The 40,923-nt window shown below is 72.1% G+C and carries 45 protein-coding genes and 4 tRNA genes; 13 read left to right on the top strand and 36 right to left on the bottom strand.

The annotated features are described in order from the left end of the window. The 7 genes from UK12_RS19595 to UK12_RS19625 form a co-directional block, all read right to left on the bottom strand. A partial coding sequence (locus UK12_RS19595) for a hypothetical protein (RefSeq protein WP_045304347.1) occupies window positions 1–600 on the bottom strand: 600 nt, incomplete at its 3' end. A 47-nt stretch (window positions 601–647) separates the two neighbouring features. Beyond that, complete coding sequence (locus UK12_RS19600; protein ID WP_045304348.1) at window positions 648–1,571, bottom strand: hypothetical protein; 924 nt, start codon at window positions 1,569–1,571, stop codon at window positions 648–650. A gap of 228 nt (window positions 1,572–1,799) precedes the next feature. After that, entirely contained in the window at window positions 1,800–2,522 is a 723-nt protein-coding gene (gene rplA, locus UK12_RS19605; protein WP_045304349.1) for a 50S ribosomal protein L1, read from the bottom strand. A gap of 77 nt (window positions 2,523–2,599) precedes the next feature. Next, the gene (gene rplK, locus UK12_RS19610; RefSeq protein WP_045304350.1) at window positions 2,600–3,034 is read right to left on the bottom strand and encodes a 50S ribosomal protein L11; all 435 of its coding nucleotides are present in this window, start codon (window positions 3,032–3,034) and stop codon (window positions 2,600–2,602) included. A gap of 165 nt (window positions 3,035–3,199) precedes the next feature. After that, a complete protein-coding gene (nusG, locus tag UK12_RS19615) occupies window positions 3,200–4,096 on the bottom strand; it encodes a transcription termination/antitermination protein NusG (protein WP_045304351.1) in 897 nt (298 codons plus the stop codon). Between the two features lie 208 nt (window positions 4,097–4,304). After that, window positions 4,305–4,664, bottom strand: a complete 360-nt coding sequence (gene secE, locus UK12_RS19620) for a preprotein translocase subunit SecE (protein WP_052682005.1) — start codon at window positions 4,662–4,664, stop codon at window positions 4,305–4,307. Window positions 4,665–4,812: 148 nt separating this feature from the next. Next, window positions 4,813–4,885 (bottom strand) — tRNA-Trp (locus UK12_RS19625). A 249-nt stretch (window positions 4,886–5,134) separates the two neighbouring features. Here UK12_RS19625 and UK12_RS19630 point away from each other — a divergent pair. Then, complete coding sequence (locus UK12_RS19630) at window positions 5,135–6,373, top strand: pyridoxal phosphate-dependent aminotransferase (RefSeq protein WP_045304352.1); 1,239 nt, start codon at window positions 5,135–5,137, stop codon at window positions 6,371–6,373. Window positions 6,374–6,464: 91 nt separating this feature from the next. Continuing rightward, window positions 6,465–7,484 carry an adenosine deaminase gene (locus UK12_RS19635; protein WP_045304353.1) on the top strand — a complete coding sequence of 340 codons (1,020 nt, stop codon included), beginning with the start codon at window positions 6,465–6,467 and terminating at the stop codon, window positions 7,482–7,484. 71 nt (window positions 7,485–7,555) lie between these two features. On the opposite strand, the gene UK12_RS19640 is transcribed toward UK12_RS19635, so the two are convergent. The 7 genes from UK12_RS19640 to UK12_RS19670 form a co-directional block, all read right to left on the bottom strand. Next, window positions 7,556–7,954: an alpha/beta hydrolase gene (locus UK12_RS19640; protein ID WP_052682006.1), complete on the bottom strand. Its 399-nt coding sequence runs from the start codon at window positions 7,952–7,954 to the stop codon at window positions 7,556–7,558. 31 nt (window positions 7,955–7,985) lie between these two features. Next, window positions 7,986–9,035: a UDP-N-acetylmuramate dehydrogenase gene (locus UK12_RS19645; RefSeq protein ID WP_442973826.1), complete on the bottom strand. Its 1,050-nt coding sequence runs from the start codon at window positions 9,033–9,035 to the stop codon at window positions 7,986–7,988. A 239-nt stretch (window positions 9,036–9,274) separates the two neighbouring features. After that, window positions 9,275–9,697, bottom strand: coding sequence for a MaoC family dehydratase (locus tag UK12_RS19650; protein WP_045304355.1), 423 nt, complete (start codon window positions 9,695–9,697; stop codon window positions 9,275–9,277). 5 nt (window positions 9,698–9,702) lie between these two features. Next, the gene (locus UK12_RS19655) at window positions 9,703–10,161 is read right to left on the bottom strand and encodes a MaoC family dehydratase N-terminal domain-containing protein (protein WP_045304356.1); all 459 of its coding nucleotides are present in this window, start codon (window positions 10,159–10,161) and stop codon (window positions 9,703–9,705) included. 141 nt (window positions 10,162–10,302) lie between these two features. Beyond that, a complete protein-coding gene (gene rpmG, locus UK12_RS19660; RefSeq protein WP_006604855.1) occupies window positions 10,303–10,467 on the bottom strand; it encodes a 50S ribosomal protein L33 in 165 nt (54 codons plus the stop codon). Window positions 10,468–10,549: 82 nt separating this feature from the next. Then, a tRNA-Met gene (locus UK12_RS19665) sits at window positions 10,550–10,622 on the bottom strand. Window positions 10,623–10,665: 43 nt separating this feature from the next. Then, window positions 10,666–10,738 (bottom strand) — tRNA-Thr (locus UK12_RS19670). Between the two features lie 256 nt (window positions 10,739–10,994). Here UK12_RS19670 and UK12_RS19675 point away from each other — a divergent pair. Beyond that, window positions 10,995–12,290: a hydrolase gene (locus UK12_RS19675; protein WP_045304357.1), complete on the top strand. Its 1,296-nt coding sequence runs from the start codon at window positions 10,995–10,997 to the stop codon at window positions 12,288–12,290. Window positions 12,291–12,596: 306 nt separating this feature from the next. Here the strand turns inward: UK12_RS19675 and UK12_RS19680 are convergent, their stop codons facing one another. The 4 genes from UK12_RS19680 to UK12_RS19695 form a co-directional block, all read right to left on the bottom strand. After that, the gene (locus UK12_RS19680) at window positions 12,597–14,639 is read right to left on the bottom strand and encodes an APC family permease (protein WP_045304358.1); all 2,043 of its coding nucleotides are present in this window, start codon (window positions 14,637–14,639) and stop codon (window positions 12,597–12,599) included. A 283-nt stretch (window positions 14,640–14,922) separates the two neighbouring features. Next, entirely contained in the window at window positions 14,923–16,794 is a 1,872-nt protein-coding gene (locus UK12_RS19685; RefSeq protein ID WP_045304359.1) for an APC family permease, read from the bottom strand. Window positions 16,795–17,008: 214 nt separating this feature from the next. Next, a complete protein-coding gene (locus UK12_RS19690) occupies window positions 17,009–17,410 on the bottom strand; it encodes a hypothetical protein (protein WP_045304360.1) in 402 nt (133 codons plus the stop codon). 11 nt (window positions 17,411–17,421) lie between these two features. Next, on the bottom strand, window positions 17,422–17,994 hold the full coding sequence (locus tag UK12_RS19695) for a universal stress protein (RefSeq protein WP_063838291.1): 573 nt from the start codon (window positions 17,992–17,994) through the stop codon (window positions 17,422–17,424). A gap of 469 nt (window positions 17,995–18,463) precedes the next feature. Here UK12_RS19695 and UK12_RS19700 point away from each other — a divergent pair, with 469 nt between their 5' ends. Further along, window positions 18,464–19,063, top strand: coding sequence for a superoxide dismutase (locus tag UK12_RS19700; protein ID WP_045304361.1), 600 nt, complete (start codon window positions 18,464–18,466; stop codon window positions 19,061–19,063). A 148-nt stretch (window positions 19,064–19,211) separates the two neighbouring features. On the opposite strand, the gene UK12_RS19705 is transcribed toward UK12_RS19700, so the two are convergent. Next, window positions 19,212–19,292, bottom strand: a tRNA-Tyr gene (locus UK12_RS19705). Between the two features lie 274 nt (window positions 19,293–19,566). Here UK12_RS19705 and UK12_RS19710 point away from each other — a divergent pair. Beyond that, window positions 19,567–20,055 (top strand): YajQ family cyclic di-GMP-binding protein, encoded by a 489-nt coding sequence (locus tag UK12_RS19710; RefSeq protein ID WP_045304362.1) that lies wholly within the window; start codon window positions 19,567–19,569, stop codon window positions 20,053–20,055. A 68-nt stretch (window positions 20,056–20,123) separates the two neighbouring features. Here the strand turns inward: UK12_RS19710 and UK12_RS19715 are convergent, their stop codons facing one another. Further along, a complete protein-coding gene (locus tag UK12_RS19715) occupies window positions 20,124–20,618 on the bottom strand; it encodes a hypothetical protein (protein WP_045304363.1) in 495 nt (164 codons plus the stop codon). A gap of 117 nt (window positions 20,619–20,735) precedes the next feature. Next, window positions 20,736–21,209, bottom strand: coding sequence for a hypothetical protein (locus UK12_RS19720; RefSeq protein ID WP_045304364.1), 474 nt, complete (start codon window positions 21,207–21,209; stop codon window positions 20,736–20,738). Between the two features lie 122 nt (window positions 21,210–21,331). On the opposite strand from UK12_RS19720, the gene mug reads away from it, so the two are divergent. Continuing rightward, window positions 21,332–21,892 (top strand): G/U mismatch-specific DNA glycosylase, encoded by a 561-nt coding sequence (mug, locus tag UK12_RS19725; protein ID WP_045304365.1) that lies wholly within the window; start codon window positions 21,332–21,334, stop codon window positions 21,890–21,892. A gap of 63 nt (window positions 21,893–21,955) precedes the next feature. After that, window positions 21,956–22,447, top strand: a complete 492-nt coding sequence (locus UK12_RS19730) for a DUF2254 family protein (protein ID WP_197085002.1) — start codon at window positions 21,956–21,958, stop codon at window positions 22,445–22,447. On the opposite strand, the gene UK12_RS19735 is transcribed toward UK12_RS19730, so the two are convergent. Beyond that, a complete protein-coding gene (locus UK12_RS19735; protein WP_045304367.1) occupies window positions 22,383–22,745 on the bottom strand; it encodes a nuclear transport factor 2 family protein in 363 nt (120 codons plus the stop codon). The genes UK12_RS19730 and UK12_RS19735 overlap by 65 nt on opposite strands. Before the next feature lie 173 nt (window positions 22,746–22,918). Continuing rightward, the gene (locus UK12_RS19740; RefSeq protein WP_052682007.1) at window positions 22,919–23,821 is read right to left on the bottom strand and encodes a phytoene/squalene synthase family protein; all 903 of its coding nucleotides are present in this window, start codon (window positions 23,819–23,821) and stop codon (window positions 22,919–22,921) included. 338 nt (window positions 23,822–24,159) lie between these two features. On the opposite strand from UK12_RS19740, the gene UK12_RS19745 reads away from it, so the two are divergent. Then, the gene (locus UK12_RS19745; protein WP_269432033.1) at window positions 24,160–24,639 is read left to right on the top strand and encodes a DUF5994 family protein; all 480 of its coding nucleotides are present in this window, start codon (window positions 24,160–24,162) and stop codon (window positions 24,637–24,639) included. Window positions 24,640–24,753: 114 nt separating this feature from the next. On the opposite strand, the gene UK12_RS19750 is transcribed toward UK12_RS19745, so the two are convergent. The 3 genes from UK12_RS19750 to UK12_RS19760 all read right to left on the bottom strand — a co-directional run bounded on the left by UK12_RS19750 (window position 24,754) and on the right by UK12_RS19760 (window position 26,296). Continuing rightward, complete coding sequence (locus UK12_RS19750) at window positions 24,754–24,957, bottom strand: cold-shock protein (protein WP_045304369.1); 204 nt, start codon at window positions 24,955–24,957, stop codon at window positions 24,754–24,756. A gap of 279 nt (window positions 24,958–25,236) precedes the next feature. Next, entirely contained in the window at window positions 25,237–25,629 is a 393-nt protein-coding gene (locus tag UK12_RS19755; protein ID WP_197085005.1) for a YccF domain-containing protein, read from the bottom strand. A 259-nt stretch (window positions 25,630–25,888) separates the two neighbouring features. Continuing rightward, window positions 25,889–26,296 carry a BlaI/MecI/CopY family transcriptional regulator gene (locus UK12_RS19760; RefSeq protein WP_045304371.1) on the bottom strand — a complete coding sequence of 136 codons (408 nt, stop codon included), beginning with the start codon at window positions 26,294–26,296 and terminating at the stop codon, window positions 25,889–25,891. Window positions 26,297–26,613: 317 nt separating this feature from the next. On the opposite strand from UK12_RS19760, the gene UK12_RS19765 reads away from it, so the two are divergent. The 5 genes from UK12_RS19765 (at window position 26,614) to UK12_RS19785 (ending at window position 30,678) form a co-directional block, all read left to right on the top strand. Next, a complete protein-coding gene (locus UK12_RS19765; RefSeq protein ID WP_045304372.1) occupies window positions 26,614–28,197 on the top strand; it encodes an LCP family protein in 1,584 nt (527 codons plus the stop codon). A 212-nt stretch (window positions 28,198–28,409) separates the two neighbouring features. Further along, window positions 28,410–28,985, top strand: a complete 576-nt coding sequence (locus tag UK12_RS19770; protein ID WP_045304373.1) for a TerD family protein — start codon at window positions 28,410–28,412, stop codon at window positions 28,983–28,985. A gap of 65 nt (window positions 28,986–29,050) precedes the next feature. Further along, on the top strand, window positions 29,051–29,698 hold the full coding sequence (locus tag UK12_RS19775; protein WP_052682008.1) for a hypothetical protein: 648 nt from the start codon (window positions 29,051–29,053) through the stop codon (window positions 29,696–29,698). Between the two features lie 65 nt (window positions 29,699–29,763). Beyond that, a complete protein-coding gene (locus UK12_RS19780; RefSeq protein ID WP_156178814.1) occupies window positions 29,764–30,111 on the top strand; it encodes a hypothetical protein in 348 nt (115 codons plus the stop codon). A 111-nt stretch (window positions 30,112–30,222) separates the two neighbouring features. Beyond that, entirely contained in the window at window positions 30,223–30,678 is a 456-nt protein-coding gene (locus UK12_RS19785; RefSeq protein WP_045304375.1) for a DUF7144 family membrane protein, read from the top strand. Window positions 30,679–30,685: 7 nt separating this feature from the next. On the opposite strand, the gene htpX is transcribed toward UK12_RS19785, so the two are convergent. The 10 genes from htpX to UK12_RS43400 all read right to left on the bottom strand — a co-directional run. After that, on the bottom strand, window positions 30,686–31,549 hold the full coding sequence (gene htpX / locus UK12_RS19790) for a zinc metalloprotease HtpX (RefSeq protein ID WP_045304376.1): 864 nt from the start codon (window positions 31,547–31,549) through the stop codon (window positions 30,686–30,688). Window positions 31,550–31,676: 127 nt separating this feature from the next. Then, window positions 31,677–33,305, bottom strand: coding sequence for an NADH-quinone oxidoreductase subunit N (locus UK12_RS19795; protein ID WP_231591295.1), 1,629 nt, complete (start codon window positions 33,303–33,305; stop codon window positions 31,677–31,679). Between the two features lie 3 nt (window positions 33,306–33,308). Then, window positions 33,309–34,895 carry a complex I subunit 4 family protein gene (locus UK12_RS19800; protein ID WP_045304377.1) on the bottom strand — a complete coding sequence of 529 codons (1,587 nt, stop codon included), beginning with the start codon at window positions 34,893–34,895 and terminating at the stop codon, window positions 33,309–33,311. 55 nt (window positions 34,896–34,950) lie between these two features. Then, entirely contained in the window at window positions 34,951–36,981 is a 2,031-nt protein-coding gene (locus UK12_RS19805) for an NADH-quinone oxidoreductase subunit 5 family protein (RefSeq protein WP_045304378.1), read from the bottom strand. Continuing rightward, window positions 36,978–37,346: an NADH-quinone oxidoreductase subunit NuoK gene (nuoK, locus tag UK12_RS19810; RefSeq protein WP_045304379.1), complete on the bottom strand. Its 369-nt coding sequence runs from the start codon at window positions 37,344–37,346 to the stop codon at window positions 36,978–36,980. The genes UK12_RS19805 and nuoK overlap by 4 nt, the downstream gene beginning before the upstream one ends. Window positions 37,347–37,352: 6 nt before the next feature. Continuing rightward, the gene (locus tag UK12_RS19815; RefSeq protein WP_082119769.1) at window positions 37,353–38,030 is read right to left on the bottom strand and encodes an NADH-quinone oxidoreductase subunit J family protein; all 678 of its coding nucleotides are present in this window, start codon (window positions 38,028–38,030) and stop codon (window positions 37,353–37,355) included. After that, window positions 38,027–38,605, bottom strand: coding sequence for a NuoI/complex I 23 kDa subunit family protein (locus tag UK12_RS19820; RefSeq protein WP_045304380.1), 579 nt, complete (start codon window positions 38,603–38,605; stop codon window positions 38,027–38,029). The genes UK12_RS19815 and UK12_RS19820 overlap by 4 nt, the downstream gene beginning before the upstream one ends. Next, on the bottom strand, window positions 38,605–39,564 hold the full coding sequence (locus UK12_RS19825; RefSeq protein WP_045304381.1) for a complex I subunit 1/NuoH family protein: 960 nt from the start codon (window positions 39,562–39,564) through the stop codon (window positions 38,605–38,607). Before UK12_RS19825 ends, UK12_RS19820 begins: the two co-directional genes overlap by 1 nt. Continuing rightward, window positions 39,561–40,694: an NADH-quinone oxidoreductase subunit C gene (locus UK12_RS19830; RefSeq protein WP_045304382.1), complete on the bottom strand. Its 1,134-nt coding sequence runs from the start codon at window positions 40,692–40,694 to the stop codon at window positions 39,561–39,563. The genes UK12_RS19825 and UK12_RS19830 overlap by 4 nt, the downstream gene beginning before the upstream one ends. Beyond that, window positions 40,691–40,923 (bottom strand): NADH-quinone oxidoreductase subunit B (locus UK12_RS43400; protein ID WP_045304383.1); only part of this gene is annotated, 233 nt, incomplete at its 5' end. The genes UK12_RS19830 and UK12_RS43400, both read right to left, overlap by 4 nt.

A 40,923-nucleotide genomic window follows, 5' to 3' on the forward strand; every position in this document is an offset into this window, starting at 1 on the left:
CCGGGCCGTGCTCAGCTGCGTCTGCGCGGCGGCGTACGCCTCGGCAGAGAGGGTCACCCGGTAGCGCTGAAACGTTCCGTCGGTGCCCTTCTGCTCCCCCGCCAGTACCGGGTCGGGGGCGGACACCGCCGCGGTCAGCGCCACCATCGGGCTGAGCCGGTCCACCAGAGCGGAGTACGGGATCTCCCGCCGGCCGTCCGCGCCCGCGGCGGTGGTGAACTTCTCCCAGTGCCGGCCGCCCAGCCGGGCCGCGGCGGCCTGGCCACCGCCCAGGTACGCGGTGGTGTCCAGCACTATCAGCTGTTCGGGGACCCCGAGCCGGTCGAGCACCAGGACGGTCTTCGGTGCCCAGAACAGCATCCCGGTCGCACTCTGGGACCCCAGGCGGTAGCTGAATTTGGCCCGGCGCGCGGTGTCCATCTGCAGCTTGGCGGAGAGCAGCACGCCGTGCGGCGAGCGGTCGGTCGGCGTGGCCAGGGCGGACGGGCTGTCGGCCGGGGCGGGCGGCGAGGAGCTCCCTGTGCCGCCCGTACCGCTGCTGCACCCGGCCAGCAGGGCGGCGGCCAGCCCTGCGATCACCGCCCGCCGTACCCGTGCCATCCCCGTACTCCTCCGCTCGCTCGGCCGCACCCTGTGGTCGGACCGGGTCAGTTGCCCGGACTCTTCAGCATGTCGGCGAAGTCCATGACCTCGCTGTCGGCGGGCGCCTTGACCGCCGGGGTGCTGCCGATCTCGGTGTACTTGAAGGTCTGCGGGCCCCCCAGCCCGGCACCCGTGTTGGTGTTGGTCTGCTGGACCAGCTCGCCCTTGCCGTTGATCCAGAAGTCGACGGTGGAGGTGTCACCGTCCTTCTTCAGCAGGCCGGACACCAGGTCGAACTGGTCCTTGCCGATCGGCAGCAGCTTGGCCACCTCATCGATCGGGGCCTCGCTGCGGTAGTGGACGGTGTCCACCCCGTCGATCTTCTCCTCGCCGACCCTGCTCAGCCTGCCCGCCCCGGCGTTGGCCGCCAGCTGGGCGCCCGGGTTGAGGGCCACGAGCATGCCGGCGATCGAACCGTAGTCCTCGGCGCCCCCGGCCCTGCCGTCGCCGCCGGCCGACTTCGGGTCCAGCTTCAGCCACTTCTTGCCGTTCATCAGCGCGGCGGTCTCGGCGTCCAGGCCGGTGTAGAGCGCGCTGTCGACGGCCAGCATCCTGCTCTCCGTGCCCTTGTCCTTCAGCGCCAGGTCGAGGGCCGCCGAACCCGGCTGCCAGACGTAGGAGCCCGAGCCGCCGTCCCCGGTGGTCCGGGTCAGCTTGGCGCCCTTGGCCTTCTCCATCACGGCAGCCGAGGCCAGCAGGGCGGCCTTCGGGTCCTGGTTCGGATCGGGCTTCACCGCCCCCGCGGCGGCACTGGAGCCCGCGCTCGCTGAGGACCCGCCGCTGCCCGCGGCCGCGGTGGCCGGGGACGTGCCGCCGGCGGGTGCGGCGGCGTCCTTGCCGGCGCCGCTCCCGGAGCTGCTGCAGGCGGTCAGTCCGCCCACCAGGAGCGCGGTGGCGGCAACGGCTGAGGCAAGGCGCAGGGTGCGCACAGTGGTCCCCCCTCATATCTCGTGCTCATCGGATTGGGTCGGACTCTAACCGATACCCCCGAGAGCGGGACAAGGGGTTACGCCGACGGGCCCGCACCCCCGAAGGGGTACGGGCCCGTCGGACGGACTCCAGTGGTGCCCGGAACGCGGCTGCCCGGGGCCCGTGGGCTCGGGCGGCGGCTGCGCTGTCGGGCGGTCCTGTCGCCTCGCTCGCAAGCTACCTCAGCGTCAGACCGACGCCGGGTCCTCCTCGACCAGGAGGTTGCGGGTGCGGTTCGGGTCCACCTGGATGCCGGGGCCCATGGTGGTGGAGACCGCGGTCTTCTTGATGTAGCGGCCCTTGGCGGCGGCGGGCTTGGCCCGGAGGACCTCGTCCAGCGCGGCGGCGTAGTTCTCGACCAGCTGCTCGTCGGTGAAGGAGGCCTTACCGATGATGAAGTGCAGGTTCGAGTGCTTGTCGACGCGGAACTCGATCTTGCCACCCTTGATGTCGTTGACAGCCTTGGCGACATCGGGGGTGACGGTGCCGGTCTTCGGGTTCGGCATCAGGCCACGGGGACCGAGCACGCGGCCGAGGCGGCCGACCTTGCCCATGAGGTCCGGGGTGGCGACGACGGCGTCGAAGTCCAGCTTGCCCTTGGCGACCTCGTCGATGAGCTCGTCGGCACCGACGATGTCGGCGCCGGCAGCACGCGCGGCCTCGGCACGCTCGCCGGTCGCGAAGACCAGGACCCGAGCGGTCTTACCGGTGCCGTGCGGGAGGATCACGGTGCTGCGGACCATCTGGTCGGCCTTGCGCGGGTCGACACCCAGGCGCATGGCAACCTCGACGGTGCCGTCGAACTTGGTGGTGGAGGTCGCCTTGGCGAGGCGGATGGCCTCGAGCGGGGCGTAGATGCGGCTGCGGTCGACCTGGGCGTCCGCGGCCTTGAGAGCCTTGCTGCGCTTCACTGCTTCTCCTGAAGGTGAATGGAGGAGTCGTGGTGTATACGGGCCGCGCTGGCCCTACCACGTGAGGACTTGGGCTTTCAGCCCTCGACGGTGATGCCCATCGACCGGGCGGTGCCGGCGATGATCTTCTCCGCCGCGTCCATGTCGTTGGCGTTGAGGTCGGGGAGCTTGGTGGTGGCGATCTCGCGGACCTGGGCGCTGGTGAGCTTCGCGACCTTGGTCTTGTGCGGCTCGCTGGAGCCCTTCTCGATGCCCGCGGCCTTCAGGATGAGGCGAGCGGCCGGCGGCGTCTTCGTGATGAAGGTGAAGGAGCGGTCGTCGTAGACCGTGATCTCCACCGGCACGATCATGCCGCGCTGCGACTCGGTCGCAGCGTTGTAGGCCTTGCAGAACTCCATGATGTTGACGCCGTGCTGACCCAGCGCGGGGCCGACCGGCGGGGCCGGGTTGGCCGCGCCGGCCTTGATCTGGAGCTTGATAAGCCCCGTGACCTTCTTCTTCTTGGGAGGCATGTCTCTCCGGGTCCTTCCGAGAGGTGATTGCTGATGTGTGTGCGGCCAGGGCGACACCCGGCCGGGAGTACACACATCGGACCAGGCTAACGCGGATGCGCCGCTGGGCCAAAACGGATTCGGGGCGGAGCCGAAGCCCCGCCCCGAACCCGAAGATCTGACGCTTTAGTTCTTCTGGATCTGGTCGAACGACAGCTCGACCGGGGTCTCGCGGCCGAAGATCTCGACCAGGCCCTTGACCTTCTTCGAGTCAGGGTTGATCTCGTTGATGGTCGCCTGCAGGGTCGCGAACGGACCGTCGGTGACGGTGACCGAGTCGCCGACCTCGAAGTCGAGCACCTGGATCTCGCTCGGCTTGACCGGCGAGGGCTTGCCCGCCTCCTTGGCCGCCTGGCGCTCCACGTCGGGGGCGAGCATCTTGACGACCTCGTCCAGGGTCAGCGGGTACGGGTCGTACGCGTTGCCGACGAAGCCGGTGACACCCGGGGTGTTGCGGACGACGCCCCAGGATTCCGGGGTGAGGTCCATGCGCACCAGGACGTAGCCGGGGAGCTTGTTCTGGCGGATGGTCTTGCGGTCGCCGTTCTTGATCTGGACGACCTCTTCCTGCGGCACCTCGGCCTGGAAGATGTACTCCTCGACGTTCAGGGAGACCGCGCGCTGCTCCAGGTTCTGCTTGACCCGGTTCTCGTAGCCCGCGTAGGTGTGGATGACGTACCACTCACCCGGCGCGTAGCGCAGCTTCTCGCGGAACTCGGCGACCGGGTCGACCTCGACGGTCTCGACCTCGACGGCCTCGGCGGCCTCGACCTCAGCGGTCTCGCCCTCGGCGGCGTCGGCCTCAGCCACGGCTGCGGCGAACGCCTCGTCCGCCACGGTCTCGTCCTCGGTCACCTCGTGCATCGCGGCGCTCTCGGCCGCCACGCCCGCCTCGGTCTCGTCCGCAGCCTCGACCTCGTCCGCATCGGCGTCCGCCGCGTCGAGGATCTGCTCGGCAGCCTCGGCGTCGGCGGCGTCGGCCGCGTCCAGCTCGGCGGCGTCGTACAGGGGGGACTCAGACACGGTGGCTGCTTCTTTCCTGGGATGTGGAGATGGAACGGCTCCGGGGCCACCCGGCGCCCTCGCGGGCCCGCGCGGATGAAGTCTCGGATACCTCAACAGTACCGAGTCAACGGTAGCGGGCTCGTCCGGTCGGCGCCGACAGCTCGACCCGGGCACCCTGCACAGTGTGCGGGCGACCCGGGTCGGGGGTGGTATCGGGGGCGACGGATCAGCCGAAGACCCAGAACGAGAGCTTGCCGAAGCCGGTGTCCAGGCCGTACACCAGGCCCATGATCACGACCACGAAGGTCACCACGACGCTGGTGTACTGGATCAGGTCGTTGCGGCTCGGCCAGACGACCTTGCGCAGCTCGGCGATGATCTGGCGGTAGAACAGCCCGATCCGGGCGAACAGGCCCTTCTTGGCCCGCTTGCCGGACTTCGACTCGCCACCGGCCTCCCGGTTGGCCCGCTTGCGCTCGCGTCGCGACAGCGCCTTGCCGTCGACGGGCGTGGTCTCGTCCGCGCCGTCGGCACCCTCGGGGTTGCCGCTCTCAGGCGTTGCGGTGGAGCCCGTGGTCTCCGTCACTCGTCCTCACCTGAATCCGGGTCCTGCCGAGCGTCGCTTGCGTGCCTGTGCAACACGGGCGATCCGGCGAAAGCAGTGCTGTTTGGGCCCTCTCCGCGTCAAGCCCGCTCGCTCTGCGGAGCGAACGGGCTTACGTCGGATCAAGCAGCAGGGCAAGAGGGACTCGAACCCCCAACCGCCGGTTTTGGAGACCGGTGCTCTACCAATTGAGCTATTGCCCTACGGTGCCTCGCGGCTCCGGAGATGACCACCAACCTACCGCATCCGGACCGTTGCGTGCTGTACGCCCCGGAGGATCCGCAGTTCGGGAGCCATCGAGCAGTGAGTGTACGGGTTCTTCGGCGATTGGTCGAACCCCTTCGACCGGAGCCCGGTCGGAGAACCCCCCTGACCGCACACATCGTGGACGGACCGGTACACATGCTGAAACCGTCGTACCCGGCCGTCGCCGACTCTGCAACGATGCAGGTATGAGCGCTTCCACCCCCGCCCCCATCAGCCCCGTAGACCGCCGCGTCTCCGCCCGGATCGGCGCCATCGCCGAGTCCGCGACCCTCGCGGTGGACGCCAAGGCCAAGGCCCTCAAGGCCGCCGGCCGACCCGTGATCGGCTTCGGCGCGGGCGAGCCCGACTTCCCGACCCCCGACTACATCGTCGAGGCCGCGGTCGCCGCCTGCCAGGACCCGAAGAACCACCGCTACACCCCGGCGGGCGGCCTGCCCGAGCTGAAGGCCGCGATCGCCGCCAAGACGCTGCGCGACTCGGGCTACGAGGTGGACGCCTCCCAGGTCCTGGTCACCAACGGCGGCAAGCAGGCGATCTACAACGCCTTCGCCGCGATCCTCGACCCGGGCGACGAGGTCATCGTCCCCGCGCCGTACTGGACCACCTACCCGGAGTCGATCCAGCTGGCCGGCGGCGTGCCGGTCGAGGTCGTCGCGGACGAGTCCACCGGCTACAAGGTCTCGGTGGAGCAGCTGGAGGCGGCCCGCACCGGGAACACCAAGGTCGTGCTGTTCGTCTCGCCCTCCAACCCGACCGGCGCGGTGTACACCGAGGCCGAGGCCCGGGCGATCGGCGAGTGGGCGCTGGAGCACGGGCTGTGGGTGCTCACCGACGAGATCTACGAGCACCTGGTGTACGGCGACGCCACGTTCACCTCGCTGCCCGCGCTGCTGCCCGCGCTGCGCGACAAGTGCATCGTGGTCAACGGGGTGGCCAAGACCTACGCCATGACCGGCTGGCGGGTGGGCTGGCTGATCGGCCCCAAGGACGTCGTGTCCGCCGCCGCCAACCTGCAGTCGCACGCCACCTCCAACGTCTCCAACGTGGCCCAGCGCGCCGCCCTGGCCGCCGTCTCCGGCAACCTGGACGCCGTCGCCGAGATGCGCACCGCCTTCGACCGCCGCCGCCAGACCATGGTGCGGATGCTCAACGAGATCGAGGGCGTCTACTGCCCCGAGCCGCAGGGCGCGTTCTACGCCTACCCGTCGGTCAAGGGCCTGCTGGGCAAGGAGATCCGGGGCAAGCGCCCGCAGAGCTCCGCGGAGCTGGCCGCGCTGATCCTGGACGAGGCCGAGGTCGCGGTCGTCCCCGGCGAGGCCTTCGGCACCCCGGGCTACCTGCGCCTGTCCTACGCGCTCGGCGACGCCGACCTGGCCGAGGGCGTCAGCCGGATGCAGAAGCTGCTGGGCGAGGCCCGCGACTGACGCTCCGCACCCCGCACCGCCCCCGTCACCCCTTCGAGCGATGTGACGGGGGCGGTTCCCGGATCACCCCGGGATGCGGCAGGATTCGTGAATGGATCCCCTGCGCGACGTACGGGCCCTTCCCAAGGCCCATCTGCACCTGCACTTCACCGGCTCGATGCGGCCCGAAACCCTGCTGGAACTGGCCGCCAAGCACCGCATCAGGCTGCCCGAGGCACTCAGCTCGGCCGAGCCGCCGAAGCTGCGGGCCACCGACGAGCGCGGCTGGTTCCGCTTCCAGCGGCTGTACGACACCGCCCGCTCGGTGCTCCGCGACGAGGAGGACATCCGGCGCCTGGTCCTGGAGACCGCCGAGGACGAACGGCGCGACGGCTCCCGCTGGCTGGAGATCCAGGTCGACCCGACCTCGTACGCGCCCCGGTTCGGCGGCCTGATCCCGGCGCTCGAACTGATCCTGGACGCCGTGCGGGACGCCTCCGAGCGGACCGGGGTGGGGATCCGGGTGCTGGTCGCCGCGAACCGGATGAAGTCGCCGATGGACGCCCGCACGCTGGCCCGGCTCGCGGTCCGCTATACCGACCAGGGCGTGGTCGGCTTCGGGCTCTCCAACGACGAACGGCGCGGCCTGGCACGGGACTTCGACCGCGCCTTCGCCATCGCCCGGAAGGCCGGGCTGCTGGCCGCCCCGCACGGCGGCGAGCTGGCCGGACCGGAGTCCGTCCGGGACTGCCTGGACGACCTGGGCGCGGGCCGGATCGGCCACGGCGTCCGGGCGGCGGAGGACGCCCGGCTGATGCAGCGGCTGGCCGACCGCCAGATCACCTGCGAGGTCTGCCCCGCCTCCAACGTCGCCCTCGGCGTCTACGAGCACGCCACCGAGGTCCCGCTGCGACGGCTCTTCGAGGCGGGCGTGCCGCTCGCCCTCGGCGCCGACGACCCGCTCCTCTTCGGCTCCCGGCTGGCCGCGCAGTACGAGCTGGCCCGCACGGTCCACGGCTTCTCCGACCCCGAACTCGCCGAACTGGCCCGCCAGTCCGTCCGCGGCTCGCGGGCCCCGGAGGACGTCCAGAAGCTGCTGCTCGCCGACATCGACGCCTGGCTCGCCGGCTGAGCCCGCCGGGGGCGCACGGCCCTCCGCCCGGTCGACCGCGCGCCCCGATGGGTCAGCCTGCGCCCCGGGTGTCAACTCCGTTGCGGGAGTGGGGTTCTCAGGTCTCCGCCGGCGCCCGCCGGGAAGGATCCGGTGCCGGGCATTGAGAGCACGGAGGCGGTGGTGAGGGCCCAGACGTCGTCGGCCCGCCGCACCGGGTAGTGACTCCCGCGGGGCACCTCGTACCGGGCGAGTCGGGGCACCACCGTGCGGGCCCGCCGCGCGCAGTCGAGCGACTTGGCCGCGCCCGCCGCCGTACGGTCCCGGTCCCCGTGGACGATCAGCACCCGGCGCCCGCGCAACTGCTCGACCGGGTCGCCGTCCGGCAGCCGGGGAGCGACACCGACCACGCCCGCGACGGTCGGACGGCGCTGCCACGCGGTCAGCTCCGCGCTGCGCTCCCGCCCGCCGCGCTTCCGCCGTACGAGCATCCGGCGCCCCCACGATCTGCGGACACCACGGCTAGAGGCTGATGCCCACCATCACCGGCTCGTTCACCAGCTCCACGCCGAAGGCGTCCAGCACGCCCGCCCGGATCGCTCGGGCCAGCGCCAGCAGGTCCTCGGTGGTCGCGCCGCCCCGGTTGGTCAGGGCGAGCGTGTGCTTGGTGGAGAGGGTGGCCCTGCCGGTGCCCCAGCCCTTGCCGAAGCCGGCCTGGTCGATCAGCCAGGCGGCGGAGGTCTTGGTGCAGCCGTCCGGCGCCGGGTACGCGGGCGCGGTGCGCCCGTCGAGCCGGGCCAGGAACGCGGCGAACTGGTCGGCCGTCAGGATCGGGTTGGTGAAGAAGGAGCCCGCCGACCAGGTGTCGTGGTCGGCCGGGTCCAGCACCATGCCCTTGCCCGCGCGCAGCCGCAGCACCGTCTCGTACGCCGTCCGGAGGTCGACGCGCTGCTCGGCCTCGACCCCGAGCGTCCGCGCCACCTCGGCGTACTTCACCGGCGAGGACTGTCCGGCGGCGTCCTCCAGGGCGAAGCGCACCCGCAGCACCACGTACCGGTCCGGCTGCGCCTTGAACCGGCTGTGCCGGTAGGAGAACCGGCACTCGTCGCGGTCCAGCGTGACGGTCTCGCCGGCCTCGCGGTCGTACGCGACGACCTCGGTGATGCTGCCGGCCACCTCCTGGCCGTACGCGCCGACGTTCTGCACCGGGGTGGCGCCGGCCGAGCCGGGGATGCCGGCCAGGAACTCGATGCCCGCCAGCCCCTTGTCGACCGTACGGGCCACGGCGTCCGCCCAGACCTCGCCGGCGGCGAGCTCCAGGGTGGTGCCGTCCAGCTCGAAGCCGGCGGTGGCGATCCGCAGGACGGTGCCCTCGAACCCGGCGTCCCCGATCACCAGGTTGGAGCCGCCGCCGATGACCAGCAGCGGCTGGCCGGCCTCGTCGGCCTCCCGGACGGTGGCGATGACCTCGGCGTCGGTGGTGGCGGTGACCAGACGGCGGGCCGGTCCACCGAGCCGGAGCGTGGTCAGCGGGGCGAGCGGGGCGTCGTGTTCTACAAGCACGCGCTCCAGAGTACGGGGTGCCCCCGGACTGCTCGGCGAGACGTCGCTCCGCCCCGGCCCAGCCCGGCTTCGGACCGGGGCGGACGTCCGGGTGGTGAAGACCGCGCCCGTCACGACCCGCCGCAGCTCGCGCATCGCGGTGCGGCTCCGCCCCGACACGGGCGTCGATCGCCTCGCGGCTCTCCGAGACGGAGAAAGCCGGGGTCCGGGGGCGTTCTGCCGCCCCCGGACCCCGGCCTTCCCGGTCGTCAGGAGAGCTGGACCACGGCCCGGGACATCCCGAGGACCTTCTGGCCGCCGCTGGTCGCCACCAGGTCGACCCGGACCCGCCGGTCGTCCAGCAGCGCCGCGACCTTGCCGGTGACCTCGATCACCGCGCCGACGCCGTCGTTGGGCACCGGCACCGGCTTGGTGAACCGCACGCCGTACTCGACCACCGCGCCCGGGTCGCCGACCCAGTCGGTGACCACGCGGACGGCCTCGGCCATGGTGAACATGCCGTGCGCGATGACGTCGGGCAGGCCGACCTCCAGCGCGAACTTCTCGTTCCAGTGGATCGGGTTGAAGTCGCCCGAGGCACCCGCGTAGCGGACCAGGGTGGCCCGGGTGACCGGGAAGGACTGGGCCGGCAGCTCGGTACCGACCGCCACCTCGTCGAAGCTGATCGCCATGGCTGCTACTCCCCTGCCTCGTCCGCGCCGCGCGCCACCAGCATCATGAGTGCCGTGACCACGTGCTCGCCGCTCTGGTCGTGCACCTCGCCACGGACCGAGAGGACGTCGTTGCCCGCCATCGACTTGATGGAGTCGATCGTCACAGTGACCGCCAGCCGGTCGCCGGCCCGTACCGGGCGGGTGTAGGCGAACTTCTGGTCGCCGTGCACCACCCGGGAGAAGTCCAGGCCGAGCTCCGGGTCCTCGACCACCTGGGCCGAGGCCTGGTAGGTGATCAGGAACGGGAAGGTCGGCGGAGCGATCACGTCCGGGTACCCGAGCGCCTTGGCGGCCTCCGGGTCGGTGTACGCGGGGTTGGCGTCGCCGATCGCGACGGCGAACTCGCGGATCTTCTCCCGGCCGACCTCGTACGGCGGGGTGGGCGGGTACGTCCGCCCGATGAACGAGGGGTCGAGCGGCATGGGCAACTCCTCCGACTACTGGTCAGGCCTGTTCACAGCCATACGAAAAGCCATACGAAAAAGCTCCAGGCCGCGCCCCTTGCGGGATGCGGCCTGGAGCCGAGAGCCTATGTCACACAGGCCCGGCGACACCTTGCGGGGTCAGCGGGTCTCGCGGTGCGCGGTGTGCGAGTTGCAGCGGGGGCAGTGCTTCTTCATCTCAAGACGGTCCGGGTCGTTGCGCCGGTTCTTCTTGGTGATGTAGTTCCGCTCCTTGCACTCCACGCAGGCCAGCGTGATCTTCGGGCGGACGTCGGTGGCAGCCACGGGAGTGCCTTCCTGGGACAACGAATAAGAACACAACAAGAGTAGCCGATCGGGAGTTCGATCTCCCGATCGACTACGCGGGTAGCGGTGACCGGACTTGAACCGGTGACACAGCGATTATGAGCCGCTTGCTCTACCAACTGAGCTACACCGCTTAGATGATCCGAACCAACACCGAGGTGCGAGCCTTCTCACCAGAGCCCCCATGCGGAATCGAACCGCAGACCTTCTCCTTACCATGGAGACGCTCTACCGACTGAGCTATAGGGGCGAACGAGGAAGACATTACACGTTTCCCGGCCAGAGGTGAAATCCGTATCCGACGCGGAAGATCCCAGGTCGGCAGGGCGTACGGGCGCTCCGATCCGAGACCCGCGTTCGGGCCCGCCTGAGAACCCACGGCCCGAGCCGATACGACTTTTGCCAGCCTCCGAGCGCCCCGGCGCCACTCCCCATAGGCTCGACCCTCAGTGATCTTGCGGCTCGCGGGGCGCCCCCTGGGCCGCCGGACAGCGAGGAGCCGGCCGATGAGCGCTGACAGCACACCCGCGGACGGCCCCGGGCCGGGCCGGGCCGGCCAGCCGCCTTCGTTCCCCGGCGCCGGGCACGAGGGGCCGCTCAGCCACGGGCCGGTCCTGCTGCTCACCGGCGCCAGGCTGGCCGACGGCCGGGTGGTGGACGTCCGGATCAGCGGCGACCGGATCCAGGCCGTCGGCACCAGCGGCAGCCTCGGCCCGCTGCCCGCCCTCCCCGGCACTCCGACCGCCACCACCGGCGCCCGGATCGACCTGGGCGGCTACCTGCTGCTCCCCGCCCCCGTCGAGCCGCACGCCCACTACGACGCCGCCTTCTCCGCCGCCCTGGCCACGCCGCCCTCCGAGACCCCCGCCGACCTGGTCCGCCGGGTCACCGAGGCGGCCCTCACCTCGCTCGGCTACGGCGCCACCGCCCAGCGCACCCACGTCCGGATCGGCGACGTCCACGGCCTGCGCCGCCTGGAGGCCGTCCTCACCGCCCGGCAGGCGCTGCGCGGGCTCGCCGAGCTCCAGTCGGTCGCCATGCCCCGGCTGCTCACCGGCCTCGCCGGGGCGGACGGCCGGGCCCAGCTGCGCGAGGCCCTCAAGCTCGGCGCGACAGCCGCCGGAGGCTGCCCCGACCTCGACCCCGACCCGGTCGGGTACGTCCAGGTGCTGCTGGAGGCCGCCCGCGAGGCCGACTGCCCGGTGGACCTGCACACCGCCGCCGCCGACCCCGCGCAACTGGCGCGGCTCGCAGGCGCGCTCGCCCCGCTGCGGCCCCGGGTGGTGCTCGGCCCGTGCAGCGCCCTGGCGCCCGGCGGTTCCACCGTGCTGGCCAGCAGTGGCATCCGGCTGGTCTGCCTGCCGCAGAACGGCTGCTGCACCGGGCTCGAAGGCCCGGCCCCCGGCCTGCGGCCGGCGCTGCTGAGGGAGCTGGCCACGGCCCGGATCCCGTTCGCGGCCGGCAGCGGCGCCCTGCGCGACCTCAGCAACCCGGTCGGCCGAGCCGACCCGCTGGAGTCCGCGTACCTGCTCGCGGCGGGCGGCGCGCTCGGCCCGGACGCCGCGTACGAGACGGTCAGCAACCAGGCCAGGATCACCCTCGGGCTGCCGCCGGTCCGGGTGGACGCGGGCTTCCCCGCCGAGCTGCTCGCGGTGCGCGGCGACAGCCTCGCCGGGGCGCTGGCCGGCGGACACAGCCGGCTGGTGGTGCACAGCGGACGGATCGTCAGCCGGACCAGCGCCGTGCGCGAGTTCGCGGACACCGTCGCCCTCGCCCTGCCGCGCCAATGCGGGCCCGGCTGAGCCCTGGACCGGCTCAGGAGCCGGCCGGGCCGCCGCCGTACGTGCTCTCGTCCCCCGCGTACGGCGGCGCCCGATCCTGCCGCTCGGGCAACGCGGCCGGCGGGCCCCCACGCCCGCCGTGCGGCCGGCTGCCGCATCCCCCACGGAGCGGCACCGGCCTTCGACCACGAACGCTATCCGCGGCCGGCCCCGCCGGCCGCCGCCCTGACACGCTCTTGGCGGGCCACCGGCCGCTCTTGACGTCCCGTTGACGGACGAGGCCCCGGACAGCGGTGCTGTCCGGGGCCTCGACGGCGGTGCCGCAGGTCAGGCGTTCTCGGGAGCCGGGATCTTCTCGTGCTCCGACCTGACCGCCGGCTCGCCGCGACGGACCGAGCCGGGGGCGCGGCGGGACGGGTGGTCCGCCCGTCCGGCCGAGCTGAGCTGCCAGGGGACGCTGATCACCATCACGCCGGGGGTGAAGAGCAGACGGCTCTTCAGCCACAGCGCCGACTGGTTGTGCAGCAGGTGCTCCCACCAGTGGCCGACCACGTACTCGGGGATGAAGACGGCGATGGCGTCACGCGGGCTGGTGCGGCGGATGGTGCGGACGTACCCGACGACCGGCTTGGTGATCTCGCGGTAGGGGGAGTCCAGGACCTTCAGCGGGACCTGGAGGTCGTACTCGTCCCACTGCGACTCCAGTTCCCTGGTCGCGTCCTTCTCGACCGAGACCGTGACGGCCTCCAGCGAGTCGGGGCGGAACGCCTGGGCGTATCCGAGGGCGCGCAGCGTGGGCTTGTGCAGCTTGGAGACCAGCACGATGCCGTGCACCCGGGAGGGCCGGACCGACTCGGCGTGCGGGTCGTCCACGGCGAGTTCCTCGGCGACCGTGTCGTAGTGCCGGCGGATGCCGCGCATCATCACCCACAGCACGACGGCCGCGACCACGGCCAGCCAGGCGCCCTGGGTGAACTTGGTGATCAGCACGATCACCAGCACCAGCGCGGTGACGACCGCGCCGAAGCCGTTGATCACCCGGGAGCGCTGGGCGGCGGCCCGGACCGCGCTGTCGGCCTCGGTGGCCAGCGTCCGGTTCCAGTGCTTGACCATGCCGATCTGGGAGAGCGTGAAGGAGGTGAACACGCCCAGGATGTACAGGTGGATCAGGCTGGTGACGTCCGCCTTGTAGAGCACCAGCAGTCCGCCGGCCACCACCGCGAGGGCGATGATGCCGTTGGAGAAGGCCAGCCGGTCGCCGCGGGTGTGCATCTGCCGGGGCAGGTAGCGGTGCTGGGCGAGGATCGAGGCCAGCAGCGGGAAGCCGTTGAAGGCGGTGTTGGCGGCCAGGATCAGGACCAGCGCGGTGACCGCCTGGATCAGGTAGAAGAGGATGCTCTGGTCCCCGCCGAAGATCGAGGCGGCCAGCTGGGCGATCACGGTCGGCTGGGCGAAGGTCTTGCAGTCGCCGGGGACGCCGGTGAGCTGGCAGGCGTCGTCGACGTAGTGGACCTTGGTGATCAGCGACAGCGCCGTGATGCCGACGAACATCACCACGGCGGTGATGCCCATGACGGACATCGTGCTCGCGGCGTTCTTCGACTTGGGGGCGCGGAACGCCGGGACGCCGTTGGAGATCGCCTCGACGCCGGTGAGCGCGGTGCAGCCGGAGGCGAAGGCCCGCAGGCCCAGCATCAGCAGGCCGAGCCCGGCCAGGGTGTCCTTGCCGTCCACCGGGATGATGCCCATCCCGGCGCTGGAGGCGACCGGGGTGTGTCCGGAGAGCACCTTGACGAAGCCGGTGACCACCATCAGCAGGATGCCGCCGATGAACAGGTACGTCGGCGCCGCGAAGGCCTTGCCGGACTCGCGTACGCCGCGCAGGTTCATCGCGGCCAGCAGCACCACGAAGGCGACCGCCAGCTCGACCCGGTAGTCGGCCAGGCTCGGCATCGCCGAGATGATGTTGTCGACGCCGGACGCCACCGAGACCGCGACCGTCATCACGTAGTCGACCAGCAGCGAGGCCGCGACCACCAGACCGGCGTTGTCGCCGAGGTTCTTGGAGACCACCTCGTACGAGCCGCCGCCGCTCGGGTAGGCGTGCACGACCTGCCGGTACGACATCACCACGACCGCCATCAGCAGGACGACGCCTGCTGCGACCCACGGAGTCAGGTACAGGAAGGCCGTGCCACCGACGGTGAGCACCAGCAGGATCTCCTGGGTGGCGTAGGCCACCGAGGAGAGCGGGTCGGAAGCGAAGATCGGCAGGGCCAGCCGCTTGGGGAGCAGCGTCTCGCCCAGCTCCTCGCTGCGCATGGCCTTACCGATCACAAGGCGCTTGAGCGCCTGGGGCACGTTGAACACATCAGCGAGCGTAGGGCCCTCGTCCGACGGGGCAATGGGCCTCGGCGGCGTGTGGCGCGCCCTTCGCTCGCCCATTCGGAGCAGCGTTTCCCCAGGTCGGAGCAGTGTGGGCAGTCGTTTTCGCCGGGCCCGCGGCAGCGTGCGGGCCCGGCGTTAAGGCTGCGTCAAGATGTCGAGCTGTAATCGGGCATATGGGCTAACAGTTATCTTTCAGGCCGTTTCCAGCCTGTTCCCGGTCCGCTCCCAGTCCGTTCCCAGTCCGTTCCCAGCCTTCGGCCCGCCGCTACATGCGCAGCCGCAGCCGGCAGACCGCCGCGTCGGTCCGGCGGCGCAGCGCCCGGTCGATCACCGCGCCGCGCTGGTTCTGCAGCGCGCGCTGCCAGAACTTGGCGGGCTCGACCTCGGGGATCAGTACGGTGATCCGCTCGTAGGACCGTTCGACACCGAGCTCGTTGACGTAGGCGGCCAGCGGGGCGCCGAGCCTGCGGTGCGCGTCCGGCACCTCGACCAGCGGGACACCGGGCTGCCACAGTTCCCAGTCGCGGCGCAGCGCCTCGGCGGCCTGCCGGTCCTCGGCGTCCGGACTGGTGTGGACCACGGTCACGGCCATGACCTCGTCGCCGAGCGAGACGGCGGCCGACAGGGCGTCCCTGGTCAGCCGGGAGATCGCGGTGACGGGGACGAGGACCAGCGAGCGCTGCCTGGTCACCGCGCCGGGCACCCGGCCCAGCTCCAGCCGCTCGCCGATCCGCTCGTAGGTGCGGTGGACCAGCTCGAAGAGCGCGACCAGCAGCGGCAGCGCGAGGCAGATGCCCCAGGCGCCCTCGGTGAACTTGGTACCGGTGACCACCACGGTGGCGGTGCCGGTGAGCAGCGCGCCGAAACCGTTCAGCAGTGCCTTGCCGCGCCAGCCGGGCCCGCGCTCGCCGCTCCAGTGCCTGACCATGCCCACCTGGCAGATGGTGAAGCCGACGAAGACGCCGATGGAGAAGAGCGGCACCAGGCTGTTGACGTCCCCGCCGGAGCCGACCAGCAGCACGGCCGAGACCAGCGAGAGGAAGAGCACGCCGTGCCGGTGCACCTGGTGGTCGGCGCGCAGGGCGAAGACGTGCGGCAGGTTGTTGTCCCGGGCCAGCAGGCGCATCAGCACGGGCAGGCCGCCGAAGGAGGTGTTGGCGGCCAGGCCCAGCAGGATCACGGTGGAGAACTGCACCAGGTAGAAGCCGAAGCCGTGGCCGAGCGAGGCGTCCGCCAGCTGGGCGAGCACGGTGACGCCCTCGACCGGCTGGAGGTGGAAGCGGCCGATCAGCACGGCCAGGCCGATCAGCATCACGCCGAGCAGCGCGCCGAGCGCCACCTCGGTGTGCTGGGCGCGCCTGACCCGGGGGGTGCGGAACGACGGGACCGCGTTGGCCACCGCCTCGACGCCGGTCAGCGCCGAGCAGCCGGCCGCGAAGGCCTTGAGCAGCAGCAGCGCGCCGACCGTGGTGGCGTTGTCGGCCAGGGTGGAGGCGTGTCCGGCGGCGGCCGCGGTGCTGGCGGGGGTGGACCGGAACAGCCCGGCCACGATGATCGCCAGGATGGAGAGCACGAAGACGGCCGTCGGGGCCATGAACCAGCGGGCGGACTCGGCCACACCTCTCAGGTTCACCGCGGTGACCAGGACCAGCACGCCCAGGCAGAGCCAGATCCGGTCGTCGTACAGCTCGGGGACGGCGGAGGTCAGCGCGGCGACGCCGGCGGTGACGGAGACCGCGACGTTCAGGATGTAGTCGATGACCAGCGAGGCGGCGGCGGTCAGCGCGGCCCGGCGGCCGAGGTGCGCCTTGGCGACCGCGTACGAGCCGCCGCCGTCCGGGAAGGCGGCGATCACCTGGCGGTAGGAGGCCACCAGCACGCCAAGCAGCACGGCGATGGCGACGGTGACCGGGAGCGTGAACCCGAGGCCGTACGCCCCTGCGGCCGCGAGCACCAGCACGATCGACTCCGGCCCGTAGGCGACGGAGGCCATCGCGTCCAGCGACAGGGCGGCCAGGCCGCCGAGGGCGGTCAGCTTGTCGCGGGAGTGCTCCTCCTCGTGCGGGGCGCCGGTATCAGGCGGCTCCTCGTCCGCGGCGAGGGGATTCGCCGGACGCTGCATGTCGGTGCCGGGCATCGGCCTGACCTCCACTGTTCGATGTGCTCTGATCGTCACCGGGCCGGGCGCGTCAACTGCCGCTCCTGACGGGTTCTTGACGCGGCGGCCGGGCGAACTGACGCCGTGTTGACGGCGGTTCCGCACGGCAGGTGCCGCCGTGCGGGCCTTGGGGTGGCCTCTCGCGGTTCCAGGGTCGGGCGCCCCTTGCCTCGGGCGAGGTGTCGGACCTGCTTCAGGCGAGGTGTTCGACGCGTATCCTGCGGCGCGGCAGGGCGGCCGGGAGCGAGCCGAACAGGGCTGCGGCGGCGAGGAACGCGAAGCGGGCCAGTTCGGTCCCGAGGCCGGCCCAGCCCAGCTGGGCGTAGCGGTGCACGACGAAGCCGTCGAAGAAGAGCCAGCCCGCACCGGCGATCAGCGGTGCCGCCGCAGGGCGGGAGACCGCACCGAGTACGCCACAGAGAGCCGCGTACGCGCCCAGCGCGAACCAGCTCGGCCGCAGCTCGCCGACCCCGGCGAGCGCCCCGGCCAGCGCGGCCCCGCCGACCAGTCCGAGGGCGGCCGACATGTCCGGTGCGAGGCGGGAGGCGACCGGGCGGTACCAGTGGCTGCCGGGCCTGGCCCGGTACAGCTGCACGGCCCGCCCTCTCAGTGCCTGAAGGCGAGTTCGAGGTCCTCCTCGACCGTCTCCGGCGTTCGCGGGTGCCAGAGCGTCCGGAGGTTGCGGACGGACCAGGGCCGGCGGTGCTCCAGTTCGCGCTGGAGTACGGGCCTCGGCACGGCGAGCACCGGGCAGGCGGCGTGCCGCAGGCAGTACCGCGCGACCGAGGGGCGCAGCCGGCTGCCGCGGCCGGCGCCGACCACCAGGACGTCGCCCGGCCGGTCGGCCAACTGCACCAGGGCGTAACCGGGTTCACTGCGGACCGCCTGGGACTGGAAGCGCACCCCGAGGTCGGCCGGCGCGCCGCCGAAGGCCTCGTCCAGTGCGGTGCGCAGCCGCTCGACGGCGGTGTCCCGGAAGGCGGCGAGCATCGGCGGGCAGGGCGAGCGCCGGTAGCCGTGCTCCCCGCCCGGGGGCTCCCAGACGAGCACGGCGAGCACCTCGGCACCGGTGCGGCGGGCTTCGGCGACGGCCCGGTGCAGCGCGGCCAGGCTGCCCAGCGATCCGCTGACGCCGACCACCAGACGGCGCTGCGCCCCGTCCTCCCGGCTGTGCTCCATCTCCGTGCCTCCGCTCGGCCCGACCCGGCTCGTCCGGCTCGACCTCTCTCAGCGAAGCAGCGGCGGCGGGCCGCGCGGCTCTCCTTGACGAAGCCCTGACGAGGTGGCCGGAGATCCGTACGCGCCCCTGACGGCGCGTGGCCCGGGCGGCCGTCGCCGACGGGCCGTCACGGCTCGGCGAGGCCGCGGCGGGGTGAACGGACGGGGCGGCCGGGTACCGCGAGATGGGCGAGGGGGGCGGCCAGGTGTCCCGGCGGGCGCCGGTTGGGAAGACGACCAGCTCTGGCGGTGGACTCCCGGCGGTGCGCCGGGGCGGTCTTCAGCGGGGAGGCTGACTGGCCACCCACCCCCGCGCAACACTCTGCTGCCATTCAGATGTAATTGCAAGTGATACGCAATAGTGTGGGCCGGGCACGGCGAACACCTGTGCAGCACGGCTGAACCACAGTGACTAGGAGCTTTCGCAACCATGGGTCAGTACACGCTCCCCGACCTTCCGTACGACTACTCCGCGCTGGAGCGCGCGATGTCGGCGGAGATCCTCGAACTGCACCACTCCAAGCACCACGCCGCGTACGTCAAGGGCGCCAACGACACCATCGAGCAGCTCGCCGAGGCACGCGACAAGGAGCAGCTCGGCGGACTGGTCGGCCTGCAGAAGACGCTGGCCTTCCACCTCTCCGGCCACGTCCTGCACTCGCTCTTCTGGGAGAACCTCTCCCCCGAGGGCGGCGACCGGCCCGAGGGCGCCCTCGCCGACGCCATCACCGAGCACTTCGGCAGCTTCGACGCCTTCGAGAAGCAGCTCACCACCGCCACCGTCGGTGTCCAGGGCTCCGGCTGGGGCATCCTCTCCTGGGAACCGCTCGGCAAGCGCCTGATCGTCGAGCAGGTCTACGACCACCACGGCAACGTCGGCCAGGGCACCACCCCGCTGCTCGCCTTCGACGCCTGGGAGCACGCCTACTACCTGCAGTACAGGAACGTCCGCCCCGACTACGTCACCCGCCTCTGGGACGTCGTCAACTGGACCGACGTCAGCACCCGCTTCGCCGCCACCCGGGCCTGACAGGCCGTCCGGCCCGGGGGCCCGCACCAGAGCGGCCCCGGCCGTCGGCGGCCGCTCCCGACAGCCGCCGGCCGTGCCGGTGGCCGGGTACGACAAGAACGGCCCCTGATCGGCGTTTCCGCTGATCAGGGGCCGTTCCGCTATCCGGTGGCTGGTGCAGGGTTCGAACCTGCGTAGCTTGCGCGACAGATTTACAGTCTGCTCCCTTTGGCCGCTCGGGCAACCAGCCAGGGATGGTGTCTCCCGGGGGGCTGCCCCGTTCGACGTGGTAAACCATACCTGATGGATGGGGGTGGTCCGCCACTCGATAGCCACTCGACGGCCACCCGCAAGGTGCCCGCGCGGGTGTCCGCACGGGTGTCCGCCGGGCCTGTCGACGATCACGGCGGCCGCGTGGCTGTCGGGGGCGAGCGGGGGCAGTGCTGGATAGGCTGGGGCGGCACCTGCCCCGCGCGGGCGGGCGCGGACTAGTGAAGCCAGAGCATCAAGGAGACCAACACACCATGGCCGACTCCAGTTTCGACATCGTCTCGAAGGTCGAGTGGCAGGAGGTCGACAACGCGATCAACCAGACCTCCCGCGAGATCGCCACCCGCTTCGACTTCAAGAACGTCGGCGCCGAGATCAGCCGGTCGGGCGAGAAGATCGAGATGAAGGCCAACGGCGAGGAGCGGGTCAAGGCGATCCTGGACGTGCTCCAGAGCAAGTTCATCAAGCGCGGGCTCTCGCTCAAGGCGCTGGACGCGGCCGACCCGCAGCTCTCCGGCAAGGAGTACAAGATCTTCGCGGACGTGAAGGAGGGCATCTCCCAGGACGATGCCAAGAAGGTCGCGAAGATCATCCGCGATGAGGGCCCCAAGGGCGTCAAGGCCCAGGTCCAGGGCGACGAGCTGCGTGTCACCTCGAAGAGCCGGGACGACCTGCAGGAGGTCCAGGCGCTGCTCAAGGGCAAGGACCTCGACTTCGCGATCCAGTTCGTGAACTACCGCTGACCCGGCACCGCACGGGCGCATGCCTCGGCCCCGGACCGCACGGTCCGGGGCCGAGGTGCGTACCTGGGTCAGCCGCCGGACGGTGCGGGGGCGGGCAGCGGAGCACGGGCCGGAAGGACGCTCGGCGTCCCGGACGGCAGCTGCAGGTGGCGTGGGACGTCGCCGGGAAGCGACGCGGTCGGCACCGTCGGGACCGCTGACACCGGCGAGGCCGACAGCTTGCCGAGCAGGCCCTGGATCGCGGCCTGCAGGGCGGCGATCTGCTTCTGCAGGGCGGCCGGATCGGGCAGGCCCGCAGTGGGCGACGCCGAGGAGACGATCCCGTCGACAAGGTTGAGTACCCCGCCGAGGGCGCCCTGGAGGTCCGGACCCCTGGTGTCGGGGACGGCGGGCAGGGCGGCTGCGGTGGCGGGACGGGGGGTGGTCGCACTCGCGGCATCGGCTGCCCGGGCGACGGTGGCGGACGCTGTGGCGACTGCGGTCAGGGCAAGGGTTGAGGTCAGCTCGCCGCCACCACGGTGGCGCGCATGAGGTGCGTTTTCCTTTCCGTGGGGTTCAGGCATTTCGCCCGCACCACACGCTGGGGCACCCCGTGGCGCCCGGCCACCGCTCGCACACGGAATGTACGCCGAATGGCGGCGCGCCCCGCCGCACCGGGACCTGGCCATCGGGCCCCCGGATCAGCGCCCCAGCCAGCCCTCCAGATGACGGTGCCGGCCGAGGCCGACCGCCTCGAACTCGTCCTCCCCGTACGGATGGTGGGCGCCGAGCCGGCGCAGCACCTGCGATATCGGGCTGCCCTCGGCGGGGAAGGGCTCGCCGGCCACGATGCCGAGCGGGCCGAGTTCGATCTTTCCGTCCACCCAGACGGCACCCCGCTGACTGCCCTGGCCGCCGAAGTAGTCGGCCTCGACATAGGCGATCGGGCCGGCCTTGGACCAGGCGCCGAGCCGTCGGCCGAAACCGCCGGGAAAGAAGTCGAAACCCGCCACGACGGCGTCTTCGGGCTGGTCGAGGACGCCGAGCAGCTCGGCTGTCAGCGGGATCAGTGCCAGTTCCTGTTCCAGCCGCACGGCCCGCGCGAGCCGGACCTCCGCGGCCACGACACTGGCCAGTTCGACCGAGGCGATCAGCGCTCTGAGTTCGTATGACACTCAGTCATTCTGCGCTACTTACGGCATACCGGGCCACAAGAATAATCGAACTGACTATTTATTAGATCTTCTGCCCGGTGCCGGGAATGCGACGGCGAAGCCCCACCCGGCAGACTGGCCCGATGACCGACCTGATCCGACCCACCCCCGAGCAGCTCGCCGCCGCCCGGAACACCACCATCCCGGACGTCACCGCCCCCGGGTTGCGGGTGCTTTTCTGCGGGATCAACCCCGGCCTCTGGTCGGGCGCCACCGGCCACCACTTCGCCCGGCCCGGCAACCGCTTCTGGCCCGCGCTGCACCGCTCGGGTTTCACCCCGCGCCGGCTCCGGCCGGACGAGCAGCAGGAGTTGACGGCCCTGGGCCTCGGCATCACCAACGTCGTGGCCCGCACCACGGCCAAGGCGGACGAGCTGACCGCCGAGGAGTACCGGCAGGGCAGTGCGGCACTGGTGGAGCGGGTGGAACGGCTCCGCCCCCACGTGCTGGCCGTGCTGGGGATCGGCGCGTACCGGACGGGCTTCGCCCGGCCACGGGCCCGGATCGGACGCCAGGAGGTGAAGATCGGTGACACCGAGGTGTGGGTACTGCCCAACCCCAGTGGCCTGAACGCCCATTACACGCTGGACGGCCTGGCGGCGGAGTTCCGTGCGCTGCGCGAGGCGCTGCCGCCCATCGACTGACGCTCAGCCCGGGCCTTGCGGCGCACCGGAGTTCGGCCGGCGCGCAGCCCGGGAGTTCAGACCGTGGCGGCCAGTCCGCTGGGGAGCTCCGCCGAGCGGAGTTCCCGGACCAGGGCCCGGACGGCCACGGTGCGGGCGAGTTCGGGCGTGGTGACGTACCCGACCGAGCGGGTGGGCGGCTGCTGCCGGGTCGCCGCCGAGGACCTGACCGTCACCGTCCTGCCCCGGGTGGGCGAGCACGTCGTCGCCGGGGTCACCCCGCTCGCCCTCGCCTGGCACGCGGACGGCACCGGCCCGACCGCCCCGGACGACCACCGGCGACTCACCCGTGCGCTCCGCCGCGCCGTCCGGATCGGCGCCGAGCGGACCCTCCGGCAGGACACCGCCTTCGGGCTGCGGCAGCTGGTCGACATCGCGCTGCGCGCGCTGTCCCCGCGCCGCCCGGCTCGGCCTGCTCTGAGTCGGCTCAGCCCGCCCCCGAGGCGGCAGGTCAGTCGCGTGGCTCCAGCGCGGCCAGCAGTGCGCGCGGGTCGAAGGTGGCCCGGACCCGGGTGATCCGGCCGTTCTCCACCCGGCTCCAGTTGGTCACCGGGAACGGGTCCGTCACCTTGGTGTGCAGGTCGAACCAGGTCAGTACGTCCGTACCGGCGCCGGCCATCCGCTGGACCACGAGGTCCTCCGTCAGCTGCCCCATCCCCTCCAGGCCCTTCAGGCACTCGTCCGCGCCCACCGCCCGGCCGAGCGGGCCCTCGAAGGTCACGTCGTCGGCGAGCAGCGGCCGGAGCTCGGCGAAGTCCTTCGTCCGCCAGGCCTCGAAGTAGGCGGCGGCCACCTGCACAGCGGTGTCGGTCATGAGACGTCCTTCCCCGTCGATTCCCTTGCGGCGACTGCCTTCCGGCCCGCCGCACCACCACTCTCCACCCCTGGGCAGCCATACGTCCAACAGCTGGATCTTCTGCTTACCAGCACTTCTGGTCATGGCTCCGGGCCGTCCGCAGCAGCCTCCCGCCCCGACGGACTACTCGCCTACCGGGACGACCGCCGCGCCCGCGCCAGCACCCGCAGCGGCGCCACCACGCCGTACCCGACGTCCCGCCGGAGCGCCCGCGCCCCCGCGCGCTCGACCGACCGCAACTGGCACTCCATCAACTCCGCCATCGCCCGCGCCACCGGCCGCAGACCCGGCACGCTGAGCTCGACCACGTCCCGGGCCCCGTCGAGCGCGGCGCCCGCCTGCCCGCACAGCTCGGCGAGCAGCGCCCGTACCGCCGGGCCGTCGGCACCCCGCTCCAGCTGAGCACGCGTGACCCCGTGCCGGTCCAGCCGGTCGCGCGGGATGCACAGCCGACCGTCCCGCAGGTCCCCGGCCAGGTCGGCCAGGAAGTCCACCCGCTGCGCCGCGTCCACGAACCGCCGCCAACCGGCCGCGGCCCGCGCGTCCGGTCCGCCCTCGTACTGCAGCCCGGCGAAGACCAGCAGGCCGGGGCAGGCGTAGTCGTCCAGGTAGGCCTGATAGTCGCGGTCCGTGTCGAAGCCGGTGAACGCCGCCTCGACACCGGCTGCCCCGTCCAGGAACGCCGACACCCACGAGGTCGGCAGGCGCCGGGCGGCCACCGCGTGCGCGTAGGCCGCCAGCACCGGATGCGTGCTGCGCCCGGACGACAGCGCCTCGGACGTCCGGGTGCTCAACTCCCTGAGCCCTTCCGCCCGTTGCTCGACCGAGCCGCGCTCGGCCACGTCGTCCACCAGGTTCATGAACGCCAGCCCGGCCGCCAGGTACGGCACCAGCGCGGGCTCCGCCAGCAGCCGCAGCGCCAGGTACGGGGCCTGCTCCCGCCGCACCACCCGCCGGGCGGCGGCGGTGTAGGCCGCGCGCACCGGCGCCTCGGTGATTCCGGCGGCGGTCAGGGTACGGCGCCAGGTGGGCACGGCGGTGTCTTCTCCTTCGGCAGAACGGGGGGTCGTCCTCACCGTACCGAACGGCGCCGAGGCCCCCGGCAGCCGCTGTGGGCCGCACTCGGCCACACCCCGTCACCGGCCCCCGGGGCGCGGGCCCGTGGAGGCCACCTGCCGCCGGGCCGTCGGCGACCGGACGACGACCCGCCGGGTGAACCGTCCGGGCTACTCGCGGTTTCCTCGCGGCAGGGCGCGAGCCGCTGCGGAGTACCGTGGACAGCAGCCGAGGACACGTCGAATACCGGTACCCGCACCGGTGTCGCCCTGGGTCACGATCGGTCCGCCACGGACCGGATGGGCGGCTCCCGATGATGCCGATTCCGCTCCCCTCCTCCCCCTCCGGCCCATGGGTCGCACCGGGTCTTCCGCTACTGCCGCGACTGACGCTGGAGCCGTCGATGGCTCGGACCGGGATGTTCGACGGCGCCTGGTGGCCCCGCTCGCGCGATGTCCGCTCCGAGCTCCCCGACCTCATCACCGCGCTCAGCGCCCATGTCGGCCGCATCATCCGGGTCGGCCTCTCCACCCTGGCCTGGGCCGACGTCCCGCGCTCGGTCACGGCGGACCGGCAGGTGGTCAAGGTCAGCCGGATCGCCGGCAGCGACGGCACCATCAGCCTCACCCGCGGCCTGCGGGACCACTTCCTGCTCCTCGTCGTGCCGCCCGGCACCGACCCGCGCACCGCGGCCGCCGCGATGGCCGCCGCCGCGTCCACCGGCAACTACACGACGGCCGCCGACCTGCTCGCGGCGGTCGACCGGCCGACCCCGGACGGACCGTCGGCGAGCTGAGGACGAGTGGGGCGCGGGAGAGCCCGTGCGGCAGCGAAAAAGCCCGTGGGGCCCGCAGCTCGGCTGCGGGCCCCACGGGCTGCGGCTCAGACGGCCGCGCACCTCGGCGTCAGGTCAGAGGAGGACGATGTTCTCGGCCTGCAGACCCTTCTGGCCCTGCGTGACGTCGAACTCGACCTGCTGGCCCTCGACGAGCTCACGGAAGCCCTGCGCGGCGATGTTGGAGTAGTGGGCGAAGACGTCGGCGCCGCCGCCGTCCTGCGCGATGAAACCGAAACCCTTTTCGGCGTTGAACCACTTCACGGTACCCGTAGCCATTGATTTCTCCTTGGGTGAGTCAAGCGCCCCGCACTGTGCGGGACGAAGCGTCGTCGCCCTGATCACCCGTCCAAAGAAACCCGGACTCGAAAATAAGAAAATGCGCCGCGGAATGAAGCCTGCAGGCGCACATAATTTCATGGGAACCAAAACTGCAACTTCTGCCAGAGTAGCACGAAAAGTCCCTCCGGCAAGGGAAATGGCGTTCGGCTCGAAAAATTCTCGATCCGGGGCGCCCCGGGGCCGGGCAGTGGGCGCCGCCCGCCGCGCTCTGCCGCCTCAGCGCCCGCCGAAGCGCTGGTCCGTCGGGACGACCTCGCGGCCCAGCGGCATCAGCGAGATCGGGATCAGCTTCAGGTTCGCCCAGCCGAACGGGATCCCGATGATCGACAGGAACAGCGGGATGCTGGTCGCGATGTGCGCCAGCGCCAGCCACCAGCCCGCGAAGATGAACCAGATCACGTTGCCGACGAACGACCCCGCCCCGGCATCGGACCGCTCCACCGTCGTCCGCCCGAACGGCCACAGGACGTACCCGGCGATACGGAAGCTGGCAATACCGAATGGAATGGTGATGATCAGCACGCAACAGATGATCCCGGCGAGCGCATAGCCGATGGCCATCCAGATTCCGCAGAAGATCAGCCAGAGGATGTTGAGTACGAATTCGATCAGCTTCACACCCACCAGTTTCCCACGCGGCGCCCCGCTGAATCGAGCACTCCCACGCGGGTTCCTCCGGTAGCCGCCCGGGCAGCCCGGGCGGACGCGGCGGAGCACCCGAGGATCCCGCCGGTGGCCCGTGACCGGACGTCGGCCACGGCACTGTTCACGGTCCGACCGGCGGCCGGCGAGTCACCCCGAACGTTCTTCCGCCGTCAACATCCGGCAGCCGCAAGGGAATCCAGCCGCGCCGGGCGGGCGGCGTCGCTCAGCTCCCGCCGTCGTCCGATGCGCTGTCGAGCAGGGCCCGCAGCAGGTCCTCGTCGTGTGGGAGGAGGGCGCTGACGAAGCTGGCCAGCACCGCATCACGGTCATCCTCGCTGTCGAGGACCCTGCGCATCCGCAGCGCGGCGAGCCCGGCCGGGCCGGAGGAGGCGAGCCAGAGATAGGAACGGCCGGCCCGGGTGCGGGAGACGGCGCTCTTGGCGTGCAGGCGGGAGAGGATGGTCATCACCGTGGTGTAGGCGAGATCTCCGTCGAGGCGCTCCTGGACCCAGCCCGCGGTCACGGGCTCCGGCGAGCCCTGCAGGACGGCGAGCACCTGGGCCTCCAGCTCACCCTGTCCCCGGCGACGCACCCGGGGGTCCCTCGCCGGTGCGTTCAGCTCCTCGTCCATGGCGACGCGACCTCTCCCTCAGCTGCTGCCACCCCGCCGGGCCGGGGCGCGGTGTTCATCCTACTGAGCGGGCCCGGGCCGACGGCCGGTGCGCAGGGCTGTCCCGGGCCGGTTCCGGGTGGAACCGGCAGGGGTGACTTCACCGTGTTGACTTTGTATGCTTCGCTCATCTTCTACACCACTGTAGAGAATGATCCGGGCGGCCCGTCGTCGTGCTCGCCCGCCCCTCTCATCCACGCGTCGTGACGGCCAGGCCGCCGCGTCCGTCCCCGCACCGGCGAGACCCCTCCTCCCTCCCGCCGTGAAAGGTTGCGCGCATGACCGCCCCGGAATCGCGTACACCTCGACGCAGCCGTCCGGCACCCGAGGAACGCCCCGCCGAGCCCTCCATACCCGAAGCGGCGCGGCCCGGGCGCGGCCCCGGGCGGCGGCGCAGCAAGAAGGAGATCGTCCTCTGGGCGGGTGCGGCGACGGCATCGCTGGCGGTCCTCGCGGCGGCCGGGATCTACTACAAGCTGAACGCCAACATCAACACCTTCGACGGCGGCGGCCTCAGCGCGAACCGTCCGGCCGCGGCCGGCCCGGACGCCAACGGCAACACCCCGGTGAACCTGCTGCTGATCGGCTCCGACTCCCGCGACGGCGCCAACAAGGACCTCGGCGGCGGCGCCGAGGGCGGGGCGCGCTCGGACACCACGATCCTTCTGCACGTCTACGCCGACCACAAACACGCGGTGGGCGTCTCGATCCCGCGCGACTCACTGGTGGAAATCCCCCCGTGCAAGGCGGACGGGAAGTGGACCGCGCCGCAGTCCAACACCATGTTCAACAGCGCGTTCTCGGTCGGCGACAGCGACCAGGGCAACCCGGCCTGCACCCAGAACACCGTCGAGAAGCTGACCGGCCTGCGGGTGGACCACACCGTAGTCGTCAACTTCCAGGGCTTCGCGGCCATGACCAGCGCGGTCGGCGGGGTGGACGTCTGCCTCCCGAACGCCGTGCACGAGGGCGATCTCGACCCCAACCTCGGACACCAGGGCAAGCTGCTCTTCCCGAAGGGCCCGCAGAAGGTCTCCGGCCAGCAGGCGCTGGACTACGTACGGCTGCGGCACGGGATCGGCGACGGCTCGGACATCGGGCGCACCAAGCGTCAGCAGGCGTTCCTCTCCTCGCTGATCAAGAGCGTCAAGGGCAACGGCATGAACCCGACCAACCTGCTCCCGCTCGCCGACGCGGCCACCAAGTCGCTGACCGTCGACCCGGGGCTCGGTTCGGCGAGCAAGCTGCTCTCCTTCGGGATGTCGCTGAAGGACATCGACCTGCACGACATCAAGTTCCTCACGGCGCCCTGGCAGTACAGCGGCGCCCGGGTCTCGCTGGTGCACCCCGACATCGACCAGCTCTGGGCCGCGCTGAGGGCCGACCGCACCCTGGACGGCCAGGACGCGAGCAGCGGCACCCCGAGCGCCCCCGGCGCCCCGCCCACGGACGCCGCGCCGAGCCCGTCCGCCCAGCCCGCCGTGAAGGGGACCGGCATCGGCGTCGCCGTCTACAACGGCACCACCACGCCGGGCCTGACCAACAGGGCCGCCGACCTGCTGGCGGGGGCCGAGTTCACGATCACCGGCAAGGCGAACGCGGCCGACCAGGACCACGCCACCACCGTCGTCGAGTACGGCACCGGCGAGAAGGCCAAGGCGGAGACGGTCGCCCGGCTCTTCCCCGGCGCCCGGCTGACGGCGGTCGGCCGCGCGGGCATCAGCCTGATCCTGGGCCGGGACTTCGCCGCGGCGGGCGGGCCGAGCGCGGCGGCCGTGCCGTCGGGGCCGCTGCCGACCAGTGTCAGCGGCGCGGCCCGCTCCGCCGACGACGACCCGTGCAGCAACGTGTCGTACGGCTGATCGGTGACCGGACGACTGACCGACAGCTGATCGGCGGTCAGCCGGCCGGACCGACGCCGCGTCAAGCTCCGGCAAAACTGTTCCCCCTCGTTGCATTCTCGCTTTATCTACAGTGATGTAGATTCATTGACCGAGCCGGCCGCACCACGGCCGGCAGCACAGCCGACGTCCGCCCCTGCCGGACCGAGGCCAGGAACTCCAGGAGGGGCATCATGGGAGTCACGCTCTCCAAGGGCGGCAACGTCTCGCTGACCAAGGAGGCCCCCGGCCTCACCGCCGTCATCGTCGGCCTCGGCTGGGACGTCCGCTCCACCACCGGCGCCGACTTCGACCTCGACGCCAGCGCACTGCTCTGCAACGAGGCCGGCCGGGTGCTGAGCGACCAGCACTTCGTCTTCTTCAACAACCTGCGCAGCCCCGAGGGTTCGGTCGAGCACAGCGGCGACAACCTCACTGGTGGCGGGGACGGCGACGACGAGCAGATCAAGGTCGACCTGACGGCCATCCCGGCCGGGGCCGCCAAGGTCGTCTTCCCGGTCTCCATCTACGACGCCGACACCCGGCTGCAGAGCTTCGGCCAGGTCCGCAACGCCTTCATCCGCGTGGTCGACCAGGCCACCGGCACCGAGATCGCCCGCTACGACCTGACCGAGGACGCCTCCACCGAGACCGCCATGGTCTTCGGCGAGCTGTACCGCCTCGGCGCCGAGTGGAAGTTCCGCGCCATCGGCCAGGGCTACGCCTCCGGCCTGCGCGGCATCGCCCTCGACTACGGCGTCAACGTCTGAGCGAACCGGCGGGCCCGGACAGGCCGACGGTCGCTCCCTTCCCAGTCAAGACCCCGGGGGAACGCATGGACCGACTTCACCACCCGCCGCAGCCGCAGCTGAGCCACCCGCCCCAGCTGCCCCAGCAGGACCGGGCCGACTTCGAACTGACCCTCCGGCAGGCCCTCGCCCGGCCGGAGATCCGGGACGCGCTGCAGCGGAACCCGCACCTGTGCACCGAGCAGCTCCGGCTCCTCGCCCGCACGGCCACCGGCGAGATCGCGGCGGCCGCCGCCGACGAGTACCTGGAGTACCTGCGGATCCGCGGCAGCTCGGATGCCGCCGGGCCCGCAGGGTCCGGCGACCCCCGCGGCATCGACCAGGACCGGGCGGGCGGCCTGATGGGCGTGCTGGCCGTCCTGGTCCCCCTCCTCACCGTCACCGCCGCGGGAATCCTGCTGCTCCTCGGGTACGCGCTGGGACTCGCCAAGTCCCAGCGCCACCTGGCCGACTCGCTGCTCACCGCGGGCTGGGCGGCGGTCGTGGTCGCCGGGGTCTGCGTCGTCGCCGGGGTCTGCGGCCTGCTGGCCACCGCCGCCCGGCGCCGCGCCGCCCAGTCGGACGCGCTGCCGGGCGGCGGCCGGTCCGAGGAGCTCAGGCAGGCCCGCGAGGCCTGGCGGACGGCGCTGCTGGAGCGGGGACTGCTGCCCTTCCTCCGCCTCCGGCTCCAGTAGCCTCGGGCCGGGCCGGTCGAGCAGCCGGCCCGCCGAACCACTCGAAAGACCCGGAGGACCCGACCGTGAACATACGCCGTATCGCAGGGGCCGTGCCCGCTCTGCTGCTGGCCGCGCTGCTGATGGGACAGCAGACCGCGGCCCAGGCCGCCCCTGTGACGGTCCGTGCGGTCGCCGCCGCACCCGCCGCCGCTGCCGCCCCGGCGGCCGCCGCCCAGGTCCAGGCCCAGGCGGAACAGGGCACCCGGCAGCTCGCCAAGAGCAAGAACAGCACGAGCACCAAGAAGAAGGGCGGCTTCTTCAAGAAGCTCGGCATCGCGGTGATCGTGGTGATCCTGCTGATCGTCCTCTTCGCGATCGGCCTGATCGTCGCGATCGTGTTCGCGCTCAAGCGGATCTTCCGCCGGCGGTAGTGCCGCAGGCCGCTTCGGCCCGACAAGTTGCGAGGTCGCGGCGGCCTCCCAGGCTGTAGATGACGGACGAATCATTTCTGTTGAATCGTCCACAGCAGCAGGGAGGCAGCCATGTCCCAGGCTTCAGGTCCGCTCCACGACCCGTCGGGCCCGGCCCCCGCCCAGGGCGGGGGCTCGCACCGGCCGGACCGTGCGGGCATCGTCACCGGCGTGGTGCTGTTCGCCGGGGTGATGATGCTGGTCAACGGGTTACTGGGGATTCTCCAGGGCATCGTGGCGGTGGCCAAGGACAGCGTCTACGTCACCACCCGGCAGTACACCTTCGAGTTCAGCCTGACCGGCTGGGGCTGGATCCACATCGTGTGGGGCCTGGTCATCGCGGCAGTCGGTTACGGCGTGGTCAAGGGCGCCGCCTGGGGGCGGGTGCTCGCCATCCTGGTGGTCTCCGTCGGCCTGGCGCTGAACTTCATCTTCCTGCCGTACTACCCGCTCTGGTCACTGGTGGTGATCGCGATCGACGCCTTCATCCTCTGGGCGCTCTGCCTCTACCACTCCACCAGCGCCTGACCTGCGCTCAGCGGTGGTAGCCACCCATCCGCTCCAGGCGGGCGATCCGCTCGGCCATCGGCGGGTGGGTGGAGAACAGCCGGGCCCCGGCCTCGCCCGGACGGAACGGGCTGGCGATCATCATGTGGCTGGCCGTCTGGAGCTGCGGCTCGGGCGGCAGCGGCAGCCGCTGGGTACCCAGCTCCAGCTTGCGCAGGGCGCCGGCCAGGGCGAGCGGGTCGCCGGTGATCCTGGCACCGTCCGCGTCGGCCTGGTACTCGCGGGAGCGGCTGACGGCGAGCTGGATCAGGGTGGCGGCGAGCGGGCCCAGGATCATGATGGCGAGCATCCCGAACAGGCCGGGCCCGTCGTCGTCCTCGCTGCGGCCGAACGGGATCAGCCAGGCGAAGTTCACCAGGAACATGATCACCGAGGCCAGCGCCCCGGCCACCGAGGAGATCAGGATGTCCCGGTTGTAGACGTGGCTGAGCTCGTGGCCGAGCACCCCGCGCAGCTCTCGCTCGTCCAGCAGCTGCAGGATCCCGTCGGTGCAGCAGACCGCGGCGTTGCGCGGGTTGCGGCCGGTGGCGAAGGCGTTCGGCGCCGGGGTCGGCGAGATGTACAGGCGGGGCATCGGCTGGCGGGCCGAGGTGGAGAGCTCACGGACGATCCGGTACAGCTGCGGCGCCTCGATCTCGCTCACCGGGCGGGCCCGCATCGCGCGCAGGGCCAGCTTGTCGCTGTTCCAGTACGCGTACGCGTTGGTACCGAGGGCGATGAGCAGAGCGAGCACGAAACCGGTACGCCCGAAGAAGCTGCCGATCACCAGGATCAGTGCGGACAGGCCGCCGAGCAGCGCGGCCGTTCTCAACCCGTTGTGCTGGCGGTGCACGGCAGGCCCTCCAAGTGGTGCGGTGGGAAGCCTTCGGTTCACATCCCTCTGGTGAGATCAACGGCGGGATGCGCCGAGTTCGTTCCCTTGTGCACCCGCCGGGCACCCGCCCGGGCCGTGCGCCGCCTCAGAACAGGCTGCCTCCGGCCACCTGGAGCACCAGCTGCGGGGCCACCGAGAGCACGGCCGCGACGGCGGCGGTCAAGCCCAGCGTGGCCGCCAGCGGGGCCGGCAGCCGCCGCTCGGTGACCGGCTGCTCCGCCGGGGCGAACAGCTTGGCGGTCCAGACCAGGTAGTAGTACAGCGCGATCACGACGTTCACCGCCATCACCACGGCCAGCCAGCCGAGACCGGCGTCCACGGCCGCCCGGAAGACCACCACCTTGCCGAACAGGCCGACGATGCCCGGGGGCAGACCGGCCAGGCAGAGCAGGAAGAAGGCGAGCGCGAGCGCCGTCCAGCGGCGGCGGGCGAACAGGCCCGCGTAGTCGTCCAGCCGGCTGCCGGTGCTGCGGCTGACCGCGGCGACCACGGCGAAGGCCCCGAGGTTCACCACCCCGTAGATCAGCGCGTACACGACGGTGGCGCCGATCGGCTCGGCCGCCTCGGAGTACCCGGCGGCGGCCAGCGGGACCAGCAGGTAGCCGGCCTGGCCGACCGAGGACCAGGCCAGCAGCCGGACCGCGCTGTGCGGGGTGCCGCCGCGCTGGCGCAGCGCGGCCACGTTGCCCGCCGTCATGGTCAGCGCGGCGAGCACGGCCAGTGCCAGGCCCCAGGTGTGGCCGTACGGACGGAAGGCGATCGTGGTGACCAGGGCCAGGCCGGAGAGACCGGCGGCCTTGCCGACCACCGACAGGTAGCCGGCGATCGGGATCGGCGCACCGGTGTAGGTGTCGGGCAGCCAGAAGTGGAACGGGACGGCGGCGACCTTGAAGGCGAAGCCGACCAGGGTGAGCGCGGCGCCCGCCTCGGCCAGCGGCTTGAGCTGCGCCGGGGCGTGGGCCAGACCGTCGGCGATGGCGGACAGGTGCAGGCTGCCGGTGGCGGCGTAGACGAAGCTGACGCCGAGCAGCATCACGGCCGTCGCGGTGACCGAGGAGAGGAAGAACTTCAGCGCGGCCTCGGCACCCCGGCCGTCCCGGCGCAGGCCGACCAGCGCGAAGGCGGGCAGCGAGGCCACCTCCAGGGCGATGATCAGCGTCGCCAGGTCCCGGGAGGCGGGCAGCAGGGCGGCCCCGGTGGCGCTGCTGAGCAGCAGGAACCAGTACTCGCCGCCGGGCAGCTTCTCCTCGTCCACGGTGTGGACGGAGAGCAGCGCCGCGATCAGCCCGCCGCCGAGCGCCAGCAGCTGGAAGGCCAGCGTGAAGTGGTCGGCGACGTACGAGCAGGCCCCGCTGCTCAGCGCCGCGTTGCCAGTGGCCCCTGCTACGTTCCGCAGGCAGAAGGTCGACCGAGCGTCACCGTGGGCCAGCGGGAGGAGTGCGATGAGCGCGAGGGCGAGTCCGCCGACGGAGAGCCAGCCGAGGGCCCTCTTCCGCTCCGCCGGGAGGAAGAGGTCCGCGAGCAGCACGCCCAGCGCGGCCAGGGCGGCGATCAGCGGGGGTGCGATGGCCACCCAGTCGATCGACTGGACGAAGCTGCCCGGGGCGGCGGAAGCCAGCGAGGTGCTGGTCGCCATCGAGGTCACGGCGGGCACGGGCGAGGTCATGGCGGGCTGCCCCAGGAGGAGGTGAGAGCCGAGCAGGGTGCCGGGCATCGGTCAGCCACCTCCGAGGAGGTGCTTGACGGCGGGGTCGGACAGGCCGAGCAGGAGGGCGGGCCAGAGCCCGGCCACCAGGGTGAGCGCGGCGAGCGGGCTCCAGCTGACGGCCTCGTACGGACGGATGTCGGGGATCTCCGCGACCGGGGCGGGCTGCCCGGCGCCCTCCGGCCCGCCGGCGGGCGGGGCGGACGGGTCGCCCATACAGACCCGCTTGACCACGAGCAGCAGATATCCGGCGGTGAGGAGGGTGCCGAGGCCGGCGATCACCATGTACGTCACGAAGGCGGGGCGGGACAGCCCGGCGGCCGGGTCGAAGGCTCCGAACATCGCGAGCAGCTCGCCCCAGAAGCCCGCCAGCCCGGGGAGGCCGAGGCTGGCGACGGCGGCGAAGGCGAGCAGTGCGCCGATCCGCGGTGCCCGGCCGTAGAGGGCCGCGCCGGTGGTACCTGCAAGCGTGTCCAGGTCCGCGGTGCCGTAGCGGTCCTTGACGGCGCCGACCAGGAAGAAGAGCAGGCCGGTGATCAGACCGTGGGCGATGTTGGCGAAGAGCGCGCCGTTGACGCCCACCGGGGTGAGGGAGGCGATGCCCAGCAGCACGAAGCCCATGTGGCCGACGGAGGAGTACGCGATCAGGCGCTTGAGGTCGCCCTTGGCGCCCGGGCGGGCCAGCGCCAGGCAGGCCAGCGAGCCGTAGACGATGCCGACGGCCGCCAGCGCGCCCAGGTAGGGGGCGAAGGTGGCGGTGCCGTCCGGCACGATCGGGAGGAGGATCCGGACCAGGCCGTACGTACCCATCTTCAGCAGCACACCGGCGAGCAGCACCGAGCCGACGGTGGGGGCCGAGGTGTGCGCGTCCGGGAGCCAGCTGTGCAGCGGCCAGGCGGGGGCCTTCACCGCCAGGCCGGCCACGATGGCGAGCGCGGCGATCACCTGGGTGGTGTGGCTGAGTCCGCTGCCGTGGGCGGCGGCGAGCTCGGTCATGTCGAAGGTGCCGGCCTGGGCGCCGATCAGCAGGAAGCCGAGCAGCATCACGGCGGAGCCGAGCAGCGTGTAGAGGATGAACCGGTTCGCGGCGGGCACCCGCTGCCCGCTGCCCCACCGGGCGATCAGGAAGTACATCGGGATCAGCACGATCTCGAAGGCCACGAAGAACAGCACCAGGTCGAGCACCGCGAAGGTGGCCAGCATGCCGACTTCGAGGAGCAGCAGCAGCCCGGTGAAGGAGCGGGCACTCGGGGTGCCCTCCCCGTCCGGAAGGCGCTTGGTGGAGTACACCGCGCACAGGAAGGTGAGCAGGGCGGTGAGCACGATCAGCGGCAGCGAGATGCCGTCCACCCCGAGGTGGAACCGGACGCCGATGGCCGGGATCCAGCGCAGGTCGGTGACGGCCTGCATCCGGCTCGGCGCGCCGTGGTCGAACCCGACCGCGAGTACGACGGTGAGCAGCAGGACGGCACCGGTGACCGCCACCCCGAGCCGCAGCGCACGCCGGTCGGCGGCCTGCGGGTCGGTGCCCAGCGGCGCGAGGGTGGCGACGGCACCGAGCAGCGGCAGCAGCAGGAGGGCGATGAGGACTGCGTTCATCGGGGGCTCCAAGGGCGTGCTGCGGTGGACGGGGAGGAGGAGGGCGTACGGGTCATCAGCCGACCGCCACCAGGACGGCGAGCAGGACGACACCGGCGAGCAGGGCGCTCAGATAGGCCTGCGCGTTGCCGTTCTGCGCGAGCCGGACGAGCCGGCCGAGCAGGTTGGCGCTGCCGCCCGCGCCGCGTACGTAGGTCTCGACGACCTCGCGGTCCAGGAAACGGACCAGCTGTGCGGCTGCGACCGTCGGACGGACGAAGAGCACGCTGTAGAGCCGGTCCAGGTGGAAACCCTGCTGGGCAGGGCCGAAGAGCGGGCCGAGCAGGGTCCGCCCGGGGTCGGCGGCGGGAGCGCCCACCGGGGCCGGCGCCGGCTCGGCGGGCGCCGTGCGGGCGGCGCGGGCGTTGGCCGAGCTCCAGGCGGCGTACGCGATCAGGATCCCCGCCAGGGCGAGGCCGGTGCCGATCACGGCGGTGCCGGTGGAGGGCCGCAGCGAGCCGCCGTCCAGCAGGCTGGGCAGCCAGTCGGAGCGCAGTCCGGCGACGCCGAGCCCCATGGTCGGGACGGCGAGCACCCAGAGCGGCCAGCGCATGGCGGGCGGTTCGGGCTGCGTCGGGTCGGCCTCGTCGATCTCGGGCGAGTACGGCGCGCCTGCGGCGTGGCCGTCCGCCCGGCCGCCCGCCTGCTCGACCGCCGGGGCGGCGGGGGCGGCCGCGGCCGCCGGCGAGTGGAACGCGACCAGCCAGAGCCTGGTGGCGTACGCGGCGGTGATCAGCGCGGTGAGCGCGCCGGAGACCAGCACGATCCACCCGGCGGCGCAGGGCACCGCCGAGGCCGGGCCCAGTCCGTTGGTGAGGGCCTCGCCGGTCGCGGCGTGCTCGGCGGCGGTGAGCACCGCCTCCTTGCTGAAGAACCCGGCGAACGGCGGCAGTCCGACCAGGGCGACCAGGGCGATGCCCATCGTCCAGTAGGCGTCGGGGACGCGCCTGCGCAGGCCCGGCATCCGGGACATGGCCGAGATGGAGTTGGTGTGCGCGGTGTGGATCACCACACCGGCGGTGAGGAACAGCAGCGCCTTGAAGGCGCCGTGGCTGACCAGGTGGAAGACGGCCGCGTCACGGTCCCCGCTGGCCAGCGCCCCGGCCATGTAGCCGAGCTGGCCGACGGTCGAGTAGGCGAGCACCCGTTTGAGGTCGTCCTGGGCGAGCGCGCACAGGGCGGACCCGACCATCGTGACGGCCGCCATCACCGAGAGCACCAGCAGCGCGGCACCGGAGAGCAGGAAGACCGGCAGCAGCCGGGCGACCAGGTAGATACCGGCGGCGACCATGGTGGCGGCGTGGATCAGCGCGGAGACCGGCGTCGGACCGGCCATCGCGTCGGGGAGCCAGGTGTGCAGCGGGAACTGCGCGCTCTTGCCGGCGACCCCGGCGAGCAGCAGCAGCGCGATCAGGGTCGGGTGGCCGAGCTTTCCGCCGGCCGCCGCCTCCAGCACACCGCTGATCCGGAACGTCCCGGCGTCCCCGGCGAGCAGGAAGATCCCGAACAGGAACGGGACGTCACCCAGCTTGGTGACCAGGAAGGCCTTGAGCGAGGCCGAGCGGGCATCGGCGCTCTCCCAGTGGTGGCCGATCAGGAAGTACGAGCAGATGCCCATGATCTCCCAGCCCACCAGCAGCACGATCAGGTCGCCGGAGTACACGACCAGGAACATCGCGGCGGTGAAGAGCGAGACCAGCGCCGCGTACGAGGGGTAGCGCGGGTCGCCCTTCAGATAGGCCGTGGAGTAGACCTGCACGCAGGTGGCGACCAGGCCGACCAGCAGGGAGATCAGTGAGGTGAAGCCGTCCAGGTGGATGGCGAGCGAGATGTCGGGGCCGCCGGTCGGGGTGAGCCGGGTGGCGGCGTCCAGGCTCTGGCCGGTGCCCAGCTGGAGGGCGACGACCAGGGCGAGCACGGCCGAGGCGGCCACCGGCAGGATGGCCAGCGGCCGGGCGAAGCCGGGGGCGCGGCGGCCGGTGGCCAGGATCGCGGCCGCACCGAGCGCGGGCAGCGCCGGGACCAGGGCAGGGAGGGCGAGGTTCATGCGACGGCCCTGTCGTTCTGCACGGCGGCCTCCGGGGCGCTCTCGGGGGCGTCCTCGTTCGGGTCGCCGAGCGCCGTGAGCCGGTCGATGTCCGCCGTCCCCCTGGTCCGGAAGACCAGCAGGACGATGGCGAGACCGAGGCCGATCTCGGCGGCGGCGACGGTGATGGTGAAGAGCGTGAGCGCCTGCCCGGCGTGCAGCGAGTCGCGCAGCCAGGCGTCGAAGGCGACGAGGTTCAGGTTGACGGCGTTGAGCATCAGCTCGACGGACATCAGCACCAGGACGACATTGCGCCGGGCGAGCACGCCGTAGACGCCGACGCTGAACAGCAGCGCGGCCAGGACGGCTGGGTACACGAGGTGCATCGGCGGTCAGCTCTCCTGCACGGGGGGCGTCGAGGCGGTGGGCCGCGCGGTGGTGGCACTGGCGGCCCGGCCGTTGGTACCGACCGGCTTGCCCGCGCGGAGCTTCCCGGCGCGCGGCTTCGGCACGCGTCCCTTGCCGGTCCGGGACAGCACGATCGCGCCGACCAGCGCGGCCAGCAGCAGCACCGAGAGCGCCTCGAACGGCAGCACCCAGTACCGGAACAGGTACTCGCCGGTCACCCTGGTGCTGCCACCGCCGGCGCCCAGGTCGACCCAGGAGGTCCGGAAGGCGTCCACGACCAGGGTGACCAGGGTGCCCGCGGCCGCCAGGGCCACCCCGAGGGCCACCCAGCGGTTGCCGGAGTTCGCGTCGGGCGAACGGCCGATCGGCGCCTTGGTGAGCATCAGCCCGAAGAGCACCAGGACGACCACCGAGCCGAGGTAGATCAGGACCTGCACCCAGGCGACGAACTCGGCCGTCAGCAGCAGGAACTCGATCGCCAGTCCGCCGAGCGCGACGACCAGCCAGAGCGCGGCGTGCACCAGCTGCCTGGTCGTCACCGAGATCACGGCGGAGCCCAGCACCGCCAGGCCGACCAGCAGGAAGACGATCTCCACGCCGGTCGGCGAGAGGAAGGACCGGGCAGCCGGGTCCAGCGAACCGGCAGCAGCCAGCAGACTCATGCGGGCTCACCCCCGGCAGGCCCGGCCGCGACAGCCTCCGCCGCCGCGGCCTCGGCTGCGGCGGCCAGCTTGTCGGCGGCCTTTCGGGCCATGGCGATCTCCTTGGGGTCCTCGGCCGCCGGGTCGAGCGCGGGCGGCGGCGGCACCGTCCACATCCACTCCCGCAGCCGGTCCCGCTCGTGCGTCAGCTCCAGGATGTCGGTCTCCGCGTACTCGAACTCGGGCGACCAGAAGAGCGCGTCGAACGGGCAGACCTCGATGCAGATGCCGCAGTACATGCAGAGCGAGAAGTCGATCGCGAAGCGGTCCAGCACGTTGCGGGTGCGGGCGCGGGCGTTCGGCTCGGCGGCGGGCAGCGTCTCCTTGTGGGAGTCGATGTAGATGCACCAGTCGGGGCACTCACGGGCGCAGAGCATGCAGACCGTGCAGTTCTCCTCCAGCAGCGCGATCACGCCACGGGTACGCGGCGGCAGCTCGGGCTGTACCTCGGGGTACTGCGCGGTGACCGACCGCTTGGTCATCGTCCGCAGCGTGACGGCCAGGCCCTTGGCCAGACCACTGCCTGGAATGTTCATCAGGAGATCGCCACCTTGACGACGCCGGTGATGGCCAGCTGGAGCAGCGCGAGCGGGATCAGGCAGGTCCACGCGAAACGCATCAGCTGGTCCTCGCGCAGGCGGGGGTAGGTGACCCGGAGCCAGATCACCACGAAGGCCAGTGCAAAGGTCTTGAGCAGGGTCCACAGCCAGCCTAGGCTCTCGGGCATCGGGCCGTGCCAGCCGCCCAGGAAGAGCACCGCGGTCAGTGCGGAGATCACCAGGATGCCCGCGTACTCGGAGAGCAGGAAGAACGCGAAGCGCAGCCCGGTGTACTCGGTGTACGCGCCGAAGATGATCTCGGAGTCGGCCACCGGCATGTCGAACGGCGGACGCTGCAGCTCGGCCAGGCCGGCCGTGAAGAAGACGAACGCGCCGATCAGCTGCCACGGCACCCACCACCAGTGGAAGGCACCCAGGATGCCCGGCAGCGAGAGCGTGCCCGCCGCCATCGCCACCGAGGCGGCGGCGAGCAGCATCGGCAGCTCGTACGACATCAGCTGAGCGGCCGTCCGCAGACCGCCGAGCAGCGAGAACTTGTTGGCGGACGCCCAGCCGGCCATCAGCGAGCCGAGCACGCCGATGCCCATCACCGCGAGTACGAAGATCAGACCGGCGTCCACCGCCTGTCCGACGAAGCCCTCCGGACCGACCGGGATGACCAGCAGCACGAGCATGTACGGCAGCAGCGCGACGGCCGGAGCCAGCTGGAAGACCCTGCGGTCCGCGTCGAGCGGGACCACGTCCTCCTTCTGCGCGAACTTGACGCCGTCGGCGACCAGCTGCGCCCAGCCGTGGAAACCACCCGCGTACATCGGGCCGAGGCGGCCCTGCATGTGGGCCATCACCTTGTGCTCGGTCTGGCCGATGATCAGCGGGAAGGTCAGGAAGACGACCACCACGGCGACGCAGCGGAGCAGCGTGTCGAGCAGGCTCATGCGCTGTCTCCGTTCTGAGCGGGCTGGTCGGCGGGCTTGTCGCCAGGCTTGTCGGCATGCCTGTCGGCAGGCTTCTGGTCAGGGCTCTCGGCTGGCCCCTCGGCCGGACTCCCCTCAGCGGACGGCAGTGCCACCGGGGCTTCCGGGGCAGGCTCGGGTCCCGTGGCCGGGACCGGGGCGTGCCACGGAGCGTCCGAGGACTGCGTACGGGCCACCCCGGAACGCGCGGGCGCCTCCGGCTTCTCGGTCGGCGCACCTTCCCCGGCCTGGCTGACCGAGCCCTCGCTCACACTCCGCGCCCGACGCGGCCGATCCGCCCGGATCGGCGCGGCACCCTCGACGGCCGCACCCTCGGCCGCCGCACCCTCGGCAGCGGCCGGCGCCACCGCGGCGCCCTCCCCCGCCTGGCTGACCGAACCCTCACTGATGCTGCGGGTCCGACGCGGCCGATCAGCCCGCACGGCGGGCCCGCCCTCGGCGGCACCGGCCGCCGCAGCGGCGCCCGCAGCCGCGCGCGGCCCTCGGGCGGCGCGGGCCGGGCGCTCGGCGGCGGGCGGCAGGGTGCCCTTGAGCGGGCCCCACTCGTTGGGGTCGGGCACTCCGGCGGGCTGCATCTTGCGCCGGGCCGGGCCGCCGCCGTGGTCGCTCTCGCCCGGTTCCTTGGCGCCGGGCCAGTCCTTGGCGACGCGGGCCGCCAGCACGAACTCCTTGCGCAGCGGGTGGCCCTCGAAGCCGTCCGGCAGCAGCAGGGTGACCAGGTGCGGGTGGCCGGTGAAGTCGATGCCGAACATCTCGTGGGTCTCCCGCTCGTGCCAGGCGGCACCGGCGTAGACCTCGACGGCGGTCGGCAGCGCGGCAGCCCCGCGCGGGATGCGGGTCCGCACCACCAGGTGCCGTACGCCCGGCTCGCCGGGCGCGGCCAGGTGGGCGGCGACCGAGAAGCCGTCGGCCAGCTCGTCCACCGCGCTCAGCCAGTCGAAGAAGCCGAGCCCGAGCACGTCCCGGGCGGTGGTGAGCGCCTCGATCCAGTGCTCGGCGGGGACGTCCACGGTCAGCAGTTCGTACGCCTCGGCGGCGGTGGCCCACTCACCGATCGCGGCCGCGACCTCGTCAGCGCTGCGGGGGATCACTTCTCGCCCTCCGGCGTCTGCGCGGGCCCGGGGACCAGCGGACGGCGCAGCGCGGACGCGGGTGCCGCGTACCGCGCGGGCAGCGACTCGGCCGCGATCTTCTCCTGCAGCTTGAGGATGCCCTGGAGCAGCGCCTCCGGCCGCGGCGGGCAGCCGGGCACGTAGACGTCGACCGGGATGATCTGGTCCACGCCCTTGGTGACGGAGTACGAGTCCCAGTAGGGGCCGC

Source organism: Saccharothrix sp. ST-888, assembly GCF_000955975.1.
GTDB lineage: Bacteria > Actinomycetota > Actinomycetes > Streptomycetales > Streptomycetaceae > Kitasatospora.

Coding starts and splice junctions, on each gene's coding strand:
- UK12_RS19655 (WP_045304356.1), bottom strand. CDS start 10,161: ATGCCGCTCGACCCCTCGTTCATCGGGCGGACGTACCCGCCCACCCCG.
- UK12_RS19635 (WP_045304353.1), top strand. CDS start 6,465: ATGGATCCCCTGCGCGACGTACGGGCCCTTCCCAAGGCCCATCTGCAC.
- UK12_RS19760 (WP_045304371.1), bottom strand. CDS start 26,296: ATGGACGAGGAGCTGAACGCACCGGCGAGGGACCCCCGGGTGCGTCGC.
- UK12_RS19695 (WP_063838291.1), bottom strand. CDS start 17,994: ATGGAGCACAGCCGGGAGGACGGGGCGCAGCGCCGTCTGGTGGTCGGC.
- UK12_RS19640 (WP_052682006.1), bottom strand. CDS start 7,954: ATGCTCGTACGGCGGAAGCGCGGCGGGCGGGAGCGCAGCGCGGAGCTG.
- UK12_RS19650 (WP_045304355.1), bottom strand. CDS start 9,697: ATGGCGATCAGCTTCGACGAGGTGGCGGTCGGTACCGAGCTGCCGGCC.
- UK12_RS19710 (WP_045304362.1), top strand. CDS start 19,567: ATGGCCGACTCCAGTTTCGACATCGTCTCGAAGGTCGAGTGGCAGGAG.
- UK12_RS19770 (WP_045304373.1), top strand. CDS start 28,410: ATGGGAGTCACGCTCTCCAAGGGCGGCAACGTCTCGCTGACCAAGGAG.
- UK12_RS19675 (WP_045304357.1), top strand. CDS start 10,995: ATGAGCGCTGACAGCACACCCGCGGACGGCCCCGGGCCGGGCCGGGCC.
- UK12_RS19700 (WP_045304361.1), top strand. CDS start 18,464: ATGGGTCAGTACACGCTCCCCGACCTTCCGTACGACTACTCCGCGCTG.
- UK12_RS19685 (WP_045304359.1), bottom strand. CDS start 16,794: ATGCCCGGCACCGACATGCAGCGTCCGGCGAATCCCCTCGCCGCGGAC.
- UK12_RS19750 (WP_045304369.1), bottom strand. CDS start 24,957: ATGGCTACGGGTACCGTGAAGTGGTTCAACGCCGAAAAGGGTTTCGGT.
- UK12_RS19825 (WP_045304381.1), bottom strand. CDS start 39,564: ATGAGCCTGCTCGACACGCTGCTCCGCTGCGTCGCCGTGGTGGTCGTC.
- UK12_RS19820 (WP_045304380.1), bottom strand. CDS start 38,605: ATGAACATTCCAGGCAGTGGTCTGGCCAAGGGCCTGGCCGTCACGCTG.
- UK12_RS19715 (WP_045304363.1), bottom strand. CDS start 20,618: ATGCCTGAACCCCACGGAAAGGAAAACGCACCTCATGCGCGCCACCGT.
- nuoK (WP_045304379.1), bottom strand. CDS start 37,346: ATGCACCTCGTGTACCCAGCCGTCCTGGCCGCGCTGCTGTTCAGCGTC.
- UK12_RS19630 (WP_045304352.1), top strand. CDS start 5,135: ATGAGCGCTTCCACCCCCGCCCCCATCAGCCCCGTAGACCGCCGCGTC.
- UK12_RS19785 (WP_045304375.1), top strand. CDS start 30,223: ATGTCCCAGGCTTCAGGTCCGCTCCACGACCCGTCGGGCCCGGCCCCC.
- UK12_RS19745 (WP_269432033.1), top strand. CDS start 24,160: ATGCCGATTCCGCTCCCCTCCTCCCCCTCCGGCCCATGGGTCGCACCG.
- UK12_RS19795 (WP_231591295.1), bottom strand. CDS start 33,305: ATGCCCGGCACCCTGCTCGGCTCTCACCTCCTCCTGGGGCAGCCCGCC.
- mug (WP_045304365.1), top strand. CDS start 21,332: ATGACCGACCTGATCCGACCCACCCCCGAGCAGCTCGCCGCCGCCCGG.
- UK12_RS19775 (WP_052682008.1), top strand. CDS start 29,051: ATGGACCGACTTCACCACCCGCCGCAGCCGCAGCTGAGCCACCCGCCC.
- rplK (WP_045304350.1), bottom strand. CDS start 3,034: ATGCCTCCCAAGAAGAAGAAGGTCACGGGGCTTATCAAGCTCCAGATC.
- UK12_RS19815 (WP_082119769.1), bottom strand. CDS start 38,030: ATGAGTCTGCTGGCTGCTGCCGGTTCGCTGGACCCGGCTGCCCGGTCC.
- UK12_RS19765 (WP_045304372.1), top strand. CDS start 26,614: ATGACCGCCCCGGAATCGCGTACACCTCGACGCAGCCGTCCGGCACCC.
- UK12_RS19805 (WP_045304378.1), bottom strand. CDS start 36,981: ATGAACCTCGCCCTCCCTGCCCTGGTCCCGGCGCTGCCCGCGCTCGGT.
- UK12_RS19735 (WP_045304367.1), bottom strand. CDS start 22,745: ATGACCGACACCGCTGTGCAGGTGGCCGCCGCCTACTTCGAGGCCTGG.
- UK12_RS19800 (WP_045304377.1), bottom strand. CDS start 34,895: ATGAACGCAGTCCTCATCGCCCTCCTGCTGCTGCCGCTGCTCGGTGCC.